The organism is Staphylococcus sp. EG-SA-14, from assembly GCF_017151935.1.
Lineage (GTDB): Bacteria > Bacillota > Bacilli > Staphylococcales > Staphylococcaceae > Staphylococcus > Staphylococcus aureus.
The window spans coordinates 1-57,671 of the sequence record NZ_JACVZM010000007.1 but is presented as its reverse complement, the minus strand read 5'-3'; the positions used below and the strand labels follow the sequence as shown (position 1 = coordinate 57,671).

The 57,671-nt window shown below is 32.3% G+C and carries 60 protein-coding genes, 1 pseudogene and 1 riboswitch (1 of these 62 running past the window's edge); of the genes and pseudogenes, 44 read left to right on the top strand and 17 right to left on the bottom strand.

Translation table 11 applies throughout. From position 1 onward, the window contains the following. Window positions 1–2,177: the final stretch of a hyperosmolarity resistance protein Ebh gene (gene ebh, locus IDG63_RS06310; protein ID WP_206176394.1), read on the top strand. Its footprint begins 29,236 nt before the window's first position; the window shows 2,177 of its 31,413 coding nt (coding positions 29,237–31,413); the start codon falls outside the window, past its left edge; it ends in the stop codon at window positions 2,175–2,177. A gap of 58 nt (window positions 2,178–2,235) precedes the next feature. Here ebh and IDG63_RS06305 read toward each other — a convergent pair whose 3' ends face one another. Continuing rightward, entirely contained in the window at window positions 2,236–2,637 is a 402-nt protein-coding gene (locus IDG63_RS06305) for a ribonuclease HI family protein (RefSeq protein ID WP_001062936.1), read from the bottom strand. Between the two features lie 343 nt (window positions 2,638–2,980). Here IDG63_RS06305 and IDG63_RS14895 point away from each other — a divergent pair, with 343 nt between their 5' ends. After that, on the top strand, window positions 2,981–3,112 hold the full coding sequence (locus tag IDG63_RS14895) for a hypothetical protein (protein ID WP_000529128.1): 132 nt from the start codon (window positions 2,981–2,983) through the stop codon (window positions 3,110–3,112). A 64-nt stretch (window positions 3,113–3,176) separates the two neighbouring features. Here IDG63_RS14895 and IDG63_RS06300 read toward each other — a convergent pair whose 3' ends face one another. Further along, entirely contained in the window at window positions 3,177–3,881 is a 705-nt protein-coding gene (locus tag IDG63_RS06300) for a queuosine precursor transporter (protein WP_000282171.1), read from the bottom strand. A 244-nt stretch (window positions 3,882–4,125) separates the two neighbouring features. On the opposite strand from IDG63_RS06300, the gene IDG63_RS14890 reads away from it, so the two are divergent. From IDG63_RS14890 to brnQ3, 26 genes are all read left to right on the top strand, one after another. Continuing rightward, window positions 4,126–4,320 (top strand): zinc-finger domain-containing protein, encoded by a 195-nt coding sequence (locus IDG63_RS14890; protein WP_001795441.1) that lies wholly within the window; start codon window positions 4,126–4,128, stop codon window positions 4,318–4,320. A gap of 11 nt (window positions 4,321–4,331) precedes the next feature. Then, window positions 4,332–4,583, top strand: a complete 252-nt coding sequence (locus tag IDG63_RS06290) for a NifU N-terminal domain-containing protein (protein WP_000691942.1) — start codon at window positions 4,332–4,334, stop codon at window positions 4,581–4,583. Between the two features lie 37 nt (window positions 4,584–4,620). Continuing rightward, window positions 4,621–5,745, top strand: a complete 1,125-nt coding sequence (locus IDG63_RS06285; protein WP_000404641.1) for a virulence factor — start codon at window positions 4,621–4,623, stop codon at window positions 5,743–5,745. Window positions 5,746–5,760: 15 nt separating this feature from the next. Beyond that, complete coding sequence (brxA, locus tag IDG63_RS06280; protein WP_000995287.1) at window positions 5,761–6,198, top strand: bacilliredoxin BrxA; 438 nt, start codon at window positions 5,761–5,763, stop codon at window positions 6,196–6,198. Window positions 6,199–6,621: 423 nt separating this feature from the next. Beyond that, the gene (locus tag IDG63_RS06275) at window positions 6,622–7,578 is read left to right on the top strand and encodes a thymidylate synthase (RefSeq protein WP_000934885.1); all 957 of its coding nucleotides are present in this window, start codon (window positions 6,622–6,624) and stop codon (window positions 7,576–7,578) included. Window positions 7,579–7,777: 199 nt separating this feature from the next. Then, complete coding sequence (locus IDG63_RS06270) at window positions 7,778–8,257, top strand: dihydrofolate reductase (RefSeq protein WP_000175746.1); 480 nt, start codon at window positions 7,778–7,780, stop codon at window positions 8,255–8,257. Window positions 8,258–8,271: 14 nt separating this feature from the next. Beyond that, window positions 8,272–9,111 carry a fatty acid kinase binding subunit FakB2 gene (gene fakB2 / locus IDG63_RS06265; protein WP_000166059.1) on the top strand — a complete coding sequence of 280 codons (840 nt, stop codon included), beginning with the start codon at window positions 8,272–8,274 and terminating at the stop codon, window positions 9,109–9,111. 85 nt (window positions 9,112–9,196) lie between these two features. After that, window positions 9,197–9,730: a peptide-methionine (S)-S-oxide reductase MsrA gene (msrA, locus tag IDG63_RS06260; protein WP_000159902.1), complete on the top strand. Its 534-nt coding sequence runs from the start codon at window positions 9,197–9,199 to the stop codon at window positions 9,728–9,730. Next, window positions 9,723–10,151 carry a peptide-methionine (R)-S-oxide reductase MsrB gene (gene msrB, locus IDG63_RS06255; protein WP_000913315.1) on the top strand — a complete coding sequence of 143 codons (429 nt, stop codon included), beginning with the start codon at window positions 9,723–9,725 and terminating at the stop codon, window positions 10,149–10,151. The genes msrA and msrB overlap by 8 nt, the downstream gene beginning before the upstream one ends. 11 nt (window positions 10,152–10,162) lie before the next feature. Continuing rightward, complete coding sequence (locus IDG63_RS06250; protein ID WP_000473652.1) at window positions 10,163–10,663, top strand: PTS sugar transporter subunit IIA; 501 nt, start codon at window positions 10,163–10,165, stop codon at window positions 10,661–10,663. Continuing rightward, window positions 10,663–10,884 (top strand): YozE family protein, encoded by a 222-nt coding sequence (locus IDG63_RS06245; protein ID WP_000801007.1) that lies wholly within the window; start codon window positions 10,663–10,665, stop codon window positions 10,882–10,884. Before IDG63_RS06250 ends, IDG63_RS06245 begins: the two co-directional genes overlap by 1 nt. A 191-nt stretch (window positions 10,885–11,075) precedes the next feature. After that, on the top strand, window positions 11,076–12,566 hold the full coding sequence (locus IDG63_RS06240) for a S41 family peptidase (protein WP_086095931.1): 1,491 nt from the start codon (window positions 11,076–11,078) through the stop codon (window positions 12,564–12,566). A 399-nt stretch (window positions 12,567–12,965) separates the two neighbouring features. Then, a complete protein-coding gene (locus IDG63_RS06235; RefSeq protein WP_000620194.1) occupies window positions 12,966–13,475 on the top strand; it encodes a GNAT family N-acetyltransferase in 510 nt (169 codons plus the stop codon). A gap of 11 nt (window positions 13,476–13,486) precedes the next feature. Then, window positions 13,487–14,557 (top strand): undecaprenyldiphospho-muramoylpentapeptide beta-N-acetylglucosaminyltransferase, encoded by a 1,071-nt coding sequence (locus IDG63_RS06230; RefSeq protein ID WP_000160904.1) that lies wholly within the window; start codon window positions 13,487–13,489, stop codon window positions 14,555–14,557. 16 nt (window positions 14,558–14,573) lie between these two features. Continuing rightward, entirely contained in the window at window positions 14,574–15,188 is a 615-nt protein-coding gene (locus tag IDG63_RS06225; protein WP_000084773.1) for a phosphatase PAP2 family protein, read from the top strand. A gap of 116 nt (window positions 15,189–15,304) precedes the next feature. Beyond that, a complete protein-coding gene (locus tag IDG63_RS06220) occupies window positions 15,305–15,505 on the top strand; it encodes a hypothetical protein (RefSeq protein WP_000184336.1) in 201 nt (66 codons plus the stop codon). 76 nt (window positions 15,506–15,581) lie between these two features. Continuing rightward, window positions 15,582–15,713 (top strand): hypothetical protein, encoded by a 132-nt coding sequence (locus IDG63_RS06215; protein WP_001788795.1) that lies wholly within the window; start codon window positions 15,582–15,584, stop codon window positions 15,711–15,713. Between the two features lie 261 nt (window positions 15,714–15,974). Beyond that, window positions 15,975–16,634, top strand: coding sequence for a response regulator transcription factor ArlR (arlR, locus tag IDG63_RS06210; RefSeq protein WP_000192137.1), 660 nt, complete (start codon window positions 15,975–15,977; stop codon window positions 16,632–16,634). Then, window positions 16,631–17,986: a sensor histidine kinase ArlS gene (arlS, locus tag IDG63_RS06205; RefSeq protein ID WP_000166801.1), complete on the top strand. Its 1,356-nt coding sequence runs from the start codon at window positions 16,631–16,633 to the stop codon at window positions 17,984–17,986. The genes arlR and arlS overlap by 4 nt, the downstream gene beginning before the upstream one ends. A gap of 283 nt (window positions 17,987–18,269) precedes the next feature. Beyond that, window positions 18,270–21,068, top strand: a complete 2,799-nt coding sequence (locus IDG63_RS06200; RefSeq protein ID WP_000180666.1) for a 2-oxoglutarate dehydrogenase E1 component — start codon at window positions 18,270–18,272, stop codon at window positions 21,066–21,068. A 13-nt stretch (window positions 21,069–21,081) separates the two neighbouring features. After that, a complete protein-coding gene (gene sucB / locus IDG63_RS06195) occupies window positions 21,082–22,350 on the top strand; it encodes a dihydrolipoyllysine-residue succinyltransferase (protein WP_001115441.1) in 1,269 nt (422 codons plus the stop codon). A 579-nt stretch (window positions 22,351–22,929) separates the two neighbouring features. Beyond that, entirely contained in the window at window positions 22,930–23,739 is an 810-nt protein-coding gene (locus tag IDG63_RS06190) for a VOC family protein (protein WP_000334516.1), read from the top strand. Between the two features lie 28 nt (window positions 23,740–23,767). Continuing rightward, window positions 23,768–23,971 carry a DUF6501 family protein gene (locus tag IDG63_RS06185; protein ID WP_000902175.1) on the top strand — a complete coding sequence of 68 codons (204 nt, stop codon included), beginning with the start codon at window positions 23,768–23,770 and terminating at the stop codon, window positions 23,969–23,971. A 180-nt stretch (window positions 23,972–24,151) separates the two neighbouring features. Then, window positions 24,152–24,943 (top strand): ATP-binding protein, encoded by a 792-nt coding sequence (locus tag IDG63_RS06180; RefSeq protein WP_001185421.1) that lies wholly within the window; start codon window positions 24,152–24,154, stop codon window positions 24,941–24,943. Window positions 24,944–24,956: 13 nt separating this feature from the next. Further along, the gene (locus tag IDG63_RS06175) at window positions 24,957–26,843 is read left to right on the top strand and encodes a nitric oxide reductase activation protein NorD (protein ID WP_001283673.1); all 1,887 of its coding nucleotides are present in this window, start codon (window positions 24,957–24,959) and stop codon (window positions 26,841–26,843) included. 224 nt (window positions 26,844–27,067) lie between these two features. Then, on the top strand, window positions 27,068–28,411 hold the full coding sequence (brnQ3, locus tag IDG63_RS06170; RefSeq protein ID WP_001039275.1) for a branched-chain amino acid-like transporter carrier protein BrnQ3: 1,344 nt from the start codon (window positions 27,068–27,070) through the stop codon (window positions 28,409–28,411). Between the two features lie 72 nt (window positions 28,412–28,483). Here the strand turns inward: brnQ3 and IDG63_RS06165 are convergent, their stop codons facing one another. The 3 genes from IDG63_RS06165 to IDG63_RS06155 are packed head-to-tail and all read right to left on the bottom strand — an operon-like array spanning window position 28,484 to window position 30,569. After that, window positions 28,484–29,620, bottom strand: coding sequence for a toxic anion resistance protein (locus IDG63_RS06165; protein WP_000138413.1), 1,137 nt, complete (start codon window positions 29,618–29,620; stop codon window positions 28,484–28,486). Window positions 29,621–29,651: 31 nt separating this feature from the next. Further along, window positions 29,652–30,281 carry a 5-bromo-4-chloroindolyl phosphate hydrolysis family protein gene (locus IDG63_RS06160; protein WP_001788788.1) on the bottom strand — a complete coding sequence of 210 codons (630 nt, stop codon included), beginning with the start codon at window positions 30,279–30,281 and terminating at the stop codon, window positions 29,652–29,654. Window positions 30,282–30,299: 18 nt separating this feature from the next. After that, a complete protein-coding gene (locus tag IDG63_RS06155; RefSeq protein ID WP_001215907.1) occupies window positions 30,300–30,569 on the bottom strand; it encodes an acylphosphatase in 270 nt (89 codons plus the stop codon). A 162-nt stretch (window positions 30,570–30,731) separates the two neighbouring features. Here IDG63_RS06155 and msaA point away from each other — a divergent pair, with 162 nt between their 5' ends. From msaA to msaC, 3 genes are all read left to right on the top strand, one after another. Beyond that, window positions 30,732–31,040, top strand: coding sequence for a regulatory protein MsaA (gene msaA, locus IDG63_RS06150; RefSeq protein WP_000269923.1), 309 nt, complete (start codon window positions 30,732–30,734; stop codon window positions 31,038–31,040). Between the two features lie 170 nt (window positions 31,041–31,210). Further along, entirely contained in the window at window positions 31,211–31,411 is a 201-nt protein-coding gene (gene cspA / locus IDG63_RS06145) for a cold shock protein CspA (RefSeq protein WP_000809131.1), read from the top strand. 196 nt (window positions 31,412–31,607) lie between these two features. Continuing rightward, window positions 31,608–32,009 (top strand): sarA expression modulator MsaC, encoded by a 402-nt coding sequence (gene msaC, locus IDG63_RS06140; RefSeq protein WP_000876201.1) that lies wholly within the window; start codon window positions 31,608–31,610, stop codon window positions 32,007–32,009. A gap of 239 nt (window positions 32,010–32,248) precedes the next feature. On the opposite strand, the gene lysA is transcribed toward msaC, so the two are convergent. The 9 genes from lysA to IDG63_RS06095 form a co-directional block, all read right to left on the bottom strand. Next, the gene (gene lysA, locus IDG63_RS06135) at window positions 32,249–33,514 is read right to left on the bottom strand and encodes a diaminopimelate decarboxylase (protein ID WP_000216946.1); all 1,266 of its coding nucleotides are present in this window, start codon (window positions 33,512–33,514) and stop codon (window positions 32,249–32,251) included. Continuing rightward, a complete protein-coding gene (locus IDG63_RS06130; RefSeq protein WP_000127594.1) occupies window positions 33,504–34,589 on the bottom strand; it encodes an alanine racemase in 1,086 nt (361 codons plus the stop codon). The genes lysA and IDG63_RS06130 overlap by 11 nt, the downstream gene beginning before the upstream one ends. A gap of 4 nt (window positions 34,590–34,593) precedes the next feature. Beyond that, window positions 34,594–35,745, bottom strand: coding sequence for an amidohydrolase (locus IDG63_RS06125; RefSeq protein ID WP_001003793.1), 1,152 nt, complete (start codon window positions 35,743–35,745; stop codon window positions 34,594–34,596). 142 nt (window positions 35,746–35,887) lie between these two features. Next, a complete protein-coding gene (gene dapD / locus IDG63_RS06120; protein ID WP_000249839.1) occupies window positions 35,888–36,607 on the bottom strand; it encodes a 2,3,4,5-tetrahydropyridine-2,6-dicarboxylate N-acetyltransferase in 720 nt (239 codons plus the stop codon). Window positions 36,608–36,633: 26 nt separating this feature from the next. Beyond that, window positions 36,634–37,356: a 4-hydroxy-tetrahydrodipicolinate reductase gene (dapB, locus tag IDG63_RS06115; protein WP_000698229.1), complete on the bottom strand. Its 723-nt coding sequence runs from the start codon at window positions 37,354–37,356 to the stop codon at window positions 36,634–36,636. Beyond that, a complete protein-coding gene (dapA, locus tag IDG63_RS06110) occupies window positions 37,353–38,240 on the bottom strand; it encodes a 4-hydroxy-tetrahydrodipicolinate synthase (RefSeq protein WP_070957432.1) in 888 nt (295 codons plus the stop codon). Before dapA ends, dapB begins: the two co-directional genes overlap by 4 nt. A 1-nt stretch (window position 38,241) precedes the next feature. Then, entirely contained in the window at window positions 38,242–39,231 is a 990-nt protein-coding gene (locus tag IDG63_RS06105) for an aspartate-semialdehyde dehydrogenase (protein ID WP_000163523.1), read from the bottom strand. Between the two features lie 63 nt (window positions 39,232–39,294). Then, window positions 39,295–40,500: an aspartate kinase gene (locus IDG63_RS06100; protein ID WP_000258713.1), complete on the bottom strand. Its 1,206-nt coding sequence runs from the start codon at window positions 40,498–40,500 to the stop codon at window positions 39,295–39,297. A gap of 81 nt (window positions 40,501–40,581) precedes the next feature. Continuing rightward, window positions 40,582–40,757, bottom strand: a riboswitch (Lysine riboswitch). 602 nt (window positions 40,758–41,359) lie between these two features. After that, window positions 41,360–42,961 (bottom strand): ABC-F family ATP-binding cassette domain-containing protein, encoded by a 1,602-nt coding sequence (locus tag IDG63_RS06095; protein WP_000942303.1) that lies wholly within the window; start codon window positions 42,959–42,961, stop codon window positions 41,360–41,362. Between the two features lie 146 nt (window positions 42,962–43,107). Between IDG63_RS06095 and cvfB the strand changes: the two genes are divergently transcribed. After that, a complete protein-coding gene (gene cvfB, locus IDG63_RS06090; protein ID WP_001162352.1) occupies window positions 43,108–44,010 on the top strand; it encodes an RNA-binding virulence regulatory protein CvfB in 903 nt (300 codons plus the stop codon). A gap of 135 nt (window positions 44,011–44,145) precedes the next feature. On the opposite strand, the pseudogene IDG63_RS06085 reads toward cvfB, so the two are convergent. Then, a pseudogene (locus IDG63_RS06085) lies at window positions 44,146–44,436 on the bottom strand (transposase); the annotation flags it as partial. 545 nt (window positions 44,437–44,981) lie between these two features. Between IDG63_RS06085 and IDG63_RS06080 the strand changes: the two are divergent. The 5 genes from IDG63_RS06080 to phoU all read left to right on the top strand — a co-directional run bounded on the left by IDG63_RS06080 (window position 44,982) and on the right by phoU (window position 49,547). Next, a complete protein-coding gene (locus tag IDG63_RS06080; protein WP_000759232.1) occupies window positions 44,982–45,965 on the top strand; it encodes a phosphate ABC transporter substrate-binding protein PstS in 984 nt (327 codons plus the stop codon). A gap of 190 nt (window positions 45,966–46,155) precedes the next feature. Then, a complete protein-coding gene (pstC, locus tag IDG63_RS06075) occupies window positions 46,156–47,082 on the top strand; it encodes a phosphate ABC transporter permease subunit PstC (protein ID WP_000204625.1) in 927 nt (308 codons plus the stop codon). A gap of 1 nt (window position 47,083) precedes the next feature. Continuing rightward, window positions 47,084–48,001 carry a phosphate ABC transporter permease PstA gene (gene pstA, locus IDG63_RS06070; RefSeq protein WP_000450297.1) on the top strand — a complete coding sequence of 306 codons (918 nt, stop codon included), beginning with the start codon at window positions 47,084–47,086 and terminating at the stop codon, window positions 47,999–48,001. A 46-nt stretch (window positions 48,002–48,047) separates the two neighbouring features. After that, window positions 48,048–48,899, top strand: coding sequence for a phosphate ABC transporter ATP-binding protein PstB (pstB, locus tag IDG63_RS06065; RefSeq protein ID WP_000079447.1), 852 nt, complete (start codon window positions 48,048–48,050; stop codon window positions 48,897–48,899). A 6-nt stretch (window positions 48,900–48,905) separates the two neighbouring features. After that, window positions 48,906–49,547 carry a phosphate signaling complex protein PhoU gene (gene phoU / locus IDG63_RS06060; protein ID WP_000974847.1) on the top strand — a complete coding sequence of 214 codons (642 nt, stop codon included), beginning with the start codon at window positions 48,906–48,908 and terminating at the stop codon, window positions 49,545–49,547. Between the two features lie 139 nt (window positions 49,548–49,686). Here phoU and pepF read toward each other — a convergent pair whose 3' ends face one another. Then, on the bottom strand, window positions 49,687–51,501 hold the full coding sequence (gene pepF / locus IDG63_RS06055; RefSeq protein ID WP_000077563.1) for an oligoendopeptidase F: 1,815 nt from the start codon (window positions 51,499–51,501) through the stop codon (window positions 49,687–49,689). A gap of 204 nt (window positions 51,502–51,705) precedes the next feature. Between pepF and IDG63_RS06050 the strand changes: the two genes are divergently transcribed. The 7 genes from IDG63_RS06050 (at window position 51,706) to IDG63_RS06020 (ending at window position 56,214) form a co-directional block, all read left to right on the top strand. Further along, the gene (locus tag IDG63_RS06050) at window positions 51,706–52,050 is read left to right on the top strand and encodes a hypothetical protein (RefSeq protein WP_000171794.1); all 345 of its coding nucleotides are present in this window, start codon (window positions 51,706–51,708) and stop codon (window positions 52,048–52,050) included. After that, on the top strand, window positions 51,998–52,183 hold the full coding sequence (locus IDG63_RS06045) for a hypothetical protein (protein WP_001791844.1): 186 nt from the start codon (window positions 51,998–52,000) through the stop codon (window positions 52,181–52,183). Before IDG63_RS06050 ends, IDG63_RS06045 begins: the two co-directional genes overlap by 53 nt. Before the next feature lie 170 nt (window positions 52,184–52,353). Continuing rightward, complete coding sequence (gene nikB, locus IDG63_RS06040) at window positions 52,354–53,340, top strand: nickel ABC transporter permease (protein WP_000469952.1); 987 nt, start codon at window positions 52,354–52,356, stop codon at window positions 53,338–53,340. Beyond that, window positions 53,333–54,163 carry a nickel transporter permease gene (gene nikC / locus IDG63_RS06035; protein ID WP_000549031.1) on the top strand — a complete coding sequence of 277 codons (831 nt, stop codon included), beginning with the start codon at window positions 53,333–53,335 and terminating at the stop codon, window positions 54,161–54,163. The genes nikB and nikC overlap by 8 nt, the downstream gene beginning before the upstream one ends. Then, window positions 54,150–54,923: an ATP-binding cassette domain-containing protein gene (locus IDG63_RS06030; protein WP_000052309.1), complete on the top strand. Its 774-nt coding sequence runs from the start codon at window positions 54,150–54,152 to the stop codon at window positions 54,921–54,923. Before nikC ends, IDG63_RS06030 begins: the two co-directional genes overlap by 14 nt. Next, the gene (locus IDG63_RS06025; RefSeq protein WP_000571258.1) at window positions 54,916–55,617 is read left to right on the top strand and encodes an ABC transporter ATP-binding protein; all 702 of its coding nucleotides are present in this window, start codon (window positions 54,916–54,918) and stop codon (window positions 55,615–55,617) included. Before IDG63_RS06030 ends, IDG63_RS06025 begins: the two co-directional genes overlap by 8 nt. A 123-nt stretch (window positions 55,618–55,740) precedes the next feature. Then, window positions 55,741–56,214 (top strand): SWIM zinc finger family protein, encoded by a 474-nt coding sequence (locus IDG63_RS06020; protein WP_000523665.1) that lies wholly within the window; start codon window positions 55,741–55,743, stop codon window positions 56,212–56,214. Between the two features lie 47 nt (window positions 56,215–56,261). Here IDG63_RS06020 and IDG63_RS06015 read toward each other — a convergent pair whose 3' ends face one another. After that, window positions 56,262–57,029, bottom strand: a complete 768-nt coding sequence (locus IDG63_RS06015) for a Cof-type HAD-IIB family hydrolase (RefSeq protein WP_001213019.1) — start codon at window positions 57,027–57,029, stop codon at window positions 56,262–56,264. Between the last annotated feature and the right edge of the window lie 642 nt (window positions 57,030–57,671).

The window sequence follows — 57,671 nt, the reverse complement described above, 5'->3', positions numbered from 1 at the left end:
TAATTGACGAAATCGATCGAAATCCAAATCTAACAGATAAGGAAAAACAAGCACTTAAAGATCGTATTAATCAAATACTTCAACAAGGTCATAACGACATTAACAATGCGCTGACTAAAGAAGAAATTGAACAAGCTAAAGCACAACTTGCGCAAGCATTACAAGACATCAAAGATTTAGTGAAAGCTAAAGAAGATGCGAAAAATGAAATAAAAGCCTTAGCTAATGCGAAGCGTGATCAAATCAATTCAAATCCAGATTTAACACCTGAGCAAAAAGCAAAAGCGCTCAAAGAAATTGACGAAGCTGAAAAACGAGCACTACAAAACGTTGAGAATGCTCAAACTATAGATCAATTAAATCGAGGATTAAACTTAGGTTTAGATGACATTAGAAATACACATGTATGGGAGGTTGATGAACAACCTGCTGTAAATGAAATTTTTGAAGCAACACCTGAGCAAATCCTAGTTAATGGTGAACTCATTGTACATCGTGATGACATCATTACAGAACAAGATATTCTTGCACACATAAACTTAATTGATCAGCTTTCAGCAGAAGTTATCGATACACCATCAACTGCAACGATTTCTGATAGCTTAACAGCAAAAGTTGAAGTTACATTGCTTGATGGATCAAAAGTGATTGTTAATGTTCCTGTAAAAGTTGTAGAAAAAGAATTGTCAGTAGTCAAACAACAGGCAATTGAATCAATCGAAAATGCGGCACAACAAAAGATTAATGAAATCAATAATAGTGTGACATTAACACTGGAACAAAAAGAAGCTGCAATTGCAGAAGTTAATAAGCTTAAACAACAAGCAATTGATTATATTAACAATGCACCTGATGTTCATTCAGTTGAAGAAATTCAACAACAAGAACAAGCGCATATTGAACAATTTAATCCAGAACAATTTACGATTGAACAAGCAAAATCAAATGCAATTAAATCGATTGAAGATGCAATTCAACATATGATTGATGAAATCAAAGCTCGTACTGATCTAACAGATAAAGAGAAGCAAGAAGCTATTGCTAAGTTAAATCAATTAAAAGAACAAGCAATTCAAGCGATTCAACGTGCGCAAAGCATCGATGAAATAACTGAGCAATTGGAACAATTTAAAGCTCAAATGAAAGCAGCTAATCCAACAGCAAAAGAACTAGCTAAACGCAAGCAAGAAGCTATTAGTAGAATTAAAGACTTTTCAAATGAAAAAATAAATAGTATTCGAAATAGTGAAATTGGCACAGCTGATGAAAAACAAGCAGCAATGAATCAAATTAACGAAATTGTGCTTGAAACAATTAGAGATATTAATAATGCGCATACATTACAGCAAGTTGAGGCTGCATTGAACAATGGTATTGCTCGAATTTCAGCAGTACAAATTGTAACATCTGATCGTGCTAAACAATCGTCAAGTACTGGAAATGAATCTAATAGCCATTTAACAATTGGTTATGGAACTGCAAATCATCCATTTAACAGTTCGACTATTGGACATAAAAAGAAACTTGATGAAGATGATGACATTGATCCACTTCATATGCGTCACTTTAGTAATAATTTCGGTAATGTTATTAAAAACGCTATTGGTGTGGTGGGTATCTCTGGTTTACTAGCTAGTTTCTGGTTCTTCATTGCCAAACGTCGTCGTAAAGAAGATGAAGAGGAAGAATTAGAAATAAGAGATAATAATAAAGATTCAATAAAAGAGACTTTAGACGATACAAAACATTTACCACTTTTATTTGCGAAACGTCGCAGAAAAGAAGATGAAGAAGATGTTACTGTTGAAGAAAAAGATTCGCTAAATAATGGCGAGTCACTCGATAAAGTTAAACATACGCCGTTCTTCTTACCAAAACGTCGTCGTAAAGAAGATGAAGAAGATGTGGAAGTTACAAATGAAAACACAGATGAAAAAGTGTTGAAAGATAACGAACATTCACCACTCTTATTCGCAAAACGACGCAAAGATAAAGAGGAAGATGTTGAAACAACAACTAGTATTGAATCTAAAGATGAGGACGTTCCTTTATTATTGGCTAAAAAGAAAAATCAAAAAGATAACCAATCCAAAGACAAAAAGTCAGCATCAAAAAATACTTCTAAAAAGGTAGCAGCTAAAAAGAAGAAAAAGAAAGCTAAGAAAAATAAAAAATAATTTGTTTCTTTGATAAATAGAGGAGCACCGATTGACATCACATCAGTCGGTGCTCCTTTTATTTATTCTTTTTAATTAATTTATACAATGCCTGTTGAGCGTGTTGATTCGCTTCTTTGTTTTGTTCTCTCGGTATCCATTTAACAAATAATAAATCAAAATCTTTTTCAAATATTTCTATTTGATCAAAATAAGGTTTGAAATTTGCGTTTTTCACATAACCAGCTTCAATGCTATCTGCAATTAGCTTTGAGTCTGTATATAATAGTGCGTTTTGAACATTTAATTCACGTGCATGTTCTAGTGCATAAATACATGCAGCCCATTCTGCAGTGTGGTTATCCATTTCGCCTAACTCATGTGTATATGTATAATGCTGCTCATCTTCTTTGATTACAATGGCACATGTACTTATGCCTGGATTTCCTTTCGTCGCAGCATCAAAATTTATTTTCGCCATAATAAACCTACTTTCTATTCAATACTTAGTTAAAGTTACTATTACTGTAATACAAAATATGTTGGGTAATCCATTAAAAAACACGCATCACTTAAATAAGTAACACGTGTTTAAAATACTCGCTGATTCAAAGATGATTTTCTAATACGTAGTACTGTAATATACTTCCAAAAAAATCATCTTCAGGCTGGGACATAAATCAATGTTCTATGCTCTACGATGTTATATTGGCAGTAGTTGACTGAACAAAAATGCGCTTGTAACAAGCTTTTTTCAATTCTAGTCAGGGGCCCCAACACAGAGAATTTCGAAAAGAAATTCTACAGGCAATGCGAGTTGGGGTGTGGGCCCCAACAAAGAAGCTGACGAAAAGTCAGCTTACAATAATGTGCAAGTTGGGGATGGGCCCCAACAAAGAGAAATTGGATTCCCAATTTCTACAGACAATGCAAGCCGGGGTGGGACGACGAAATAAATTTTGCGAAAATATCATTTCTGTCCCACTCCCTTAAAACTTATTCTTTTGTGTGGTAAGTGCGTTAATAGCCTTGATCTAACTTATCAATCTTACCTTTACGATAAAATGATTTAGCAATATATCCAAATGGTACATTGAAAACTGTTGAAGCTAATTTTAATACGTAAGTTGTAATAAATATTTCAAATACAACTGTACCAGGTAAACTTCCGATAAAAGCGATAGCTACAAATAAAGCTGTATCAATTATTGAGCTTAAAAATGTACTACCATATGCACGGATGAAAAACGTTTTATCAGAACTAAATACTTTTTTAATTAGTGAAAAGATAAATACATCAATATGTTGACCAATAATATATGCGACAATTGAGCCTAAAGCAATACGTGGCACAACATCAAAGATTGCGTGTAATGCTTTTTGTGCCATATCTTCTGGTGCAGGAATAAAATGTAATGACAATTGCATAACAATAATCATAATTAATGTTGATGAAAAGCCTAACCAAACTGCTCTTTTTGCAACTCTACGCCCATAAATATCATTTAAAATATCTGTTGCTAAATAAATAGAAGCAAACATGACATTACCTAAAGTTGCTGAAATACCAAAGATTTCTACAGTTTTAATCACTTGTATGTTGGCAATGATTGTGCCAATTGCAACCCATGCAATTAAACCTTGTTTACCAAAAAAGCGATACATAAGTACCATAAGTACGAACGTTGCAATAAACGTAACTAGTCCTAAAATTTCATTATACATATTAAAATGTCCTCCTAAATTTTGATCATGCGGGTGTTTAGAAACCGCTCAATAAATAACTTACTCATTTTACTGAAAAATCGTTTGCGATGCAATAGCATTTGAATATAAATACATTTTACGTATAGAATTGTAAAAGGTTTCATTCAAATCTTAGGGTCAAAAATGTTATAATATTTTTATGTCAAATTTAAAACAGTAACACTTATTTACAAGGTTGCAATATTTTGAAGTAATAAAGGAAGTGTCGCGTATTTTAACTTTTTCAGAGCAAAATGCACTCGCGAAAATAGATGATTTAATGAATACTTATTGCAATCAATGTCCAATCAAAACTCGTCTGCGTAAATTAGAGGGGAAAACGAAGGCGCATCATTTTTGTATCAATGAGTGTTCAATAGGGAAAGAAATAAAACAATTAGGAAATGAACTTCAATAGGAGGAAGTCAAATGAAAATTATATCTATATCAGAAACACCGAACCACAACACAATGAAGATTACACTTAGTGAAAGCAGAGAAGGTATGACATCAGATACGTATACTAAAGTTGATGATTCACAGCCAGCATTTATTAATGACATCTTAAAGGTTGAAGGCGTTAAATCAATTTTCCATGTTATGGACTTTATTTCAGTAGATAAAGAAAATGACGCAAATTGGGAAACAGTATTGCCAAAAGTAGAGGCTGTATTCGAATAAATTTTTCATCAACTAGTATTCGGGGGGGATAAAGTATATGGAAATTTTACGTATAGAGCCAACACCAAGTCCAAATACAATGAAAGTTGTTTTGTCATATACAAGAGAAGACAAGTTATCTAATACTTATAAAAAAGTAGAAGAAACACAACCAAGATTTATAAATCAGTTGTTATCTATAGATGGTATCACTTCCATTTTTCATGTCATGAACTTCTTAGCTGTTGATAAGGCACCAAAAGCTGATTGGGAAGTCATATTACCTGATATTAAAGCTGCTTTTTCTGATGCGAATAAGGTTTTAGAATCTGTAAATGAACCTCAAATTGACAATCATTTTGGTGAAATTAAAGCTGAATTATTAACTTTTAAGGGTATACCGTATCAAATTAAGCTAACTTCTGCTGACCAAGAATTAAGAGAACAATTACCACAAACATATGTTGATCATATGACTCAAGCGCAAACAGCACATGACAATATTGTTTTTATGCGTAAATGGCTAGATTTAGGAAATCGCTATGGAAATATTGAAGAAGTAATGGATGGTGTCCTAGAAGAAGTGCTAGCTACCTATCCAGAATCACAGTTACCCGTATTGGTAAAACATGCTTTAGAAGAAAATCACGCAATTAATAATTATCATTTCTATCGACATGTCTCTTTGGATGAATATCATGCAACTGATAATTGGAAGACTCGATTACGAATATTAAACCATTTTCCAAAGCCGACTTTTGAAGATATACCGCTGCTTGATTTAGCTTTATCTGATGAAAAAGTACCGGTTAGACGTCAAGCGATTGTATTATTAGGTATGATTGAAAGTAAAGAAATTTTACCGTATTTATATAAGGGGCTTCGTGATAAAAGTCCTGCTGTAAGAAGAACAGCAGGGGATTGCATAAGCGATTTAGGGTATCCAGAGGCACTACCAGAAATGGTGCTACTATTAGATGATCCACAGAAAATCGTTAGGTGGCGTGCTGCTATGTTTATCTTTGATGAAGGTAATGCAGAGCAGCTTCCCGCACTAAAAGCCCATATTAATGACAATGCGTTTGAAGTTAAATTACAAATTGAAATGGCCATATCTCGTATTGAAAACGGAGATGAAGCACTTGGTTCAGTATGGAAACAAATGGCAAACAGAACAATTTAATTGGAGGAATTAAATATGAATGCATATGATGCTTATATGAAAGAAATTGCGCAACAAATGCGTGGCGAATTAACTCAAAATGGTTTTACAAGTTTAGAAACGAGCGAAGCAGTATCGGAGTATATGAACCAAGTAAATGCTGATGACACTACTTTTGTAGTTATTAACTCTACATGCGGCTGTGCAGCTGGATTAGCAAGACCAGCTGCAGTAGCAGTTGCAACACAAAATGAACATAGACCTACAAATACAGTTACAGTTTTTGCTGGGCAAGATAAAGAAGCAACTGCTACAATGCGAGAATTCATTCAGCAAGCACCATCTAGTCCTTCGTATGCTTTATTCAAAGGTCAAGATTTAGTTTATTTTATGCCTAGAGAATTTATCGAAGGTAGAGATATTAATGACATTGCAATGGACTTAAAGGATGCATTTGACGAAAATTGTAAATAGTACACATAAATAAATATAAAGGTTAACACATTTTATAATATTAAAAATGGTGTCTGTCATTGAAAATAGAGAATATAGTTGTATTCTATTTGTTAAATAAAGTCCGTTTTTACCAACTATATTTTCTAGAAATTTAACTGTTTTAATAGGACATCAAACATAATATTCAAATCATGTGTTAACCTCTTTTTTAAAATTTTTTAGCATTAAAGTTATAGATTTGGGTAAACAATTACCAATTGGAAACATATATCACGTTACGATGGGGTAGGTACTTAATCAGCATTTTATAAATAAAGTAACGGAATTCATGATATTAATATCATATTCCTAAAATGAGTGATAACAAAATGCTACATAAAGTTAAGTTATATCAAACTAAATATACATACTATAAATAATGAAAATGAGGTGTTATCGCATATGTTGAATTCATTTGATGCAGCATATCACAGTCTTTGTGAAGAAGTTTTAGAAATAGGAAATACACGAAATGATCGCACAAATACAGGTACGATTTCGAAATTTGGTCATCAACTTCGCTTTGACTTATCTAAAGGATTTCCACTATTAACGACAAAGAAAGTTTCTTTTAAATTAGTAGCAACCGAATTATTATGGTTCATTAAAGGAGATACAAACATCCAATACTTATTAAAATATAATAATAATATATGGAACGAATGGGCTTTTGAAAATTATATCAAATCAGACGAGTATAAAGGTCCAGATATGACAGATTTCGGGCATCGTGCATTGAGTGATCCTGAATTTAACGAACAATATAAAGAACAAATGAAACAATTTAAGCAACGTATTCTTGAAGATGATACATTTGCGAAGCAATTCGGGGATTTAGGAAATGTTTATGGTAAACAATGGCGAGATTGGGTTGATAAAGATGGTAATCATTTTGATCAACTTAAAACAGTAATTGAACAAATTAAGCATAATCCAGATTCAAGGCGACACATCGTATCTGCATGGAATCCAACAGAAATTGATACAATGGCACTTCCGCCTTGTCATACCATGTTCCAGTTTTATGTCCAAGATGGTAAGTTAAGTTGCCAGTTATACCAACGTAGCGCAGATATCTTTTTAGGTGTGCCATTTAATATCGCAAGCTACGCTTTATTGACACACCTTATTGCCAAAGAATGTGGACTTGAAGTGGGTGAATTTGTGCATACATTTGGAGATGCACATATTTATTCAAATCATATTGATGCGATTCAAACACAATTAGCACGTGAAAGCTTCAATCCTCCAACATTAAAAATTAACAGTGACAAGTCTATTTTCGACATAAATTATGAAGATTTGGAAATTGTTGACTATGAATCACATCCAGCAATAAAAGCTCCAATAGCAGTGTAGTCATTGCATAGTTAGCTAACCATATAGACATCAAAATGACATCATAGTATTTTCAAGTGCAAAAAAGTACTTTTTTGTGTTAAACGTTTTCATAAATTATGCAAAATCATTATTTCTATCACACTTTATGATAAAAATTGTGTTAAATTAAAGATAACTTAGTAATAAAAAATGAAATGATAGAAGAAGGAGGATAATTATGACTTTATCCATTCTAGTTGCACATGACTTGCAACGAGTAATTGGTTTTGAAAATCAATTACCTTGGCACCTACCAAATGATTTGAAGCATGTTAAAAAATTATCAACAGGTCATACTTTAGTAATGGGTCGTAAGACATTTGAATCGATTGGTAAACCACTACCGAATCGTCGAAATGTTGTACTTACTTCAGATACAAGTTTCAACGTAGAGGGCGTTGATGTAATTCACTCTATTGAAGATATTTACCAACTACCGGGCCATGTTTTCATATTTGGAGGGCAAACATTATTTGAAGAAATGATTGATAAAGTGGACGACATGTATATTACTGTTATTGAAGGTAAATTCCGTGGTGATACGTTCTTTCCACCTTATACATTTGAAGACTGGGAAGTTGCCTCTTCAGTTGAAGGTAAACTAGATGAGAAAAATACAATTCCACATACCTTTCTACATTTAATTCGTAAAAAATAAGGGGGAAAACGACCATGACAAAACAGATTATAGTAACAGACTCAACATCCGATTTATCTAAAGAATACTTAGAAGCAAACAACATTCATGTAATTCCTTTAAGTTTAACTATTGAAGGAGCTTCATACGTTGACCAAGTAGATATTACATCAGAAGAATTTATTAATCATATTGAAAATGATGAAGATGTAAAGACAAGTCAGCCAGCCATAGGTGAATTTATATCTGCTTATGAAGAACTAGGAAAAGATGGCTCTGAAATCATAAGTATTCATCTTTCTTCAGGATTAAGTGGTACATATAACACTGCTTACCAAGCAAGTCAAATGGTAGATGCTAATGTAACTGTTATTGATTCAAAATCTATTTCTTTTGGTTTAGGGTATCAAATACAACACCTAGTAGAGCTTGTAAAAGAAGGTGTCTCAACTTCTGAAATAGTTAAAAAGTTAAATCATTTAAGAGAAAACATTAAATTATTTGTAGTTATAGGGCAATTGAATCAATTAATTAAAGGTGGCAGAATTAGTAAAACAAAAGGTTTGATTGGTAATCTTATGAAAATTAAACCAATTGGTACACTAGATGATGGTCGCTTAGAGCTTGTGCACAATGCGAGAACTCAAAATTCTAGTATCCAATACTTGAAAAAGGAAATTGCTGAATTTATAGGAGATCATGAAATCAAATCCATTGGTGTCGCACATGCTAACGTCATTGAATATGTTGATAAATTGAAGAAAGTTTTTAATGAAGCTTTTCATGTGAATAATTACGATATAAATGTAACTACACCAGTTATTTCTGCACATACTGGTCAAGGTGCGATTGGCCTCGTAGTCCTTAAGAAGTAAATTTAATCTTTTCAGTGTTAATTACTTCCATTTCAATCCTTTATAGACTAAATTTATAATTAGATAGATAGAGGAGGTAATTCATATGACAAAAGAATATGCAACATTAGCAGGAGGATGTTTCTGGTGCATGGTTAAACCATTTACATCATATCCAGGCATCAAGTCAGTCGTATCTGGTTATAGTGGCGGTCATGTTGACAACCCAACTTATGAACAGGTATGTACGAATCAAACCGGCCATGTCGAAGCAGTACAAATTACGTTTGATCCAGAGGTTACTTCCTTTGAAAATATATTAGACATATATTTCAAAACATTTGACCCAACTGATGATCAAGGGCAATTTTTCGATAGAGGCGAAAGCTATCAACCAGTCATTTTCTATCATGATGAACATCAGAAAAAGGCTGCTGAGTTTAAAAAGCAACAATTAAATGAACAAGGTATTTTCAAGAAACCAGTGATTACACCTATTAAACCATATAAAAATTTCTATCCAGCTGAAGACTACCATCAAGATTATTACAAAAAGAACCCGGTACATTATTACCAATATCAACGTGGTTCAGGTAGAAAAGCGTTTATAGAATCACATTGGGGGAATCAAAATGCTTAAAAAAGATAAAAGTGAACTAACAGATATAGAATATATTGTTACACAAGAAAACGGCACTGAACCACCATTTATGAATGAATATTGGAATCATTTTGCTAAAGGAATTTATGTAGATAAAATTTCTGGTAAACCTTTATTTACATCTGAAGAAAAGTTTCATTCTGAATGTGGATGGCCTAGCTTTTCCAAAGCGCTTGATGACGATGAAATTATAGAATTAGTCGACAAATCATTTGGTATGTTGAGAACTGAAGTGCGTTCAGAAGAATCAAATAGTCATTTAGGACATGTCTTTAATGATGGACCTAAAGAAAGTGGCGGCTTAAGATACTGTATCAATTCCGCTGCAATTCAATTTATTCCATATGAAAAGTTAGAAGAATTGGGTTATGGCGATTTAATATCACATTTTGATAAGTAGGAGTGGAAAGTATGTTTAAAAAATTATTCGGAAAAGGCAAAGAAGTTCAGAAAGATATCGCAATTTATGCACCATTAACTGGAGAATTCGTGAAAATTGAAGATATTCCAGATCCTGTATTCGCACAAAAAATGATGGGCGAAGGTTTTGGTATTAATCCAACTGAAGGAGAAGTTGTGTCTCCAATTGCAGGACGTGTTGACAATGTCTTTCCAACTAAGCATGCGATTGGGTTAAAAGCAGATAACGGATTAGAATTATTAGTTCATATCGGTTTAGACACAGTTCAATTAGACGGTGAAGGATTTGAAGTGTTAGTGTCTAGTGGTGACGAAGTTAACGTCGGAGATCCATTAGTAAGATTCAACCTTGAATATATTAATAATAACGCTAAATCTGTAATTTCACCAATTATAATTACTAACACTGATCAAGCAGCTTCAATTAATATTTATGATGAAAATGCTGTGATTAAAGGTGAAACAAAAGTGATTGATGTGACAATGAACTAATGAAAAACTATTCGTTTTATCAATTTGTCATGACAGTTCGTGGTCGACACGACGATAAAGGTCGTCTAGCAGAAGAGATATTTGACGATCTTGCTTTCCCAAAACACGATGATGATTTTAACATACTGTCTGATTATATTGAGACACATGGTGATTTCACATTGCCAATGTCTGTATTTGATGATTTATATGAAGAATATACGGAATGGCTAAAATTTTAATATAATTTTTAATAATAATAGTTAGAACCAGGGTGATGCAATTCGTTATCCTGGTTTTAATTTAAAATAAACTAAGTTGTGACTAAAAATTAATCAATTATAGTGAAATATGGTGCGCTATCTTGCATAAATTGATATGATTAACTACACAGAATTTAAAAGTACATAATACATAATAAGGAAGTGATACAATGGATGATAAGCAACACACATCTTCATCCGATGATGAACGCGCTGAAATTGCAACAAGCAATCAAGACCAAGAAACTAATTCATCGAAACGCGTTCACTTAAAACGTTGGCAATTCATATCAATATTAATTGGTACAATCCTAATAACAGCTGTCATCACAGTTGTTGCATATATTTTTATAAATCAAAAAATAAGTGGTTTAAACAAAACTGATCAAGCAAACTTAAATAAAATTGGAAATGTGTATAAAATCTTAAATAGTGATTATTACAAAAAACAGGACTCTGACAAGTTAAGTAAAGCTGCAATTGATGGCATGGTCAAAGAATTAAAAGATCCTTATTCTGAATATTTAACAAAAGAACAAACGAAATCCTTTAATGAAGGTGTTTCAGGTGATTTTGTAGGTATTGGTGCAGAAATGCAAAAGAAAAATGATCAAATTATGGTTACTAGTCCTATGAAGGGATCTCCAGCAGAACGTGCTGGCATTCGTCCTAAAGATGTCATTACTAAAGTAAATGGAAAATCAATTAAAGGTAAAGCATTAGATGAAGTTGTCAAAGATGTTCGTGGTAAAGAAAACACTGAAGTCACTTTAACTGTTCAACGAGGTAGTGAAGAAAAAGACGTTAAGATTAAACGTGAAAAAATTCATGTTAAAAGTGTTGAGTATAAGAAAAAAGGTAAAGTTGGAGTTATTACTATTAATAAATTCCAGAATGATACATCAGGTGAATTGAAAGATGCAGTTCTAAAAGCTCACAAAGATGGTTTGAAAAAGATTGTTTTAGATTTAAGAAATAATCCAGGTGGACTACTAGATGAAGCTGTTAAAATGGCAAATATTTTTATCGATAAAGGAAAAACTGTTGTTAAACTAGAAAAAGGTAAAGATACTGAAGCAATTCAAACTTCTAATGATGCGTTAAAAGAAGCGAAAGACATGGATATATCCATCTTAGTGAATGAAGGTTCAGCTAGCGCTTCTGAAGTGTTTACTGGTGCGCTAAAAGACTATAATAAAGCTAAAGTTTATGGGTCAAAAACATTCGGCAAAGGTGTCGTACAAACTACAAGAGAGTTTAAGGATGGTTCATTGTTAAAATATACTGAAATGAAATGGTTAACGCCAGATGGTCATTATATTCACGGTAAAGGCATTAAACCAGACGTTACTATTGACACACCTAAATATCAATCTTTAAATGTCATTCCTAATACGAAAACATTTAAAGTTGGAGACGATGATAAAAATATTAAAACTATTAAAATTGGTTTATCAGCTTTAGGTTATAAAGTTGATAATGAATCAACGCAATTTGATAAAGCTTTAGAAAATCAAGTTAAAGCTTTCCAACAAGCGAATAAACTTGAGGTAACTGGTGAATTTAATAAAGAAACGAATAATAAATTTACTGAGTTATTAGTTGAAAAAGCTAATAAACATGATGATGTTCTCGATAAGTTGATTAATATTTTAAAATAAGCGATACACACTACTAAAATTGTATTATTATTATGTTAATGACACGCCTCCTAAATTTGCAAAGATAGCAATTTAGGAGGCGTGTTTATTTTTATTGACGTCTAACTCTAAAAGATATAAATTAGACATTTACAAATGATGTCAATAACGCAATTTCTATCATTGCTGTTAATAATTCATGCTTTAATATACTATGAGCATATACTTTTTAAATAGTATTATTCACAAGTTTTAACAATCAATTAATTGGTATATGATACTTTTATTGGTTATTTTTATCCCATAGTGTGATAATTACTATTTTTCATTCATAATAAAGGTTTAAAGCATGTTAATAGTGTGTAAGATTAACATGTACTGAAAAACATGTTTAACATAACGATATAAGGAGTGACGTACATGATCCGTCTAGGTAAAATGTCAGATTTAGATCAAATCTTAAATCTAGTAGAAGAAGCAAAAGAATTAATGAAAGAACACGACAACGAGCAATGGGACGATCAGTACCCTCTTTTAGAACATTTTGAAGAAGATATTGCTAAAGATTATTTGTACGTATTAGAGGAAAATGACAAAATTTATGGCTTTATTGTTGTCGACCAAGACCAAGCAGAATGGTATGATGACATTGACTGGCCAGTAAATAGAGAAGGCGCCTTTGTTATTCATCGATTAACTGGTTCGAAAGAATATAAAGGAGCTGCTACAGAATTATTCAATTATGTTATTGATGTAGTTAAAGCACGTGGTGCAGAAGTTATTTTAACGGACACCTTTGCGTTAAACAAACCTGCACAAGGTTTATTTGCGAAATTTGGATTTCATAAGGTCGGTGAACAATTAATGGAATATCCGCCATATGATAAAGGTGAACCATTTTATGCATATTATAAAAATTTAAAAGAATAGAGGTAATATTAATGACGAAAATCGCATTTACCGGAGGGGGAACAGTTGGACACGTATCAGTAAATTTAAGTTTAATTCCAACTGCATTATCACAAGGTTATGAAGCGCTTTATATTGGTTCTAAAAATGGTATTGAAAGAGAAATGATTGAATCACAACTACCAGAAATTAAGTATTATCCTATTTCGAGTGGTAAATTAAGAAGATATATTTCTTTAGAAAATGCCAAAGACGTATTTAAAGTATTGAAAGGTATTCTTGATGCTCGTAAAGTTTTGAAAAAAGAAAAACCTGATCTATTATTTTCAAAAGGTGGATTTGTATCTGTGCCTGTTGTTATTGCAGCCAAATCATTAAATATACCAACTATTATTCATGAATCTGACTTAACACCAGGATTAGCGAATAAGATAGCACTTAAATTTGCCAAGAAAATATATACAACATTTGAAGAAACGCTAAACTACTTACCTAAAGAGAAAGCTGATTTTATTGGAGCAACAATTCGAGAAGATTTAAAAAATGGTAATGCACATAATGGTTATCAATTAACAGGCTTTAATGAAAATAAAAAAGTTTTACTCGTTATGGGTGGAAGCTTAGGAAGTAAAAAATTAAATAGCATTATTCGCGAAAACTTAGATGCATTATTACAACAATATCAAGTGATACATTTAACTGGTAAAGGATTAAAAGATGCTCAAGTTAAAAAATCAGGATATATACAATATGAATTTGTTAAAGAGGATTTAACAGATTTATTAGCAATTACGGACACAGTAATAAGTAGAGCAGGATCAAATGCGATTTATGAGTTCTTAACATTACGTATACCAATGTTATTAGTACCATTAGGTTTAGATCAATCCCGAGGCGACCAAATTGACAATGCAAATCATTTTGCTGATAAAGGTTATGCTAAAGCGATTGATGAAGAACAATTAACAGCACAAATTTTATTACAAGAACTAAATGAAATGGAACAGGAAAGAACTCGAATTATCAATAATATGAAATCGTATGAACAAAGTTATACGAAAGAAGCTTTATTTGATAAGATGATTAAAGATGCATTGAATTAATGGGGGGTAATGCTTTATGAGTCAATGGAAACGTATCTCTTTGCTCATCGTTTTTACATTGGTTTTTGGAATTATCGCGTTTTTCCACGAATCAAGACTAGGGAAATGGATTGATAATGAAGTTTATGAATTTATATATTCATCAGAGAGCTTTATTACGACATCTATCATGCTTGGGGCTACTAAAGTAGGTGAAGTCTGGGCAATGTTATGTATTTCATTACTTCTTGTGGCATATCTCATGTTAAAGCGCCACAAAATTGAAGCATTATTTTTTGCATTAACAATGGCATTATCTGGAATTTTGAATCCAGCATTAAAAAATATATTCGATAGAGAAAGACCTACATTGCTGCGTTTAATTGATATAACAGGATTTAGTTTTCCTAGCGGTCATGCTATGGGATCAACTGCATATTTTGGAAGTGGTATCTATCTATTAAATCGATTAAATCAAGGTAATTCAAAAGGTATTCTTATAGGGTTATGTGCAGCTATGATTTTATTGATTTCCATATCACGTGTATATCTAGGTGTACATTATCCAACAGATATTATTGCCGGCATTATTGGTGGCGTATTTTGCATTATTTTATCAACGTTATTACTTAGAAATAAATTAATAAATTAAATAGTAAAAAAACAAAAGCAGTAAACCTAAAGTGTCGTAAGGGTTTACTGCTTTTATAAAACGTTGTTATAACGTATATTGTCTTTTACGGGCATATAAAAGGGGAATATTTGAAAATGACCAATCCAACAAGAACGAAACGTTGTGGGGGGGATGTTCTATGTGGTATTGATAATCATTTTCAACTACTATTATACATTAGTGAGAATCATTGTCAATTAGAAACTAAAACTTTTTTTGAATATTTTTTAAGAATAGTAAATAAAACGCATGATTACGCTATTTTAGAAAATAAAAAAATTTGTATTTCTCATTAGAATTAGAATATTTAAAAGTGATGAGGTTTAAAAATTATATTGTTTACATACTCCTTTTGAATTCATACATTATGAAATGTTACTTCCAAGTTCAAAATCGCACATTGAAATGATGTGTGAAATGTTTAAACTACGGTCATTTTGTGAAAATAAAGATAATAACTATTCATTTTACAATAGTGAAAAGTCAGTATATGACAACAATTAATATTGCGGTAAGGCCTTGTGTTACAGTATTCTATATTTAAGTACTGCAATCAGAATTAACAGAATTCCATTAACTGATTATTAAATATTTGAGTTAATAAATAATTAATGATTGTAGCTTGAAAAATTTAAAACATGGTTATTGATTTGTGATAAAATTTAAACGTAAACAAACTAATTTAAAAAGCAACTATTGTATAGAAAAATACAAAATTTAAAATATATTACCTTATTAGAAAAAGTCGTAATATGAGGTGTACAAATGACGCAAATTTTAATAGTAGAAGATGAACAAAACTTAGCAAGATTTCTTGAATTGGAACTCACACATGAAAATTACAATGTGGACACAGAGTATGATGGACAAGACGGTTTAGATAAAGCGCTTAGCCATTACTATGATTTAATCATATTAGATTTAATGTTGCCGTCAATTAATGGCTTAGAAATTTGTCGCAAAATTAGACAACAACAATCTACACCTATCATTATAATTACAGCGAAAAGTGATACGTATGACAAAGTTGCTGGGCTTGATTACGGTGCAGACGATTATATAGTTAAGCCATTTGATATTGAAGAACTTTTAGCAAGAATACGTGCGATTTTACGTCGTCAGCCACAAAAAGATATTATCGATGTCAATGGTATTACAATTGATAAGAATGCTTTTAAAGTGACGGTAAATGGCGCAGAAATTGAATTAACAAAAACAGAGTATGATTTACTATATCTTCTTGCTGAAAATAAAAACCATGTTATGCAACGGGAACAAATTTTAAATCATGTATGGGGTTATAATAGTGAAGTAGAAACAAATGTCGTAGATGTTTATATAAGATATTTACGAAACAAATTAAAACCATACGATCGTGACAAAATGATTGAAACAGTTCGTGGCGTTGGGTATGTGATACGATGACAAAACGTAAATTGCGCAATAACTGGATTATTGTTACCACGATGATTACGTTTGTCACGATATTTTTGTTTTGTTTAATTATTATTTTTTTCTTGAAAGATACACTGCATAATAGTGAGCTTGATGATGCAGAACGAAGCTCAAGCGATATTAATAATTTATTTCATTCTAAGCCTGTTAAAGATATATCTGCATTAGACTTGAATGCATCTTTAGGTAATTTTCAAGAGATAATTATTTATGATGAGCATAATAATAAATTATTTGAGACATCGAATGATAACACAGTGAGAGTTGAACCAGGTTATGAACACCGTTATTTTGACCGCGTAATAAAAAAACGCTATAAAGGCATTGAATATTTAATTATTAAAGAACCAATTACAACGCAAGATTTCAAAGGGTATAGCTTGTTAATTCATTCACTAGAAAATTATGATAACATCGTAAAATCATTGTATATCATTGCGCTGGCATTTGGAGTGATTGCAACAATTATAACTGCCACAATCAGTTATGTATTTTCAACACAAATTACTAAACCGCTTGTCAGTTTATCAAATAAAATGATTGAGATTCGACGAGATGGTTTTCAAAATAAATTGCAATTAAATACAAATTATGAAGAAATAGATAATTTAGCAAATACGTTTAATGAGATGATGAGCCAAATTGAAGAATCATTTAATCAACAAAGACAATTTGTTGAAGATGCGTCACATGAATTACGAACACCATTACAAATTATTCAAGGTCATTTAAATTTGATTCAGCGATGGGGAAAAAAAGACCCAGCAGTATTAGAAGAATCGTTAAATATTTCTATTGAAGAAATGAATCGTATCATAAAATTAGTCGAAGAATTACTTGAATTGACTAAAGGAGATGTAAATGACATTTCTTCTGAAGCACAGACCGTGCATATTAATGATGAAATTCGCTCGCGAATACACTCATTAAAACAATTGCATCCTGATTATCAATTTGATACGGATCTGACATCTAAAAATCTAGAAATTAAAATGAAACCTCATCAATTCGAACAATTATTTTTAATCTTTATTGATAATGCAATCAAATATGATGTGAAGAATAAGAAAATTAAAGTTAAGACAAGGTTAAAAAATAAGCAAAAAATAATTGAAATTACAGATCATGGAATTGGTATTCCAGAGGAAGATCAAGATTTCATTTTTGATCGCTTTTATCGAGTGGATAAATCTCGTTCAAGAAGTCAAGGCGGTAATGGACTCGGATTATCTATTGCTCAAAAAATCATTCAATTAAACGGAGGATCGATTAAAATTAAAAGTGAAATTAACAAAGGAACAACGTTTAAAATCATATTTTAATCATGACTGAGACGTCAATCAAAGTCATAGGATCAATTTTTTAAGTACACATTAGCTGTGACTAATGTATAAGAACAACTATAAAACAAATAAACAGTGGTTCTTTATCATTTCTGTTGTACTCCCAAAATTTACAATAAAATACATCTATAAACCTAGAAGAATCAACGCTTTTGTTGATTCTTCTTTTTAGCAGATAAATAGGTAAATCTACTTTAACAAATAACTAAATAGTGATATTATTACATTGTAAGCGTTTCAACATTTTTGTGGAGGGTGTAAAATGACTAACGAAAGAAAAGAAGTTTCAGAGGCTCCTGTAAACTTCGGTGCGAATTTAGGTCTAATGTTAGATCTATATGATGACTTTTTACAAGATCCATCATCTGTACCAGAAGATTTACAAGTCTTATTCAGCACAATTAAGAATGATGACTCAATTGTACCAGCTTTAAAAAGTACAAGTAGTCAAAATAGCGACGGCACAATTAAGCGTGTCATGCGTTTAATTGATAATATTCGCCAATACGGGCATCTTAAAGCCGATATTTATCCTGTAAATCCTCCAAAAAGGAAACATGTACCTAAATTAGAGATTGAAGACTTTGATTTAGATCAACAGACTTTGGAAGGTATATCAGCAGGAATTGTTTCAGATCACTTTGCCGACATTTATGATAATGCTTATGAAGCAATTTTAAGAATGGAAAAACGTTACAAAGGACCAATTGCATTTGAGTATACACATATTAATAACAATACCGAACGTGGTTGGTTAAAAAGAAGAATTGAAACGCCATATAAAGTAACGTTAAATAATAACGAAAAAAGGGCACTATTCAAACAATTAGCGTATGTTGAAGGGTTTGAAAAATATCTTCATAAAAACTTCGTTGGTGCAAAGCGTTTTTCAATTGAAGGGGTAGACGCACTTGTACCGATGTTACAACGTACTATTACGATTGCTGCGAAAGAAGGTATTAAAAATATACAAATAGGCATGGCTCACCGTGGACGTTTAAACGTTTTAACGCATGTCTTAGAAAAACCGTACGAAATGATGATTTCAGAATTTATGCATACAGATCCAATGAAATTCTTACCTGAAGATGGTAGCTTGCAGTTAACTGCTGGATGGACTGGTGATGTGAAATATCACCTTGGTGGCATTAAAACTACTGATTCATACGGTACAATGCAGCGTATTGCACTGGCTAACAATCCAAGTCACTTGGAAATTGTTGCACCTGTTGTTGAGGGGCGTACGAGAGCAGCACAAGATGATACACAACGAGCTGGGGCTCCGACGACTGATCATCATAAAGCAATGCCAATTATTATACATGGCGATGCTGCTTATCCTGGTCAAGGAATTAACTTCGAAACAATGAACTTAGGAAACTTGAAAGGCTATTCTACGGGTGGTTCATTGCATATTATTACTAACAATAGAATTGGATTTACTACAGAACCAATTGATGCACGTTCAACAACTTATTCTACAGATGTGGCCAAAGGTTATGATGTGCCAATATTCCATGTCAATGCAGATGACGTTGAAGCTACTATTGAAGCAATTGATATTGCAATGGAATTTAGAAAAGAGTTTCATAAAGACGTCGTTATTGATTTAGTAGGTTATCGTCGTTTCGGACATAACGAAATGGATGAACCATCAATTACTAATCCAGTTCCTTATCAGAATATTCGCAAACATGACTCTGTTGAATATGTGTTTGGTAAAAAGCTTGTTAATGAAGGTGTCATTTCAGAAGATGAAATGCATTCATTTATAGAACAAGTCCAAAAGGAACTAAGACAAGCTCATGATAAAATTAATAAAGCTGATAAAATGGATAATCCAGATATGGAAAAGCCTGCAGATCTTGCATTACCGTTACAAGCAGACGAACAATCATTTACTTTTGATCACTTGAAAGAAATAAATGATGCATTGTTAACATATCCGGATGGCTTTAACATTTTGAAAAAGTTAAACAAAGTTCTTGAGAAGCGTCATGAGCCGTTTAATAAAGAAGATGGTTTAGTTGATTGGGCACAAGCAGAACAACTTGCATTTGCGACAATTTTACAAGATGGTACACCGATTCGCTTAACTGGTCAAGATAGTGAACGTGGTACATTCAGTCATAGGCATGCCGTGTTACATGATGAGCAAACAGGTGAAACATATACACCTTTACATCATGTTCCTGATCAAAAAGCGACATTTGATATACACAATTCTCCGCTTTCAGAAGCAGCAGTAGTTGGTTTTGAATACGGCTATAATGTGGAAAACAAAAAAAGCTTCAATATTTGGGAAGCGCAATATGGTGATTTTGCAAATATGTCACAAATGATTTTTGACAACTTCTTATTCAGTTCTCGCTCAAAATGGGGAGAACGTTCAGGATTAACATTATTCTTACCTCATGCATATGAGGGTCAAGGTCCTGAACATTCATCAGCAAGATTAGAGAGGTTTTTACAATTAGCTGCTGAAAATAATTGCACAGTTGTCAACTTATCTAGTTCAAGTAATTATTTCCACTTATTGCGTGCACAAGCGGCTAGTTTAGATTCTGAACAAATGCGACCATTGGTTGTTATGTCGCCAAAAAGCTTGCTGAGAAATAAAACAGTTGCAAAACCAATTGATGAATTTACTTCTGGTGGATTTGAGCCAATTTTGACAGAATCATATCAAGCGGATAAGGTTACAAAAGTTATTTTAGCAACTGGTAAAATGTTCATTGATTTAAAAGAAGCATTAGCTAAAAATCCAGACGAATCAGTATTACTCGTTGCGATCGAAAGATTGTATCCATTCCCAGAGGAAGAGATTGAAGCATTACTAGCACAATTGCCAAACCTTGAAGAAGTGTCATGGGTACAAGAAGAACCTAAAAATCAAGGTGCATGGTTATATGTCTATCCATATGTTAAAGTGCTCGTTGCAGATAAATATGATTTAAGTTATCATGGCAGAATTCAAAGGGCTGCTCCAGCTGAAGGCGATGGAGAAATTCATAAACTTGTTCAAAATAAAATTATAGAAAATGCATTAAAAAATAACTAGGGGGAAATAAGTCATGCCAGAGGTTAAAGTTCCAGAATTAGCAGAATCTATTACAGAAGGTACCATTGCAGAATGGTTGAAAAACGTAGGGGATAGCGTAGAAAAAGGTGAAGCTATTCTTGAATTAGAAACTGATAAAGTTAATGTCGAAGTTGTATCTGAAGAAGCAGGTGTATTATCTGAACAACTTGCAAGTGAAGGCGACACTGTAGAAGTTGGACAAGCAATTGCTATCATCGGCGAAGGTAGTGGCAATGCTTCTAAAGAAAATAGTAACGACAATACTCCACAACAAAATGAAGAAACAAATAATAAAAAAGAAGAAACAACAAATAATTCGGTAGATAAAGCTGAAGTCAATCAAGCAAATGATGACAATCAGCAACGTATTAATGCTACGCCTTCTGCGCGTCGATATGCTCGTGAAAATGGTGTGAATCTTGCTGAAGTAAGTCCGAAAACAAATGATGTGGTTCGTAAAGAAGATATTGATAAGAAACAACAGGCACCGGCATCAACACAAACAACACAACAAGCATCTGCAAAAGAAGAGAAAAAATACAATCAATATCCTACAAAACCAGTGATTCGTGAAAAAATGTCACGCAGAAAGAAAACAGCTGCCAAAAAATTATTAGAGGTATCTAATAATACAGCTATGTTAACAACAGTTAACGAAGTTGACATGACAAATGTTATGGAATTGCGTAAACGTAAGAAAGAACAATTTATGAAAGATCATGATGGTACTAAATTAGGATTTATGTCATTCTTTACTAAAGCTTCTGTAGCAGCTTTGAAAAAGTATCCAGAAGTTAATGCAGAAATCGACGGCGACGACATGATTACGAAACAATATTATGATATTGGTGTAGCTGTTTCTACAGATGATGGATTATTAGTACCATTTGTAAGAGATTGTGATAAAAAGAATTTTGCAGAAATCGAAGCAGAAATTGCTAATTTAGCAGTTAAAGCACGAGAGAAAAAACTTGGCTTAGATGATATGGTTAATGGTTCATTTACGATTACAAATGGCGGTATTTTTGGATCAATGATGAGTACGCCAATTATCAATGGTAATCAAGCTGCAATCTTAGGCATGCATTCAATTATTACAAGACCAATTGCGATTGATCAAGATACAATCGAAAATCGTCCAATGATGTATATTGCATTAAGCTATGATCATAGAATTATTGACGGTAAAGAAGCAGTTGGATTCTTAAAAACAATTAAAGAATTAATTGAAAACCCAGAAGACTTATTATTAGAATCTTAATCCACAACACAAAATAGTTTACTATTCCTAAAAACGGGATCAAATCAATAACAAACAGCAGTAAGATTATTTTCTAGTCGAAATATCTTACTGCTGTACTTTATTTTTATAATGCTTCGTATTAAAATGTGAGTTTAATTTTGACTACTTAAAAAATATATCATTTCTATTGAAATAGACTCACAACAGAAATATAGGTAGAATAGCGTGTTACAATATGCTAATGAAATCATTTTAGATAATAACAAGCGATGAAATTTATGAATTCTATAAGCGCCTTTAGTTAATTTAAAATCATCTGAACAAGATGTAAATTCACTTTATGGACACGACATATATATGTTTTTTATGTACTACAAAAAACGAAATATGCAATTGCTATATACAGATACTCATTAATGACACACTCAATAGCAACCATAACAATATTATGTTACCTATTTAAATGAAATAGTTCTTTTAAAGAAATACATTTTTCACATATTAATCTATAATCAAAATCAACTGACCGATATTCTATAATTTATGATTAAAATAAGTTATAATATAATAGTAAAGATAAAGATAGAGGTGGCTATAATGTGTGGACTTAGAAGTATAACATTAGGTACAACAAATATAGAACAGACAAAACATTTCATGGTTGACATATTAGGATTAAATTATGAAGAACTTCTTGAAAACTCAATTCGTTTCGGCGATGCAGATATAAGCCCAGGAACAAGACTTCAATTTATACAAGTTCCAAGTGAGCAATTAGAAGAATCTCACTTTGTGGGTATTGGATTACGTACACCAACTGACTCAGGTTTAGAGGAGTATGCGGAAATATTATCGAATAAGGATATTCCATTTACAACAGTTAAAGAATTAAATGGCAATAAATATTTCAGTCTCGAAGATAACAATGGTCATATTTTCTCAATATATTCAAACGAGAATAATTATGGCGTTGGTTTAGGTATGCCTTCTTTTGAGAGTGCGGTCAATCCTTTACATCAAGTGCAAGGTTTAGGACCAGTGATTCTTAAAGTGAATCATGTAGATATTACAGGTCAAATTTTAACAAATATATTCGGACTTGAAGTATTTGCAGAATACCAACCCTTCGACAATGCTGACTATCATGTCCAAGTATTCAAAATTGGAACGGGTGGTCTAGGTGGCGAAATACATTTAATGCCTGTAGAAACCGAAATGACAATGCCGGAATATGGCGCAGTCGATCAAGTTGAGTTTGAAACGAAAGATGCAGATTTCTTTAATCAAGCGAAATCGCGCTTAGATGAAGTGGAAATACCATATCAAACGCTTGAGCAAGATGATATTGAATCAATTAGAATTACTGAAAACAGTGGATTATCGTTTATATTCACTTTACAAAAATAATTTTTTTACGATAGTGAGGACAAAATTTATGTTACATGAAACTTGGAAAGAACGTACACCAATCAAGAAAGTAGAAGTCATTAATACAGATGCAAAGAAATTTACAGTTTCTGACATGTTAACGGTTGGCAAACAATATGATGTTATCAACGAAACTGAAGAATATTATCAAATAATAGATAATTCTGGATTAGTTGGCGGTTACTATAAAACATATTTCAAAGAAGTTTAAACGCATAATTATTGAAATGAAGCCTAATATGAGATTTTCAATTAGTAAATTTGGTAAAATATAAACAATTCGCATACTAAGTATTGCGTTTTATATCAGAATAGAATAGTAAACTAAGGCATTTGAAGAACTTATTCCATGTCTTAGTTTTTTAATTTATTTAAAGGAGAACGTTTTAAAATGGCACTAAAACATTATAAGAATTCAGATTCAACAGTTTTCAATGATGCGAAGGCATTATTTGATTTAAATAAAAATATTTTACTTAAAGGTCCAACAGGTTCAGGGAAAACAAAGTTGGCAGAAACATTAAGTGAAGTTGTTGATACACCCATGCATCAAGTCAATTGTTCTGTTGATTTAGATACAGAAAGCTTATTAGGCTTTAAAACAATTAAAACAAATGCGGAAGGTCAACAAGAAATTGTCTTTGTAGATGGTCCAGTTATTAAAGCTATGAAAGAGGGGCATATTTTATATATTGATGAAATAAATATGGCTAAACCTGAAACATTGCCTGTATTAAATGGGGTCTTAGATTATCGTCGTCAAATTACGAATCCATACACTGGTGAAGTAATCAAAGCTGTACCAGGATTTAACGTTATAGCAGCGATAAATGAAGGTTATGTTGGTACTTTGCCAATGAATGAAGCACTAAAAAATCGCTTTGTTGTTATTCACGTTGATTATATTGATGGGGACATTTTAAAAAATGTGATTAAAGAGCAAAGTTTATTACAAGATGATAAACAAATCGAACAAATTATTAAGTTTAATGAAGATTTACGTACTATGTCTAAGCAGGGACAAATTTCTGAAGAAGCCGCTAGTATCCGTGCATTATTAGACTTGTGTGATTTAATCACTGTAATGCCAGTTGAACGTGCAATTAAACGTACAATTATTGATAAATTGGAAGATGAACGTGAACAACAAGCAATATATAATGCTGTAGAACTAAACTTTTAAAGAGGGATAAAACATGAGTGATCGTTTCATAAAATTTAACGACGAACAGTTAGATGCCAAGCAAGTAATGATGTTGCAAGACTTAGCTCGACTCTTATTAAAAAATGAACAAACACAAGTTAAAATCCAAAAATTCCCTTACTATAATCCTGTTCAAAATGTTTTGATTACGAGTTGGTTTTGGTCACATCGACCAAGCCATATCGAAATGGCTGGTTTAAAAACAGATGTTATGTTAGCTGCTTACGGTTATCATATGATGGATGTACAAATTGTAAATGAAGTAGTACAAGATAAAACTTTTAAACACCCTAAATTTTATCAACAACTTTTTAAATTATTAGAAGATATGCGCGTATTAAATTCTATTAAAGTTGAGCGCCCAAGTACTGCTAAATTAATTGATCTTCGCTTAGATACACGTATATCATATACGGAATCTCAAATTAAAGTGTATCGTACTAAAACACAATATACAGATTTATTATTTTTGTATTTAGAACATGCATTTTTAAGCCAAGATTTCTTTGATATACCATCTATACATTCAGATTTAGATGATATTGTAGTTAATATGTTCTTATATTTACCTAATTTTTTCCAAAATCAAAATTCTGAAGATAATATGTATCTGGCTCAAAGAATTATGTATCAAGTAGATGATATTTTAAAAGAAGATATGCTAAACGAATATTATTACTTACCTAAAACACTATATAATACATTAGCTAGTCCAGAGTTTGATGATTTAAAGAGAACTGATGCAAGTCAAGTCGATGGGCAAGATGATACTTCAGAAGATGATGATAACGAAAGTGAAAAAGCTGACTCTAAATCTGCAGATAGTGAGTCAAAAGGTGGCGCCTATTTAGAAATGGAACTTCACGAAGGACAAAATAGTGAAACATTGGGTAATGATGAAGCACGTGAAGGCGATGCTACAGATGATATGACTGATATGATGACCAAAAAGGGCAAAGGTTCAAACGATACGCTAAATCGTGAAGAAGGCGAGGCTGTTGGTCAAAGCCAAGCATTTCAACTTGATGGTGTGAACAAAAATGTAGAAATAAAATGGCAAATTCCTGAAATTGAGCCACAATATGTTTTAGAATATCAAGAATCGAAACAAGACGTACAATATGAAATCAAAGACTTAATTCAAATTATAAAGAAAACGATTGAACGAGAACAGCGAGATGCACGTTTTAATTTAACAAAAGGACGATTACAAAAGGATTTAATTAATTGGTTTATCGACGATCAATATAAATTGTTTTACAAAAAACAAGATTTAAGTAAATCATTTGATGCGACGTTTACATTGTTAATTGATGCGTCAGCAAGTATGCATGATAAAATGGCTGAAACGAAGAAAGGTGTAGTGTTATTCCACGAGACGTTAAAAGCATTGAACATTAAACATGAAATTTTATCATTCAGTGAGGATGCCTTTGATTCAGACGATCATGCACAACCAAATATCATTAATGAAATTATTAACTATGATTACTCAACCTTTGAAAAAGATGGCCCACGTATTATGGCACTTGAACCTCAAGATGATAATCGTGATGGTGTTGCTATTAGAGTTGCAAGTGAACGATTAATGCGTCGAAATCAACATCAACGATTTTTAATCGTATTTTCAGACGGCGAACCGTCTGCATTTAATTATAGTCAAGATGGTATTATTGATACGTATGAAGCTGTAGAAATGTCACGTAAATTTGGTATTGAAGTATTTAATGTATTTTTGAGTCAAGATCCAATAACTGAAGATGTTGAACAAACAATTCATAATATTTATGGTCAATATGCTATTTTCGTTGAAGGTGTTGCGCATTTACCTGGACATCTCTCTCCATTATTAAAAAAATTACTACTTAAATCTTTATAAATAAGTTTAAAATATGAGTTTATATGAAATTGTGAATAAAAGTCATCAGTTACTATTTAAAAAGTAAATTTGAAGAATTTTATTTTCTGGCATAATTTGATTTAAACAACACATGTGTTTTGTTTCTGCTATGTACAACATATTTCATATAGACTCTTTATTATTTTTTGTGCTAAAATATTTACTTGTAAATTATTTCGTGTTTAAAAAAAAGGAGTAACTCTATGAATAAAAATACATGGGTCATTGGGTTTACGCTCTTCGCTATGTTTTTTGGCGCAGGCAATCTAATTTTTCCTCCTAATCTCGGATTGGATAGTGGTCAATTTTTCTGGCCCGCCATTTTAGCGTTTGTTCTAACTGGGATTGGTTTACCATTATTAGGTGTGATTGTAGGTGCACTTGATAAAGAAGGATATATTGGCGCATTAAATAAAATTTCACCTAAATTTTCAATATTGTTCTTAATCATCATTTATTTGACTATAGGACCACTTTTCGCAATACCTAGAACTGCATCTACATCTTTTGAAATGACAATTACACCAATTATACATAGCAATAGTAGTATCGCTTTATTTATATTTACGATTATCTACTTCATAGTCGTTTTGTATATTTGTTTAAATCCATCTAAGTTAATCGATCGTATTGGTTCATTATTAACACCATTATTATTGATTACTATTTTAGCGATGATTATTAAAGGATACTTAGACTTTAGCGGTAATAGTGCTGGAAAGGGCAATGAAGCACTATATCATTCTAATTTTTCAAGTTTTGCTGAAGGCTTTACACAAGGCTATTTAACAATGGATGCCATTGCAGCAATTGCTTTTTCAATGATTGTTGTTAATGCAGTAAAACTAACAGGCATTACTAAAACAAATCAAATATTCAAACAAACTTTGACTGCTGGTTTAATTGCAGCCGTAGCTTTAATTTTCATATATATTTCATTAGGTTATATTGGTAATCATATGCCAGTAAGTGACATGACGTTAGATCAATTGAAATCCAAAGATCGAAACATTGGGACATATTTATTAACGACAATGGCTTCAACAGGATTTGGTTCATTCGGAAAATATTTATTGGGCATCATTGTGGCGCTGGCATGTCTAACTACAGCATGCGGGCTTATTGTTGCAGTTTCTGAATATTTCCATAGAATCGTACCTAAAGTATCATACAAAGCATTTGTATTAGTTTTCATTTTAATGAGTTTTATTATTGCTAACCAAGGTTTAAATGCTGTTATCTCAATGTCAATTCCGGTATTAAGCATTGTATACCCAGTAGCAATAACTGTTGTATTATTAATTTTAATTGCCAAATTCATACCGACAAAACGCATTTCACAACAAATTCCAGTTATTATCGTATTTATATTGTCGATTTTCAGTGTTATTAGTAAGTTAGGTTGGCTGAAAATTAACTTTATAGAATCATTGCCTCTAAGAGCGTATTCTTTAGAGTGGTTCCCAGTAGCAATTATTGCAACGATATTAGGCTATCTAGTCGGCATATTTGTAAAACAAGATCCAATTAAATATCAACAGGAATAACGAATAATATAAAAGGAAGCATCTCCAATTTAATCGTAGGATGCTTCCTTTTTGTTATATCTAATTCGTAATTTATGATTGTTTATTCGGTCCTTTGATGTTCACTAAATGTGACTTTAAATCTTGTTCTAATTGTTGTAATTCTTTTTCAGCTAATTGTCGTTCTTCGCGACCGTGTTGTTGAATAATTAATGTTTCTTCAATTGTCTCAATAATGTTACGCTGTGTACGTTTCAATGTATCAAGGTCAACAATGCCACGCTCATTTTCTGTTGCAGTTTCAATCGCATTTTGTTTCAACATTTCAGCATTTGCTGTTAATAAATCATTAGTTGTATCAGTGACAGCTCGTTGTGCAGCAACTGCATTACGCTGTCTCATTAATGTAAGCGCAATGGCCATTTGATTTTTCCATAGTGGAATACTTGTCAAAATTGAACTTTGTATCTTCTCGGCAAGTGCTTGATTAACATTTTGAATCATACGAATTTGTGGCGCAGTTTGCAAAGCTATTTGTCTTGAAAGCTGTAAGTCATATATGCGTTTATCTAGTCTATCTATAAATTGCTGCATATCTGCAACTTGTTGAATATCCATTTGATTAGTGGATTGCTGCGCTTGCTGTTGCAATTGTGGTAGCTTTTCATTTTCTAATTGCAACTTTTTTTGCTGTGCAGCAATGATATGCAATGATAAGTCATCAAAGTATTGTTTGTTTTTATCATATAGCGTATCTAATAATTCAATATCTCTTGTTAAATGTGTTTGATGTTTCTGCAGTTGAATCGTTATGCGATCGACTTGAGCACTAACTGATTGCATTCTTGAAAAGATTTCATTGATAGACGACTTTGCTCTGCTAAAAATTCTTTTTAACATAGATGGTTTATCAGTATTTAACTCATTTGGATTAACTGACTTTAGTTTTGACATTAGATCTGACAAAGTATCTCCAATAGGACCAACATCTTTACTTTGTACTTCATCCAACATTTGATGTGAAAATTGAGACATTTGTTTCTGTAAATCAGAACCAAACGCTAATAAACCTTCATTGTCTAAAGGGTTAATTTGTTTACTGATTGTGTCTACCTGTTTTTGTTGTTCAATTGTTAACTTTTCTTTTTGAATAGTAGTATTCGATAATTCTTTATCGCTTATAAAATCATCTAGTGGATGGCTTTCTTTGAAACTTTTATTTTCAGTCATCAATCATCTCTCCAATAGTTGCTATTTTACATCAATCTTGATGATGTTTTTGATGTAACTTATTTAATTCCATTTCAATATCTAAACGTTCATAATCATCTTCGTTGAGACGCTTTAAATCAGCGATTAATGTTCGTTTGACCTCATCCAAAGTAATTCGTGTTTGTTCTAACTTTTGCTGTTCATTAATTGATTTTTTGGGCATTTTTGCTAGACGTGTATATGCATCAACCAAATTTAAAGCATTATCAATATGAGAATAAAAAAAGCCTTCAACTTTATAAAATGATGCAGGTCTCTGTCTAACTGTCGTATAAATAGAACGTGAAATTTGGTATATATCATTAATCTGCCTAAAATCTTTAATTGATCTTATATTGACATACGTTTTTAAAATACCTCTAAGTTTTTGGTGTGTATGATTTAACTGATTTCGAATATAGCGATAGTCTTTTCTAGTCAAACCAATTTCGTTTAAATATTTGCGTGAAGTGAGTTTTTGTATCGGTAGGTATGTCATTAAAAAGCCAACAATACCAATAGACATATCAATTAAAAAAGATACATCAAGTGCAATCATCCCAAATATGCTTGTTAAAAACGCTACAGGAATTCCCACTAACACCCCAAATATATGAGAAATATTATATCTCACTGTCATCTTCCTTTATTTAGCATTTTATATTGATCGAAAATCCGATAATTTTTGATTTAGTTCTAACTCTTCAAGTTGATGGCTTGTTACATTTGATGCTGGTGAGGCACCTTCAATTACACCTTGAATAAATCTCTCTATATCTGCGTCATCCCCTTGTGCATATATCTCTACATAGTCATCTACATTTTGAACAGTACCGACAATGTTATAGTTCATTGCAATGCGTTGTGTAAAATATCTAAATCCGACGCCTTGAACGCGTCCGAATACTTGTAAATGTATATGTCTCATTTTTACCACCTCATAATGTTATTATACGTAGTTTTACTTAAAAAAACTAATAATTACTATAGTTACTACTTTGTTTGTTTCAAGTCGTCAAACTTGATTTTCAGAGGATAAAGGTATAAAAATAAGTATAGAGTTTTTGAAGTATGGAAGGGGTCTTTAATAATGTGGACAGTTACCAAAATTAGAGCCGATTATGAGGGATGGTGGTTATTCAGTGACTGGCCAGAAAACATTGTTGAAAAATATCAATATCAAGATTTTGATGACATGTTTAAGCACTATCAACAATTGATTAATCAATGTAAAGTTCAGTTCGATAATTATGTCACAGGCAAATATAATATTTATGCATTTTATAATAATTGTGACATGAACTATTGCGAAGATTGTGAAGAGGATTTACAAATATTTTATAGTTTCATTGTTTTACAAAATAATGAAGTATATTATAAACTACCAATAATTGATTAAATGAATATTTTTTATTATTGTATTGCAATTTGGTAATAACTGCACTATAATACAAGTTAAGCAGATGATTATTCCATATTGCAAAGAATATTTGAGTGAAATTTGCATGTATTTTTTGTAATATGCGAATAAGCATATTGAATGAATTTTAGTCTTGGAGGTTTCAGATTATGAAACAAGGTACAGTTAAATGGTTTAACGCTGAAAAAGGATTCGGCTTTATCGAAGTTGAAGGAGAAAATGACGTATTCGTACATTTTTCAGCAATTAACCAAGATGGTTACAAATCATTAGAAGAAGGTCAAGCTGTTGAGTTTGAAGTAGTTGAAGGCGACCGCGGTCCACAAGCTGCAAACGTTGTTAAACTATAATTCTTAGATTTGAATCATTGATTTTAACTAACACCTTACCAAGAAGTAAGGTGTTTTTATATGCTTATTACAAATACTTAACGCGATGAGTTTCTCAGCCAAATTGAGAACTCTTTTTTTATATCACCAACATTGTTTGCAATAGAAAATTATATTTATATAATATAATTATGGTGTACAACGACGAGGTGATTTTATGAAATATCTTATCCTTAGTTTAGTTGCTAATTTATTAGTTTTCGGTGTATTATCTGCAATTGGATTAAATATTAATATTTTAGCAGCAATGATGATTGTATTAGTGATTCCGATAATGATTTCTGGGATACTATTTTTCAAAACTAATATTGATAAAACATACATATTTTTTAACATCATATTTATCGACTTTTATTACTATATTTACAATGTACATTTAATGACTTTGCCAAAGTTTAATAATTATATTAAAGCAGAGATGATGGAATTAGAAGATATTGATGTATTAATTACAAGTAAAGATTTTGGATTTGATGAAATTCTGTTTTATACATTATATTTGTTGTTAATTCTTATCGTTTTATATTATTTGAAAAAGCAAGTAAAGCATAAAATCTAATTTCATGATGCTTGTTTAAAGTGTGGTATGTATATGATGCTTTAAATTAGTTGAATAGGGCTAACTAAATATAAAGGATTAATGACAAAAAGAAATAAATACTTTCTAACTAAAAATGTGCTGTTCTTCCTTTTTTAGAGTATATGTCCAAGCATGTTTTCTACAGTCATCTATAATGCATAAAAATTCCCCGAGTCACAGTATAATTTTCTGTGCTTCGGGGATTACTTTGTTTATTTTTATTTTGTATCATTAATAATGAGTTGTCTTAACGATTGTCGCTTTATAACTTCACGTGCTTTGCCATCTTTTAAGAAAAACACAGAAGGCTTTTGCATTTGATTGTAATTGGATGCCATAGAGTAATGATATGCACCAGTTGATAATATAGCAAGATAGTCTCCACGTTTGACTGATGAAGGTAATTTAGCGTCTTTAATAATGATATCACCAGACTCACATAATTTTCCAGCTATAGTTACACTGTCATCTGCTTCTTCATTTCTATTAACAAGCAATGCTTGATACTTTGCGTCATAAAGTGCAGTTCTGATATGATCACTCATACCGCCATCGATTGAAACATATTTATTAATCTCTGGAATTTCTTTAATGGTTCCAACTTCATATAAAGTAACGCCAGCTTCACCTACAATTGATCGTCCCGGTTCAATACCTATTTCTGGTGCATCTATACCTAGAACTTTAATTTCGGATTTTATTGCGTCTGTAATATCTTTAATACCACTTTCGATAGGGAAACTTTCGTCACCTTCAACATATTTAATACCAAAGCCACCACCAAGGTTTAATAATTCAACTTGAATGCCTTGCTCTTTAAGCCAACGTAAAACAATTTTAGCAGTTTCAATAAATGCTTCTGTACCTTCAATCTGTGAACCAATATGACAATGTACACCTTTTAATTTTAAGTGTTTAGATTGTTGGACTTTGTCAATTGCTTTTTTAGCTAAGCCATATTGAATTGATAATCCAAACTTACTATCTTCTTGCCCAGTTTGAATAAATTCGTGTGTATGTGCTTCAACACCTGGATTAACTCGTAATACAACTTGAACCGTATCATTAGCATAGCGGTCTATTAATTCAATTTCTTCTAATGAATCTATAACAAAATAACCGATATTATTTTCTAAAGCATACCTAATTTCATGTTTCGTTTTATTGTTACCATGGAAATGGATGCGACTCGGTTCAAAACCTGCTTCTAAAGCTGTATATAATTCACCTTCAGAAACAACATCTAACTGTAAATCTTCCTCAGCTACAAGTTTGACCATTTGAATGCAAGTAAATGCCTTTGAGGCGTATGAAATATTGTATTTTAATCCACTATCTTTAAATGCGCGATGGTAACGGCGCATCTGTTCTCTAATTTGTAGCTCATCATAAACAATGGTAGGTGTACCAAAGCTTTGTGCAATCGTTTTTAAACTAATACCATCCATTGTTAATTCGCCATTTTGATTATATTTAACAGTCATTTGAAATGTACTCCTTTTTTAAAGAATCATGATTCATAGCACTTAATTGTTCAGAATTTGCACCAACACCTTTAAAGGTATATTCATCGATGCGGATATCATTATTATAAAGAATAACTTCATCTTGTGCATGTACATTGCCATCTACTTCAACAAACATATGGCTCATCATTAATGCACGTATCGGGTAGCGTTTACCATTGATAAGTGCTTCATGTTTAGCACGAGTTCTTAAAATTCCATCGCCATAACCGATATCAATTACAGCTAATTTTGTATTGTTTTTAGTCACTTCAAAGGCAAAGCTATAACCGCAATAATCACCAGCATGTACTTCGCGCACTTGAATAACATGTGCTTTTACAGTTAATGACTGAACTATATCATGTTGATTCAGTGAACTATATGGTCTTGAACCGTATAACGCAATACCTACACGCGCATGTGTATGGTGGGGTAGTAATATTTGTCCTTCCCGATAAAAACTCGCACTATTTTGAGCATGGATTAGGTCGAACTGATAACCTTCAGATAAAAGTGCTTCAACAATTTCCATCCATTGTGAACGTTCAACATTATAATCTGACACATCGAATTCATCAGCATATCCAAAATGGGTCCATAAACCACTAATAATCATTTTTGCATTTTGATTATGATGGTGATCTTTCAATACTTCTTTAATTTCGTTTAAATCTTTAAATCCAGACCGATGTAATAAATTTTCAAATTCTAAGTGAACATGAATACCTGCTAAATCATTTTTATGGTTATAGTAATATGTCAACGACGGCAAAGTCATGTGTATTTGATGTTCACGGACTAAATCAAACTCGTAAACTGCATTCATTAAAAAGATTGTTGCATCTGGAGCAAGTTGTCTAATTTGAATTGCTTCTCGTAGTGATGTTGTGCTAAATGTATCTATACCTGCATGGATAAACTGAGTTACAGCAAATTCTAGGTCATAGTGATATGCATTATTTTTAACAACTGCCATTAATGGCTGATTGTTTTTGACTGTGATTGCATTTTGTAAAAATATTTTCTTATTTACAGACCATGTTGCTGTCAATGTATTACACCTCTTTGTAATTATTTAATAAATTTTCGTAAAAATTAACCACGTTTATTAACACTTTTTCATCAAAATTTAAATGTGATGTGTGCAAACCAGTTACAAAACCTTTATCTTCATTTCGTGTTCCTATAAAAACAAAGTAAGCTGGAGCTAGTTGTTGACCATAAAAACTAAAATCTTCCCCAAATAAGAATGGCGTTGGTTTGTCATAGACATTTAAATCAGCTTTTATTAAGGCGTCCTCTATTTGAGTACGTAATTTCGGACTATTGATTGTAGGGGGATAACCTTCTGCAAATTTAACTTCACAATCTACATTAAACAGAAGCTTGACACTTTCTGCTATCTTGTGCATTTGATTTTTAACGATTGTTAAATCATCAATATCATATGTACGAATTGTACCTTCTAAATAACCATTACTTGGTACAGTATTAATCGCTTCACCAGCTTTAAAATGACCAATATGAACAATATTTCGTTTCAAACCGTTAAGGTGAAATTGTTGAATTTGTGATATTTGAGTTAATACATGTTGTAATGCTTCACCACATGAATGACCTTGTTCTTTATCAGCAACATGACTTGACAGGCCTGTTAAGAAAAAGCGATACTCTGTTGCGCTGGCCGTAATTTCTTCATCTCTTATCACTGCAATGCCTTCATCAGCAAATGGGTTAACATGAATACCAAATACCGCTTCAATTGGATACTTATCAAAGGCACCGGCTTTTATTAATCGATTTGCACCGCCACCAGTTTCTTCTGCAGGTTGGAAAATGAAAACGACATTTTGCGGTAATTGACCTGCATCTTGCATGTCTTTGCAACGTTGTACAAAAAGCATTAATGCAGTTGTATGACCATCATGTCCACAAGCATGCATCACATGATCAGATTGACTGCGATAAGGCACATCATTTTCCTCTAAAATAGGTAACGCATCAATATCAGCTCTATACGCTATCGTATGTGAGCCATTACCTTCTAAGTATGCAATGACGCCAGTTTCCAATGGGCAATCGTATTTAATATTTAAACTATCTAAAAACGCTTTAATATAAGCAGTTGTTTCAAATTCATGTAAGCTTAATTCAGGATGTTGATGTAAATGACGGCGATGTTTCGTAACAAATTCTAATTCATTCATAATTATCAATCCTTTGTGTTAAATTACTATATAAATAGTGTAACGTATTTCGAAATTTGTGATCATAAGTTTATTCAATGATAAACAATAAGGTTGAGACATAATCGTATCTCAACCTTGAAATTATTATACGTTGACGTCACTAGTCATTCAGTTTTCTTAATGCTGCTACAATCTCTTTTTTAGTATCTTGTACTTCAGAAGCTTGCTTAATCACTTTTGCAGGTGTACCAGCAACAACTGCACCAGCTGGTACATCTTGTGTCACAATCGCGCCAGCTGCAACAATAGCACCTTTACCAACACGTACACCTTCTAAAATAACTGCATTTGCACCGATTAATACATCATCCTCGATTATAACCGGTGATGCACTAGGGGGTTCAATCACACCTGCTAATACTGCGCCAGCCCCTACATGTACATTTTTACCAGTTGTAGCACGACCACCGAGAGTAGCATTCATATCAATCATTGTACCTTCGCCAACGACTGCGCCAATATTAATTGTTGCGCCCATCATAACGACAGCACCATCTTCAATAATGGCTTGTTCTCTAATAAACGCACCTGGTTCAATTCGTGCATTCGTATTTGTTAAGTCTTTTAATGGAATGGCAGAATTGCGACGATCCATTTCAATTTCTATATCTTCGAATTGACTACCATATGCTTCGTAAAAAGGTTTCCAATCATCCGCTTCACAAAAGATTACTTTAGATTGTTCTGAACCAAATACTTTAAAACTTTCTGGATATGTGATGCCTTCAAAATTACCATTTAAATATACTTTTATTGGTGTAGACTTTTTAGCATCACTTATATATTGAATAATTTCTTCAGCTGTTAAATGTTGTACCATAAAATAATCAATCTCCTTTAATATGTTTATAAGTTGTCAAACGTATAAAAGCCGTTTGGTTTATTAACTAAGCGTTCTGCTGCTTGTATTGCACCATTCGCAAAAATATCTTTTGATTGTGCACGATGCGTGATTTGAATCGTTTCATCAGTGCCAGCAAATAGAACTTCATGTTCACCGACAATCGTACCTCCACGAATAGAATGTATACCAATATCTTGTGGCTGGCGTTTTTCATTTAATTCATGTCTATCATACACAGGTGTTACATTTTCTTTCAAAGATACGATCACATCATACAATTTTTCTAACGTACCACTTGGTGCATCTACTTTTTTATTATGATGTGCCTCAGTTAATTCGATGTCGAATTCATCAAGTAGGGGAACAGCAGCTGCTAAAATTTTAGTCAGTGCATGAACGCCATAACTCATGTTCGCGCTGAAAAATACAGGTATATTTTGACTCAATTCATCTAACTTATTAAGTAGTTTTTCTTTCTCGCCAGTTGTTGCCACAACTAATGGCAAATGAAACTCTTCATCTAATAAAGGGAAAAGCAGATTTGGATTTGAAAAATCTATTGCAACATCGGCATCTTTAACATCTGCAATATGTTGATATTGTTGATATGGCGTTGTTGCTTTCGGTGTATTTTCAATGACCCCAACGATTTCATGTCCTTTTTCTTCTGCTAATCTAGCAACGCGTTGATTCATTGCACCATAGCCAATTAGTAATATTTTCACTCATTTTCACCCGCTTTAAATGTGTCATATGCTTCACGAAGCACTTTAGTATCTGTATCTTCTAGGCTAACCAATGGTAAACGTAATTCATAATTTCCAAATCCTAAATAACTTGTTAAAGCTTTAATAGGAATTGGGTTAATATCAACTGATAGGGCTGATAACAGTGTGCCGATTGGTTTAAATTGATCTTGAATATCTAATCCACTTTGTTGAGCATCGTATAACGCTTGAAATTCTTTAGGAATGACATTGGCAATAACAGAGATAACCCCTTGACCGCCACGTTGATAGTATTCAACGACGTTGTCATCATTGCCACTATATAATGCAAATGAATTTGTATCAATTCGCTTTTTCACTTCTTCTAAATACTCAAAATCATTCGTAGCATCTTTTAAAGCAACTATATAAGGATGTTGACTTAATATTTCTACAGTTTCTGGTTCAATTGTCATGTTCGTTCTTGAAGGAACATTGTACAGCACGACTGGTAATTTCACAGCATCTGCAATCGCTTCAAAGTGTTTGACTAAACCACGTTGATTCGTTTTGTTGTAGTAGGGCGTAATTAACATAATTGCATCAGCCCCTAAGGCTTTAGCTTGGAATGAAGCTTGGATTGACTTTTCAGTATCATTAGTTCCAGTTCCAGCTATGACAGGAACACGTTTATCTACAAGATCAATAACTGTTTTTAGAATAAGTTCTTTTTCATCTGTTGTTAAAGTAGAGCTCTCAGCAGTAGTTCCATTAACGATGATTGCTTGGGCATTATTTTCTAGTAAAAAATTAACGTGTGCATTCAAAGCTTCAAGATTAACTTTGTTATTTGTAAAAGGGGTTGTAAGTGCAACGCCAACACCCTCAAATAAATGTGTCATTTTAATTCGCTCCTTTTAAACGCATAACTTGTTCCAATACTTGTACAGCATTTAATGCAGCACCTTTTAATAAATTGTCTGATGTACACCATACATGGAAAGTATTTTCTAATGAATCATCTCTACGTATACGGCCAACAAACACTTCATCTTTATTAGTGGAATTGATTGCCATTGGATATTCATTGTTCTCTGGATTGTCTACTAAAACAACGCGGTCATCTTGATCAAATAACGCTTTAATATCTTCTGCTGTCGTTTCTTTGTCAAGCGTTACATCAATTTCAACACTATGACTATCTTGAACAGGCACACGTGCGCATGTTGCTGTTACTTTTAAGTCTGGCGCATTTAAAATTTTTCTCGTCTCATCAATCATTTTTTGTTCTTCTTTTGTATATCCGTTTTCTAAAAACACATCAATATGCGGTAACACATTATTATAAATTGGATGTGGATATGCTTCTGGTGCTTTACCATTTACACCTTCAGCTAAATCTTTCTTACCTTTCATCCCTGAACCTGATACAGCTTGATATGTTGTATATGCCACTCGTTTTAAACCATAAGCATCTTGCAATACTTTTAATGGCACAACAGATTGAATCGTAGAGCAGTTTGGATTGGCAATGATACCTCTTGTAAATGTAGGTTCATTGACTTCCGGAACGATTAAATCAATATCTTCTGCCATACGCCATTGACTTGAATTGTCTATAACGATTGCACCAGCTTTTTCAAAGAGTGGGGCAAAGTGTTCGCTTGTACCGCCACCAGCACTCATTAATACATAATCGAAATGTTCACTAGCACGAGCATCAGTTAATTCTTGTACTGTATATGTTTTTTCTTGAAATTCAACTTCTTGCCCTGCAGAACGTGCTGATGAAAATAATACTAATTCATCGAAAGGAATATTTTTACGATTTAATGTCTCCAACATTTTTGTACCTACTAATCCTGTTGCACCCACAACTGCTAACTTTGTCATAACTTGTCACTCCATTTTATAATAATTTCCAATTTTTAGAATATTTTAACAATCATTTTACCATTAAATGTTAAATGCGTCATATAGTTTTTCTACCGCTTGTTGCCCATTAAAATCATCAATGACGTATGAAATACTTATTTCAGATGTTGTTGTTTGGTAGAAAGGTATATTATTTTCAATTAATGTCAAAAATGCTTTTGATGCCACACCTGACATATCACGCATGCCTGAGCCAATTAATGAAATTTTGACATAATGCTCATTGATTTTATAAGCTAATGCTTCATATTGATTCTTTAATGTTTCAAGAATCATAGAAATTTGATGAAAATCACTATCTTTAATCGTGAAGGATAGTTGTAGTCCATCCAAGTTGACGATTTGTGAAATCATATCAACATTTACAGCACCTTCTTCAAGTTCCGTAAATAGTTGGGTAAGTAGCTGATTGTCAGGTAGGGGATAACTAATTGTTACATGCATCATATGTTTATCCAAAGCCACACCAGTAACTGCTTTTTTCTCTAATATTTCTTCATTTGCCATAATCCATGCTCCTTTCACGTTCGATAAAGTTTTTCCTAAATATAAAGGGATATTATAGTTTTTAGCTAATTCAACACTTCTTGTTTCAAGTACACCAGCACCTAAAGCGCTCATTTCCATCATTTCTTCATATGAGACGATGTCTAGTCGTTTAGCCTTTGGTAAAAGTCTTGGGTCAGTGGCATACACACCATCAACGTCGGTATAAATTTCACAAGGTATTTGATTACTAACAGCAAGTGCCACAGCGGTCGTATCAGAACCACCTCTGCCTAAAGTTGTTAATTCCTGATGTTCATTGATGCCTTGAAATCCAGCAACTACTAAAATATCGTTTTCTTGAAAGGCTTGTTCAAATGTTTGAGGATTAATTTGAGCAATTTTACTTTTTAAATGATGGCCAATGGTTTTAATACCTGCTTGATAGCCAGTCATTGCTTTGGCATTCACACCGATATCATTTAATACCATTGATAAATAAGATACAGTTTGTTGCTCTCCGGTTGTCAATAATAATGCCAGTTCTTGTTGTTTTGGTGCTTTAGTCAAGGTCGATACATTCGTCATTAATTGATCTGTTGTGTTACCCATAGCACTTACAACGACAATTAATTGTTCATCTTGATTGACTCGCTCCTTTAACATTTCAGCGATCCTTTTTATTTTTGTAAAATCACTGACGGATGATCCGCCAAATTTCAACACACTTCTTGTTACCATATAATCCTCCTAATTGTTAGGAAGGGCACACAATAATAAAAAAAGAACAAGTTCGGAATGCGAACTTGCTCTTAATCTATATACAAGTGATGCACTCCATTATTTTTAAATAATGACAAACTCTCAGCTCTTAACCAAAAAGTCCAACAAATTATAACTGCTATTATAATTGCTTCGGCATCGCACCCTTTCAAATTTAGCTGTTAGCAGACAGTAATCTAAACTTTACTCATGATTGATGCGCCTCATCAAAATATTATTAAATTGGTATGTGTTCATTATACATATGACAAATATGAATGTAAACCGATAATTTAGATTTTTTGGAATAACCTGAAAATTCAAGTTATAGCGTTGCTTATATTTTAAAAGGTGGTGATAATGAGACTTTTTGAAAAATAAAATTCAAAATACTTATAGCATACTCAATATGCACATTAAATAAATGTACTCTTTTAATGCGGTGATAACTGTATTTGTAATTTAGAGAAGGGGTGTTCACTGTGCTGATGTGTTAAAAAATAAAATAAAAAGGACACCTCGATGCTATAAATATTAGCATCGAGACGCCCAGTTAATGTCTATTAAATTGAATATAGTCTCGGATATGAATCAATGCCCTAGGCCCTGCAATGTTATATTGACAGTAGTTGACTGAATGAAAATGACTTTGTAGCTAGCTTTTTTCAATCCTTGTCGGTGCCACACATAGAGAAATTGGATTCCTAATTTCTACAAACAATACAAGTTGCGGAATAAGTCCCAATATAGAAGGTGACAGTAAGCCAACTTACAATAATGTGCAAGTTGGTCGGGCCTCAACACAGAGATTTTCGAAAAGAAATTCTACATATTATGTTTATTTTAAAACGCCGATTTCTTGCAAGTATTCTTCATATGGAATTTCTTTTGAAACGCCGCCTTGTTTATTTAAATCGATAACACGGTTTGCAATCGTGTTGATAAATTCGAAGTCATAAGAAGTAAAGATGATAGAACCTTTAAATGATTTAAGACCATCATTTACAGCAGTAATACTTTCTAAGTCTAAGTGGTTAGTAGGTTCGTCAAGTAAAAGTACATTCGCACTTGATAACATCATTTTACTTAGCATACAACGTACTTTTTCTCCACCTGAAAGCACACTAGCTTTTTTCTTAACTTCTTCACCACTAAATAACATACGACCTAAGAAACCACGTAAAAATGTTTCTGTTTGTTCATCTTCAGGAGCATATTGTCTTAACCAATCAACGAGATTCATATTTACACCCTCAAAGAACTCTGAGTTATCTTTAGGGAAGTAACTTAATGATGTAGTAACACCCCATTTAAATGAACCTTCGTCTGGTTCCATTTCGCCAGCTAATATTTTAAGTAATGTTGTTTTTGCAATTTCACTATCTCCAATTAAAATCGCTTTATCATTTGGATTCATTGTGAATGATACATTATCTAATACTTTTTCGCCGTCAATTGTTTTAGAAAGATTTTGAACAATTAATAAGTCGTTACCAATCTCACGCTCAGGCGTGAATTTAACGAAAGGATATCTTCTTGATGATGGTTGAATATCATCTAATTCAATTTTCTCAAGTTGTTTTTTACGACTTGTTGCTTGTTTAGATTTAGAAGCGTTAGCTGAGAAACGAGCAATAAAGTCCTGTAACTCTTTCATTTTTTCTTCTTTTTTCTTGTTTTGTTCTTGAGCCATCTTTTGAGCTAACTGACTAGATTGATACCAAAAATCATAGTTACCAACATAAACTTTAATTTTACCAAAGTCTAAATCAGCGATATGAGTACATACATTATTTAAGAAATGACGGTCATGTGATACTACGATAACAGTATTATCAAAGTTAATTAAGAAATCTTCTAACCAACTGATTGCTGGAATATCCAGACCGTTAGTAGGCTCATCCAGTAATAGTACGTCTGGTTCACCGAATAAACTTTGCGCTAATAATACTTTAATTTTTTGGTTGTTTTCTAATTCAGCCATTTTTTTATCGTGTAAAGTTGGATCGATACCTAAACCAGATAAAAGGTTAGCAGCATCAGCTTCAGCATTCCAACCATTCATTTCTGCAAATTCACCTTCAAGTTCAGCAGCACGGATACCATCTTCATCACTGAAATCTGGCTTCATATAGATTTCATCTTTTTCTTTCATAACCTCATAAAGACGTTCGTGACCTTTAATTACAACATCAAGCACGCGTTCATCTTCATAAGCATAGTGGTCCTGTTTTAAAACAGCTAGACGTTCATTTTTACCTAATGAAACATGTCCTGTTTGAGAATCTAATTCACCAGATAATATTTTTAAGAATGTTGATTTACCTGCACCATTCGCACCAATTAATCCATAACAATTACCTTCTGTAAATTTAATATTTACATCTTCAAATAGTTTACGATCTCCAAAACGTAAACTCACATCAGTTACTTGTAACATGCATTTTCTCCTTTTTTTCATTCGATATTCTAACGGAAGAATTATATCATATTATCGTCACAGTTTCGACCTCATATAAGTTGTAATGATAGAATGACTCACACATGTTATAATAATAAAGAATACAAGAATCGAAGGAGAATAACATGGCATTAGACAAAGATATAGTAGGTTCTATAGAATTCCTTGAAGTAGTAGGGTTACAAGGCTCAACTTACCTTTTAAAAGGACCAAACGGTGAAAACGTAAAGTTAAACCAATCAGAAATGAACGATGATGATGAATTAGAAGTAGGTGAAGAATATAGTTTCTTCATTTATCCAAACCGTTCAGGTGAATTATTTGCAACTCAAAATATGCCTGATATTACGAAAGATAAATATGATTTTGCTAAAGTACTTAAAACGGATCGCGATGGGGCACGTATAGATGTTGGTTTACCCCGTGAAGTGTTAGTACCATGGGAAGATTTACCAAAAGTGAAATCACTATGGCCACAACCTGGTGATCATTTGCTAGTTACATTACGAATTGACCGTGAGAATCATATGTATGGACGTTTAGCGAGTGAATCTGTTGTAGAAAATATGTTTACACCTGTACACGATGATAATTTAAAAAACGAAGTCATTGAAGCCAAACCTTACCGCGTATTACGAATTGGTAGCTTCTTATTAAGCGAATCAGGTTACAAAATTTTCGTACATGAATCAGAACGTAAAGCTGAACCAAGATTAGGTGAATCTGTTCAAGTTAGAATTATCGGGCATAATGATAAAGGTGAGTTAAATGGTTCATTTTTACCACTTGCACATGAACGTTTAGACGATGACGGCCAAGTCATCTTTGATTTACTAGTTGAATATGATGGTGAATTACCATTCTGGGACAAATCAAGCCCTGAAGCGATTAAAGAAGTATTCAATATGAGTAAAGGTTCATTCAAACGTGCAATCGGTCACTTATATAAACAGAAGATTATTAATATAGAAACAGGTAAAATCACTTTAACTAAAAAAGGTTGGAGTCGAATTGACTCAAAAGAATAATCATTTTTACACGTGTCGTAGGATGCGTGTTTTTTATATTCAATATTAAGTCGGACAGATGAAGTAGTTTTTTAAACATTCCTTTCAAAGTAAAAAATTAAATAATTCAAACGAATAGGCTGGGACATTAAGTTCTTAGGCAATGTAAAAAAGCTGATTTCTATTAATTATTTGATGGAAATTAGCTTTTTTGATATGTATTTTATAATGTACAGCTCGTTGAGCTGCTATTTTCCTTATATTAAGTGCCATTAATACAAAACCTAGCTCTCGTTTAACTTTATTTATTCCTCGAACTGACATTCGAGTGAAACCCAAAATAACCTTCATAAATCCAAAAACAGGCTCTACATAAATTTTTCTATGACTATAGATTTTTTTCGTTTCTGGTTCAGAAAGCTTTTGATTAATTTGGGCTTTAATGTATTTCAAAGTAAAATTACATGTTAATACGTAGTATTAATGGCGAGACTCCTGAGGGAGCAGTGCCAGTCGAAGACAGGGGCCCCAACACAGAAGCTGACATATAGTCAGCTTACAACAATGTGCCGGTTGGGGTGGCTGAGACGGCACCATAGGAAGGGACCCGTCATCAAAAATTCTATTTATAGAATTTTACAGTAATGTGCCAGACGGGCAAAGCGAAGCCATTCAATACGAAGTATTGTATAAATAGAGAACAGCAGTAAGATATTTTCTAATTGAAAATTATCTTACTGCTGTTTTTTTAGGGATTTATGTCCCAGCCATTTTTGTATTCATATTTAAATTTCGATAATTCTTCAGGAAGCATTTTAATTTTACTAATGAAGCAATATTTTTTAGATTAACAAAAATTAATATTTACATTTTCTTAACAAATTTTTATGTAACATTTACAGTTTCTAAAAATGAGGTTAATAATTCAAGGTTAAGATAAAGATGTAATCAATACAAATACTATTTGTTGTTCATACAGGGAGGATATTTCAATGAAAAAATGGCAATTTGTTGGTACTACAGCTTTAGGTGCAACACTATTATTAGGTGCTTGTGGTGGCGGTAATGGTGGCAGTGGTAATAGTGATTTAAAAGGGGAAGCTAAAGGTGATGGCTCATCAACAGTAGCACCAATTGTGGAGAAATTAAATGAAAAATGGGCTCAAGATCACTCGGATGCTAAAATCTCAGCAGGACAAGCTGGTACAGGTGCTGGTTTCCAAAAATTCATTGCAGGAGATATCGACTTCGCTGATGCTTCTAGACCAATTAAAGATGAAGAGAAGCAAAAATTACAAGATAAGAATATCAAATACAAAGAATTCAAAATTGCGCAAGATGGTGTAACGGTTGCTGTAAATAAAGAAAATGATTTTGTGGATGAATTAGACAAACAGCAATTAAAAGCAATTTATTCTGGAAAAGCTAAAACATGGAAAGATGTTAATAGTAAATGGCCAGATAAAAAAATAAATGCTGTATCACCAAACTCAAGTCATGGTACTTATGACTTCTTTGAAAATGAAGTAATGAATAAAGAAGATATTAAAGCAGAAAAAAATGCTGATACAAATGCTATCGTTTCTTCTGTAACGAAAAACAAAGAGGGAATCGGATACTTTGGATATAACTTCTACGTTCAAAATAAAGATAAATTAAAAGAAGTTAAAATCAAAGATGAAAATGGTAAAGCAACAGAGCCTACGAAAAAAACAATTCAAGATAACTCTTATGCATTAAGTAGACCATTATTCATTTATGTAAATGAAAAAGCATTGAAAGATAATAAAGTAATGTCAGAATTTATCAAATTCGTCTTAGAAGATAAAGGTAAAGCAGCTGAAGAAGCTGGATATGTAGCAGCACCAGAGAAAACATACAAATCACAATTAGATGATTTAAAAGCATTTATTGATAAAAATCAAAAATCAGACGACAAGAAATCTGATGATAAAAAGTCTGAAGACAAAAAATAATAAGACGCAATTTCAAATGTGTCTTGAAACATGATTTTGATGGTGAATCATTATTTAGAGTACAAAGCTTGATTTATCGAGACGCTGATTTTGACATTCAGTTAGTCTACAAGCTTATCAACTTAAAATAGTGGTTCATCATTATTTTACAAATCTAATTATTTTGGGAGTAATAGAAAGAGGTTTGATTATGACTTCATCTACTAATGTTAAAGCTTTAATCGAAAAAAATAATAATAAAAAAGGGAAGCATAATGACAAAATTATACCAGTTATTTTAGCCGCAATTTCAGCGATTTCCATTTTAACAACACTAGGTATATTAATCACATTGCTTTTAGAAACCATCACTTTTTTCACCAGAATTCCAATAACTGAATTTCTATTTTCTACTACTTGGAATCCTACCGGTTCAGACCCTAAGTTTGGTATCTGGGCATTGATAATAGGGACTTTAAAAATCACAGTTATTGCGACTATATTTGCAGTTCCAGTCGGGCTTGGTGCAGCAATTTATTTAAGTGAATATGCAAGTGACCGTGCACGACGCATAATTAAACCGATATTAGAAATTTTAGCAGGAATACCAACAATTGTGTTTGGTTTCTTTGCATTAACCTTTGTTACACCAGTATTAAGATCTTTCATACCAGGTCTTGGAGAGTTTAATGCTATAAGTCCCGGCTTAGTTGTCGGTATTATGATTGTCCCTCTCATCACAAGTTTGAGTGAGGATGCAATGGCATCTGTACCAAATAAAATTCGAGAAGGTGCCTATGGACTTGGAGCAACTAAATTAGAAGTAGCAACTAAAGTCGTACTTCCCGCAGCAACATCAGGTATTGTAGCTTCAATCGTTCTCGCGATTTCAAGAGCAATTGGAGAAACGATGATTGTATCATTAGCGGCAGGTAGTTCGCCAACAGCTTCATTAAGTTTAACAAGTTCGATTCAAACAATGACTGGATATATTGTTGAGATAGCGACAGGTGATGCAACATTTGGATCAAATATTTATTACAGTATTTATGCTGTAGGGTTCACACTATTTATCTTTACCTTAATCATGAATTTACTTTCTCAGTGGATTTCTAAGCGTTTTAGGGAGGAGTATTAATATGGAAACGACAGATAATAATAGACAATCACTCGTCGATCAACAACTTGTCCAAAAACATTTATCATCCAGAACGGTTAAAAATAAAGTGTTCAAACTCATATTTTTAGCATGTACATTATTAGGACTTGTCGTACTTATTGCGTTGTTAACTCAAACATTGATTAAAGGGGTAAGTCATTTAAATTTACAGTTTTTCACTAATTTTTCTTCTTCAACACCATCTATGGCTGGCGTTAAAGGCGCGTTAATCGGTTCACTTTGGTTAATGTTAAGTATCATTCCATTATCAATCATCCTAGGAATAGGTACAGCTATATACTTAGAAGAATATGCGAAAAACAACAAATTTACTCAGTTTGTTAAAATCAGTATTTCCAATTTAGCTGGTGTACCATCAGTTGTATTTGGGTTATTAGGTTACACTTTGTTCGTTGGTGGTGCGGGGATTGAAGCCTTGAAAATGGGTAACAGTATATTGGCAGCAGCGCTAACAATGACCTTACTGATATTACCAATTATTATTGTTTCAAGTCAGGAAGCAATTAGAGCTGTACCTAACTCAGTACGCGAAGCTTCTTATGGTTTAGGTGCTAATAAATGGCAAACGATAAGACGTGTTGTCTTACCAGCAGCGTTACCTGGTATTTTAACTGGATTCATTTTGTCTCTTTCAAGAGCACTGGGAGAAACAGCGCCACTTGTGCTAATCGGTATACCGACTATATTATTGGCAACACCTAGAAGTATATTGGATCAATTTTCAGCATTACCAATCCAAATATTTACTTGGGCGAAAATGCCTCAAGAAGAATTCCAGAATGTTGCATCGGCAGGCATTATCGTTTTACTAGTTATCTTAATCTTAATGAATGGCGTTGCGATTATTTTACGTAACAAATTTAGTAAAAAATTCTAATTTAAACAATCAATCTCATTTATCTATTAAAAAGGGAGTTTTAAATATGGCGCAAACACTTGCACAAACTAAACAAATATCTCAAAGTCATACGTTTGATGTCTCACAAAGTCATCATAAAACACCAGATGATACAAACTCACATTCTGTTATATATTCAACACAAAATTTAGACTTATGGTATGGCGAAAATCATGCATTACAAAATATTAATTTAGATATTTATGAAAACCAAATTACTGCCATTATAGGTCCATCTGGTTGTGGCAAATCAACATATATTAAAACTTTGAATCGAATGGTTGAGTTAGTACCTTCTGTGAAAACAGCTGGTAAAATATTATATCGAGATCAAGACATTTTTGATCAAAAATATTCTAAAGAACAATTACGTACAAATGTGGGCATGGTCTTTCAACAACCTAATCCATTTCCAAAATCAATATACGATAATATTACTTACGGTCCAAAGATTCACGGTATTAAAAATAAAAAAGTTCTTGATGAAATCGTTGAGAAATCATTACGTGGCGCTGCAATTTGGGATGAATTAAAGGATAGGTTGCACACAAATGCATATAGTTTATCCGGTGGGCAACAACAACGTGTTTGTATCGCGCGTTGTTTAGCAATTGAACCTGAAGTCATTTTAATGGATGAACCGACATCAGCATTAGATCCAATCTCAACATTAAGAGTAGAAGAGTTGGTTCAAGAACTAAAAGAAAAGTATACAATTATTATGGTTACACATAATATGCAACAAGCAGCTCGTGTATCAGATAAAACTGCATTTTTCTTAAATGGTTATGTCAATGAATATGATGATACTGATAAAATTTTCTCTAACCCATCAAACAAGAAAACAGAAGATTATATTTCAGGAAGGTTTGGTTGATATATAATGGCAATAATTAGACAACGATATCAGGAGCAACTTGATGATTTAATAAAAGAATTACGTCGGTTAGGTGCAAATGTCTATGTGAGTATTGAAAATGGTATAAAATCATTAAGTATTGACGATAGAGGCTTTGCACGACAAACAGTTAAAAACGATAAACATATCAATCAATTAAATTATGATATTAATGAGCGAGTTATCATGTTAATTACAAAGCAACAGCCCATTGCGAGTGATTTGCGTATGATGATTTCTTCATTAAAAATCGCCTCCGATTTAGAAAGAATAGGAGATAATGCCTCGAGTATTGCCAATATTCGATTGCGTACAAAGATTACAGATGATTATGTGTTAACCCGTTTAAAGACAATGGGTAAATTAGCTATGTTAATGTTAAAGGATTTAGATCAAGCATTTAAAAAGAAAGATACCGTATTAATAAGAGAAATAATCGAGCGTGATGAAGATATCGATGACTTATATAGTCATATTATTAACGCAACGTATCTTATTGATAACGATCCATTTGTCGCTGCACAAGCTCATTTAGCAGCAAGACATTTAGAACGTATTGGTGATCATATTATTAACATCGCTGAAAGTGTTTATTTTTATTTAACAGGTACACATTACGAACAATAACTTAAAGTTATTACTATAAAATCCCTTACGATAAATATATATTTCTATTATTCATAAACCCTCAAAAAAACCAAGATTCTCACAATTAGTAATGTGAAAATCTTGGTTTATATTGTTCTACTATAAATTGTCTCGCATCTTAGTTATTTGCTTGCTCAATTTCATCTGTTAATTTTTCAACTTCATCGACTAAATCAGAAATATATTTAATTGTAGATTTAAGTGGCTGTTCTGTAGTAATGTCTACACCTGCAATGTTTGCAAGTTCGACAGGTGATACACTACCACCTTTTTTCAATGTTTCTAACCAAGCATCAACAGCTGGTTGGCCTTCATTTTTAATCTTTTGAGAAACGACAGTTCCGATTGTTAAGCCAGCAGAATACGTATACGAATATAATCCCATATAGTAATGAGGTTGACGCATCCATGTTAATTCAGCACCCTCAGTCATATCTACTGCATCTCCAAAAAATTGTTTATAAACATTTAGCATTATTTCATTTAATGTCGGCGCATTTAAAGATTCACCTTGATCTACTTTGTGATACACTTCACGTTGATAAGCAGCTTCTAATAAATGGGTAACCATATTATGATAATATGTTCTAGATAAAATTGAGCCAATAACCCAACGCTTAAATCTTGGATTATCACTTGTGTTAAATAAATAATTGGCCATCAACATTTCATTCATTGTAGAAGGGGCTTCAACAAAGTACATTGATGCTTCTGATTCAAGATATGGTTGATGTTTTTGAGCTAATGTAAAATGACCTGCATGACCTAATTCATGTGCTAAGACAAATGCTTCAGCCATTTTACCAGTCCAAGAAATAAACACATATGAATGTGTAAAGTATGGACTTGCACAAAATGCGCCTGTATCTTTACCTTTATTTTGTGCAAAATCAATCCATCGCTGATCGTATGCTTCACGTAACATGTTTGTATAGTCATCACCTAAAACACTTAACGCACCGAAAATATAATTTTTTGAGTCTTCAATTGAAATCTCTGGTTCATAATCAGGGTCTACAGAAATCTTCAAGTCTTCAAAACGCATGTTATCTAATCCGTGAATACGTTGTAAAAGTTTAGCATATTTCTGCATAACTGGTGCCAAGTCACGCATAATCATATCGATTTGACGGTCAAACATATCACGCGTTACTTCTTGACTATGTAATAAATAATCGATGACTGATTCAAATCCACGTAAATCAGCTTCAATTTTTTCTTGTTGTACTTGCATATTATATGTAGCCGCGGTAGTATGCTGATATTTTCGAATCCCATCGCTAAACGATTTGAAACTTTTACGTCTAAACTCAGGATCTTTATTATCTTCATAATCATTTTCAAACGTAGCATAGTCGACAGGGTACGTTGTACCATCATGTTCAAATGAATCGAATGTAATATCTAGCATTTTTGTCGTGCCGTATAAATCGTAAGGACTGTTTAGCGTAGGTGATAAAGTTGCAAATACTTGTTCTACCGACGCAGATAATTGGAATGGCTTTTGTTTTATTAACTGTTTAATATAGTGTTGATATGGACATGATTCTTCTAATTGTTGAAGTATTTCTTCTGGTAATTCAAGTATTTCTGACTCTACAAATGATAATTGGCTAACAATTTTACCGTATGTAGTAGATAATTTAGCGCTCAATACTTGTGCCTCGATATTACTAGTATCTACACTTAAACGTAGTTCTGCATAATTACTTAAGCGATCTAAGGCAATTAAAATATTTTCTAATTCAGCTAAAGCAGTATTAATTTGTTCGATTGAATTTAATGTTGTTGCATATGTATGATGAAATTGATTTGCTTGTTGTACTAGAGCGTCAATACTTTCATAATATTGTTGATCATCTTTAAATAAGTCTACTAAATCCCATGTTTCTGAAACAGGAACATCTTCTCTTAAAGGTAAACCTTGAGACATATAATCACTCCTTTGGTATAATACATTCATTATACATAATTTTGTCTCCTAAACGATAATGTTACGATTTCCATGTCGCAAGGAACAATGATTTTTCTAATAGTAGATAGAATATTGCTTGAAACTGACTGCTATTGTTTAAGTTTTTAAAAATTTATAATAAAATGTATACAAGGAAAGTAATGAAATAAAAGGAGAATGAATATGACATTATTCGATATGCCTAATTATTTATGGATCACAACATTAATAATGATTTTATTAACAATATTCTGTTGCTTAGTTTTAAATAAATGGTTTGTATCTGCAGTAATTACATTTATTATATTAGGTGTGCTTGCATTTTTTATTCCAAATTTTCAAGATATAAAATATCAACCATTATTAGGATACGCTGCATTTTTAGCGATTATGAGTTTATTAATTAGTTTTCTATTATGGTATTTTACTAGAAATTGGCGTAAAGAAAGAAAAGCGCGTAAATTAGAAAAGCAAATTGAAAAATACGGCTATGAGGGCGCTGAACTTCGCCGTAAAGATAAAAAATAATATTCGACAACTATATGCACAAAATCATCGACTTTTAAGTTACACTGCAGTAACAATTATTTCGAAAGAGATGGAATACAGTGCTATAGTTGTTTTTGTTTTGACTTTTTTATATTTTACATGGTTGACTTGATTCAAAATATTATATTTTATAATGATTTTGTTAAAAAATTAAATATACTTCAATTTCTTTATGGATAATACTATAATGAACGTTGGTTCTTAATATGTAAGTTGCATATACATGCGCCATTCTCATGTAAAAAGAAAGTGTTAGTAACTTACACAAGGAGGGGGACTATTATGTTCATAATAAAGTCTATGTTGTATAGACTGATGCAAATGATAGTTGTTTTATTTGTTATTTCTACACTTACATTCATTTTAATGAAATTATCACCAGGCAATCCTGTTGATAAAATATTACATCTTGATGTAGCACAAGTGTCGACGGAACAAATAAATGCAACCAAAGATAAATTGGGATTAAATGATTCTTTATTGGTACAGTGGTGGCATTGGATGAATCATTTATTACATTTTAATTTAGGAAAAAGTTTTGAATCAAAAGAACCGGTAACACAGATATTATTCAACTATGCACCCATAACATTACTCATATCATTTTCAACATTAGTAGTGTCGTTATGCATATCTATACCGCTCGGCATTATAGCAGCCAAACGATTTCATAAGTGGACGGATAAAGTGATTAGAGTGATCTCAACACTATCGATTAGTTTACCAGCGTTCTTTATCGGTATTATTTTATTATTTATTGTCACAAATTTAATGAATATAGATAGCGTTATACTAAGTCAGTTTATATTACCTGTAATCACGCTATCTTTAGGTATGTGTGCATACATCATTCGTTTAGTGCGTTCTAATTTATTGATGTTATTGCAAAGTAATATCGTACAAGCATCAAGATTACGCGGTATGAATGAACGTTATATTTTAATTCATGATTTACTAAAACCAACAATTTTGCCGATTATCCCATTACTAGGGATTTCACTTGGCAGTCTAATAGGTGGTACTGTAGTGATTGAAAATTTATTTGATATACCTGGTATTGGTTATCTATTAATGGATAGTATTAAATCTCGAGATTATCCTGTTATTCAAGGATGCGTGTTATTTATTGGCTTCTTCGTTGTTATTATCAATACGATTGCTGATTTATTAACGTTATTACTTGATCCGAAGCAGCGTTTACAATTAGGAAATCCAAAAAGCAAAACCAATACACCATTGATATCAGAAAGTAGTGACCGCCATGCATAAAATATATTCAAAGAATAACCTGATATTTTTTGTATTCGTTGCATTTATTTTTGTGGTAATTGTACTGCAATTCTTTGTCAGTAGTGAAAATGCAACCAAAGTCAATTTATCACAAACTTTTGAACCTATTAGTTGGTTGCATTTATTAGGAACTGATGATTATGGGAGAGATTTATTTACCCGAATTATTATCGGTGCACGTTCAACATTGTTTGTTACTGTTTTAACATTAATAGCTATCGTTGTCATAGGTGTTACACTAGGTCTATTTGCCGGATATAAAAAAGGGTGGATTGAACGATTAGTGTTAAGGTTTATTGATGTTGGTCTAAGTATTCCAGAATTTATCATCATGATTGCTTTAGCAAGCTTTTTTCAACCATCTTTATGGAATTTAGTTATCTCAATTACAGTAATAAAATGGATGAATTACACAAGGTTGACTAGAAGTATAGTTAATAGCGAAATGAATAAGCCTTATATAAAAATGGCACAATTATTTCATGTACCTACAAGAACAATATTAATACGTCATTTAACACCTAAAATTATACCGGCTATTATCGTTTTGATGGTCGTTGATTTCGGTAAAATCATTCTATATATAAGTTCACTATCATTTATTGGGTTAGGTGCACAACCGCCAACACCAGAGTGGGGCGCTATGTTGCAACAAGGTCGTGATTTTATTTCGTCTCATCCAATTATGTTGATTGCACCTGCTTCAGTCATTGCTATAACTATTTTAATTTTTAATTTAACCGGAGATGCGCTAAGAGATAGATTGCTGAAACAACGAGGTGAATATGATGAGTCTCATTGATATACAAAATTTAACAATAAAGAATACTTGTGAGAAATCTCTTATTAAAGGGATTGATTTGAAAATTTTTAGTCAACAGATTAATGCCTTGATTGGAGAGAGCGGCGCTGGGAAAAGTTTGATTGCTAAAGCCTTACTTGAATATTTACCATTTGATTTAAGGTGCACGTATGATTCGTACCAATTTGATGGAGAAAATGTTAGTAGATTGAGTCAATATTATGGTCATACAATTGGTTATATTTCTCAAAATTATGCAGAAAGTTTTAACGACCATACTAAATTAGGTAAACAGTTAACTGCGATTTATCGTAAGCATTATAAAGGTAGTAAAGAAGAGGCTTTGTCCAAAGTTGATAAGGCTTTGTCGTGGGTTAATTTACAAAGCAAAGATATATTAAATAAATATAGTTTCCAACTTTCTGGGGGCCAACTTGAACGCGTATACATAGCAAGCGTTCTCATGTTGGAGCCTAAATTAATCATTGCAGACGAACCAGTTGCATCATTGGATGCTTTGAACGGTAATCAAGTGATGGATTTATTACAGCATATTGTATTAGAACATGGTCAAACATTATTTATTATCACACATAACTTAAGTCATGTATTGAAATATTGTCAGTACATTTATGTTTTAAAAGAAGGTCAAATCATTGAACGAGGTAATATTAATCATTTCAAGTATGAGCATTTGCATCCGTATACTGAACGTCTAATTAAATATAGAACACAATTAAAGAGGGATTACTATGATTGAGTTAAAACATGTGACTTTTGGTTATAATAAAAAGCAGATGGTGCTACAAGATATCAATATTACTATACCTGATGGAGAAAATGTTGGTATTTTAGGCGAAAGTGGCTGTGGTAAAAGTACGCTCGCTTCATTGGTTCTTGGCTTGTTTAAACCTGTTAAAGGAGAAATTTACTTAAGTGACAATGCTGTGTTACCGATTTTCCAACACCCTTTAACTAGCTTTAACCCTGATTGGACGATTGAGACCTCATTAAAAGAAGCGTTATATTATTACAGAGGTCTAACTGATAATACTGCTCAGGATCAATTATTATTACAACATTTATCTACTTTTGAGTTAAACGCGCAATTATTGACTAAATTACCAAGCGAAGTGAGTGGCGGACAATTACAAAGATTTAATGTCATGCGTTCGTTATTAGCACAGCCTCGCGTTTTAATATGTGATGAGATAACTTCAAATTTAGATGTTATAGCTGAACAAAATGTAATCAATATATTAAAAGCGCAAACGATTACGAACTTAAATCATTTTATCGTTATTTCTCATGATTTATCCGTGTTACAACGCTTAGTTAATAGAATTATCGTTCTTAAGGATGGCATGATAGTCGATGATTTTGCAATAGAGGAATTATTTAATGTTGATAGACACCCTTATACAAAAGAATTGGTGCAAGCATTTTCATATTAGCTATTTAAGAATGCGATAATTCTAGACTTGTTATAAAATATAGATGAATCAAGTATATTAATCTAGACACTTATCGATTTTATTTTCTTTATTTAAAAATAATAATAAAAAGGAGTATCATTAATGGGATTACTTGATATTGCAAGTATTCGTTCTATAGAAAGAGGCTTTAATTATTATCAAAGTGAATGCGTCATTAACTTAAAATCATTTTCAGAAACGCAGCATGAGGCTGAAGTAAAGGGCAGTGGCAACAAAGTATATCGTTGTTATATTGATATGGAACATCCTAGAAAATCCATATGTAATTGTCCTCATGCTGATGGAAGACGAGTGATATGTAAACATATGATTGCATTACTCTTTACAGCTAGTCCAGAAGCAGCAAATAAACATATAATGATGTTAAACGAAGTTGAAGAAGACTATCAATTACGCAGAAATATGTGGATTGATAGTCTTAAAGAAATGATTAATGATATGAGTGAAGAAGAACTCCGCGATGCATATTTAAACATGTTAATTGAACATGGAGAAATGGCAGAATTATTTGGATTAGATGAAGAGGAAGAAATGTTCGAGGACGAATTTTATTAAAATAGCCCCTATCGATTGATAATGATTATCATTTGATAGGGGTGTTTTTATTTATATGATTTTAAGACTTTGCAAATAGCTTGTGCATTATTATTGATGTGTTTGATTTTATCAAGTTTCAATATTGCGTGTGTGTATGCTTCTGATGGTCCTATAATATAGCCACTACTAGCATGTTGTAACATGACAATATCATTGTGGTCATTACCAAATGCTATATATTTAACATCTGCATCAAATATATATTGTAATGCAGTATATTTGTTAATATTTTGCGCTGTTATATCAATGTTATACTCATTTGAATGGTGAATCATTTCCAATTCTTGATGGTATTTATCTAGCTCGTCTAATATAGTTGTAATTTGTGCCGGGTCTATATTTAATAAAATAATCTTGATTGGCGTGTCGATATTTGCAACATCAATACAACTGGCCAGCTTATGTGGATCTAAACGCTCAAAAATCGCGTTCTCAGCGTCAAGTTGTGCAGCATAATTCCAATCATCATCAATAATATAATCTAACTCATACTTTTGAATTATTTTGAAGATATGATGATATGTATCAGTATGAATTGGTTTGATAACAGAAATCTTTGATTGCTGTGAAATCATAGCACCATTTGCGCCAATTAATGTGTGCTGATGAAATACTGATGGTAAAACTGGCAACAAATCACGAATCGGACGTGCTGATGCAAATATAAGTTCATGACCATCATGTTGTAATTGTAACAATGTATCAATAATAGTCTGGTCAATTAATCGGCCGTCAAAACAAAGCGTACCATCAATATCAAAGACAAATCTCATCAAATCACTCCAAACAATATAATACCATGATTATAGCATAAGTAAGTTATGTGACGATATTAGATAATGATTATGATGTAGGGTACCTTTTGCGTTACACACATATAACTTCCTATAATATATATTATGTAAACTAGAATGTGAAATTCCATAAGGGGACTTATATAACTGTATGTTTGTGTAGTGTTTATGTCAGTAAGCTAAATTTACATTCATGTTATGTTTCATTAAACCAATTACTCACGTTTTGGTGCATATTAAATCTTTTATATCGATCATACATCTATCATCATTTTTATTTCTAAAATACAAACTGAATACTTTGCTAGAATTTGTTACAGCAATCATTGCTCATGCATTTTATAAATTACAATTAGACAAATATGACATTTGATATCACACACTTGCAAACACACACACATATATAATCAGACATAAATTGTTATGCTAAGGTTTATTCACCAAAAATATAATACATATTGGCTTGTTTTGAGTCATATTGAATGAATTAAAAAAGTCAAGTCCAGACTCCTGTGTAAAATGCTATACAATGTTTTTACCATTTCTACTTATCAAAATTGATGTATTTTCTTGAAGAATAAATCCATTCATCATGTAGGTCCATAAGAACGGCTCCAATTA

Coding starts and splice junctions, on each gene's coding strand:
- IDG63_RS06305 (WP_001062936.1), bottom strand. CDS start 2,637: ATGGCGAAAATAAATTTTGATGCTGCGACGAAAGGAAATCCAGGCATA.
- IDG63_RS06300 (WP_000282171.1), bottom strand. CDS start 3,881: ATGTATAATGAAATTTTAGGACTAGTTACGTTTATTGCAACGTTCGTA.
- IDG63_RS06290 (WP_000691942.1), top strand. CDS start 4,332: ATGAAAATTATATCTATATCAGAAACACCGAACCACAACACAATGAAG.
- IDG63_RS06285 (WP_000404641.1), top strand. CDS start 4,621: ATGGAAATTTTACGTATAGAGCCAACACCAAGTCCAAATACAATGAAA.
- brxA (WP_000995287.1), top strand. CDS start 5,761: ATGAATGCATATGATGCTTATATGAAAGAAATTGCGCAACAAATGCGT.
- IDG63_RS06275 (WP_000934885.1), top strand. CDS start 6,622: ATGTTGAATTCATTTGATGCAGCATATCACAGTCTTTGTGAAGAAGTT.
- IDG63_RS06270 (WP_000175746.1), top strand. CDS start 7,778: ATGACTTTATCCATTCTAGTTGCACATGACTTGCAACGAGTAATTGGT.
- fakB2 (WP_000166059.1), top strand. CDS start 8,272: ATGACAAAACAGATTATAGTAACAGACTCAACATCCGATTTATCTAAA.
- msrA (WP_000159902.1), top strand. CDS start 9,197: ATGACAAAAGAATATGCAACATTAGCAGGAGGATGTTTCTGGTGCATG.
- msrB (WP_000913315.1), top strand. CDS start 9,723: ATGCTTAAAAAAGATAAAAGTGAACTAACAGATATAGAATATATTGTT.
- IDG63_RS06250 (WP_000473652.1), top strand. CDS start 10,163: ATGTTTAAAAAATTATTCGGAAAAGGCAAAGAAGTTCAGAAAGATATC.
- IDG63_RS06245 (WP_000801007.1), top strand. CDS start 10,663: ATGAAAAACTATTCGTTTTATCAATTTGTCATGACAGTTCGTGGTCGA.
- IDG63_RS06240 (WP_086095931.1), top strand. CDS start 11,076: ATGGATGATAAGCAACACACATCTTCATCCGATGATGAACGCGCTGAA.
- IDG63_RS06235 (WP_000620194.1), top strand. CDS start 12,966: ATGATCCGTCTAGGTAAAATGTCAGATTTAGATCAAATCTTAAATCTA.
- IDG63_RS06230 (WP_000160904.1), top strand. CDS start 13,487: ATGACGAAAATCGCATTTACCGGAGGGGGAACAGTTGGACACGTATCA.
- IDG63_RS06225 (WP_000084773.1), top strand. CDS start 14,574: ATGAGTCAATGGAAACGTATCTCTTTGCTCATCGTTTTTACATTGGTT.
- IDG63_RS06220 (WP_000184336.1), top strand. CDS start 15,305: ATGACCAATCCAACAAGAACGAAACGTTGTGGGGGGGATGTTCTATGT.
- IDG63_RS06215 (WP_001788795.1), top strand. CDS start 15,582: ATGTTACTTCCAAGTTCAAAATCGCACATTGAAATGATGTGTGAAATG.
- arlR (WP_000192137.1), top strand. CDS start 15,975: ATGACGCAAATTTTAATAGTAGAAGATGAACAAAACTTAGCAAGATTT.
- arlS (WP_000166801.1), top strand. CDS start 16,631: ATGACAAAACGTAAATTGCGCAATAACTGGATTATTGTTACCACGATG.
- IDG63_RS06200 (WP_000180666.1), top strand. CDS start 18,270: ATGACTAACGAAAGAAAAGAAGTTTCAGAGGCTCCTGTAAACTTCGGT.
- sucB (WP_001115441.1), top strand. CDS start 21,082: ATGCCAGAGGTTAAAGTTCCAGAATTAGCAGAATCTATTACAGAAGGT.
- IDG63_RS06190 (WP_000334516.1), top strand. CDS start 22,930: ATGTGTGGACTTAGAAGTATAACATTAGGTACAACAAATATAGAACAG.
- IDG63_RS06185 (WP_000902175.1), top strand. CDS start 23,768: ATGTTACATGAAACTTGGAAAGAACGTACACCAATCAAGAAAGTAGAA.
- IDG63_RS06180 (WP_001185421.1), top strand. CDS start 24,152: ATGGCACTAAAACATTATAAGAATTCAGATTCAACAGTTTTCAATGAT.
- IDG63_RS06175 (WP_001283673.1), top strand. CDS start 24,957: ATGAGTGATCGTTTCATAAAATTTAACGACGAACAGTTAGATGCCAAG.
- brnQ3 (WP_001039275.1), top strand. CDS start 27,068: ATGAATAAAAATACATGGGTCATTGGGTTTACGCTCTTCGCTATGTTT.
- IDG63_RS06165 (WP_000138413.1), bottom strand. CDS start 29,620: ATGACTGAAAATAAAAGTTTCAAAGAAAGCCATCCACTAGATGATTTT.
- IDG63_RS06160 (WP_001788788.1), bottom strand. CDS start 30,281: ATGACAGTGAGATATAATATTTCTCATATATTTGGGGTGTTAGTGGGA.
- IDG63_RS06155 (WP_001215907.1), bottom strand. CDS start 30,569: ATGAGACATATACATTTACAAGTATTCGGACGCGTTCAAGGCGTCGGA.
- msaA (WP_000269923.1), top strand. CDS start 30,732: ATGTGGACAGTTACCAAAATTAGAGCCGATTATGAGGGATGGTGGTTA.
- cspA (WP_000809131.1), top strand. CDS start 31,211: ATGAAACAAGGTACAGTTAAATGGTTTAACGCTGAAAAAGGATTCGGC.
- msaC (WP_000876201.1), top strand. CDS start 31,608: ATGAAATATCTTATCCTTAGTTTAGTTGCTAATTTATTAGTTTTCGGT.
- lysA (WP_000216946.1), bottom strand. CDS start 33,514: ATGACTGTTAAATATAATCAAAATGGCGAATTAACAATGGATGGTATT.
- IDG63_RS06125 (WP_001003793.1), bottom strand. CDS start 35,745: ATGAATGAATTAGAATTTGTTACGAAACATCGCCGTCATTTACATCAA.
- dapD (WP_000249839.1), bottom strand. CDS start 36,607: ATGGTACAACATTTAACAGCTGAAGAAATTATTCAATATATAAGTGAT.
- dapA (WP_070957432.1), bottom strand. CDS start 38,240: ATGACACATTTATTTGAGGGTGTTGGCGTTGCACTTACAACCCCTTTT.
- IDG63_RS06105 (WP_000163523.1), bottom strand. CDS start 39,231: ATGACAAAGTTAGCAGTTGTGGGTGCAACAGGATTAGTAGGTACAAAA.
- IDG63_RS06100 (WP_000258713.1), bottom strand. CDS start 40,500: ATGGTAACAAGAAGTGTGTTGAAATTTGGCGGATCATCCGTCAGTGAT.
- IDG63_RS06095 (WP_000942303.1), bottom strand. CDS start 42,961: ATGTTACAAGTAACTGATGTGAGTTTACGTTTTGGAGATCGTAAACTA.
- cvfB (WP_001162352.1), top strand. CDS start 43,108: ATGGCATTAGACAAAGATATAGTAGGTTCTATAGAATTCCTTGAAGTA.
- IDG63_RS06080 (WP_000759232.1), top strand. CDS start 44,982: ATGAAAAAATGGCAATTTGTTGGTACTACAGCTTTAGGTGCAACACTA.
- pstC (WP_000204625.1), top strand. CDS start 46,156: ATGACTTCATCTACTAATGTTAAAGCTTTAATCGAAAAAAATAATAAT.
- pstA (WP_000450297.1), top strand. CDS start 47,084: ATGGAAACGACAGATAATAATAGACAATCACTCGTCGATCAACAACTT.
- pstB (WP_000079447.1), top strand. CDS start 48,048: ATGGCGCAAACACTTGCACAAACTAAACAAATATCTCAAAGTCATACG.
- phoU (WP_000974847.1), top strand. CDS start 48,906: ATGGCAATAATTAGACAACGATATCAGGAGCAACTTGATGATTTAATA.
- pepF (WP_000077563.1), bottom strand. CDS start 51,501: ATGTCTCAAGGTTTACCTTTAAGAGAAGATGTTCCTGTTTCAGAAACA.
- IDG63_RS06050 (WP_000171794.1), top strand. CDS start 51,706: ATGACATTATTCGATATGCCTAATTATTTATGGATCACAACATTAATA.
- nikB (WP_000469952.1), top strand. CDS start 52,354: ATGTTCATAATAAAGTCTATGTTGTATAGACTGATGCAAATGATAGTT.
- nikC (WP_000549031.1), top strand. CDS start 53,333: ATGCATAAAATATATTCAAAGAATAACCTGATATTTTTTGTATTCGTT.
- IDG63_RS06030 (WP_000052309.1), top strand. CDS start 54,150: ATGAGTCTCATTGATATACAAAATTTAACAATAAAGAATACTTGTGAG.
- IDG63_RS06025 (WP_000571258.1), top strand. CDS start 54,916: ATGATTGAGTTAAAACATGTGACTTTTGGTTATAATAAAAAGCAGATG.
- IDG63_RS06020 (WP_000523665.1), top strand. CDS start 55,741: ATGGGATTACTTGATATTGCAAGTATTCGTTCTATAGAAAGAGGCTTT.
- IDG63_RS06015 (WP_001213019.1), bottom strand. CDS start 57,029: ATGAGATTTGTCTTTGATATTGATGGTACGCTTTGTTTTGACGGCCGA.